We start from the raw sequence: 57,671 nt of genomic DNA on the forward strand, positions 1-57,671 counted from the left end.
AAAATGCGCTAGCAGAAAGGGTTAATGGAATATTGAAACAAGAATTCCTTTTTTCTAAAACAAAGAATATTCAAGATCTAAACTTATTAGTAAAAGAAAGTATTTATCTTTATAATACTAAAAGACCACATTTAAGTCTTAATATGGAAACGCCAGATAAAGTGCATAAAAAATCCGAAGAAATAAAATATCTCTCCGGATTAAATATTGTTTAATTTATGTCAACCTATTTTAGGACGACTCATTTAAATACTATTAAACTGTTTCAAGAGCGTGATCTACTACAACTCTCCATCCGAATGGATCTTCAGAAAGGTTGTTTTGAAGATCTACTAAATCTTTCTTAAGGATAGCAGCATAGCTTTCTTCGTCAGATAATCTTGGAAGTGCTAATTTCTCACCTTCATATCCTAAAGCCTGGAACTGAGTGGTTACTACTGCAGTACCTACTCCCCATACTTCTTTAAGAGAACCATCTTTCAATGCTGCTATTACAGTTTTTACTGGAATTGGTTCAACTTTTACTTCGATTCCTCTTTTCTTAGCTAATTGGATAAAGCTATCTCTTGTAACTCCGTCAAGGATTTTCTCAGATGTTGGTGGTGTATAAATTGTATCGTTAATTCTTACAAACACATTCATAGTACCACTCTCTTCGAAATATTCGTGAGTTGCATCATCAGTCCAGATGATTTGCTCATATCCTTCTTCAATAGCTAATTGCGTTGGATAGAAAGAAGCCGCATAGTTACCTGCTGCTTTAGCAGAACCTACTCCTCCGTTTGCTGCTCTTGAATAATGATCAGAGATTTTTACAGATACCGGCTCTGAGTAGTAGCTTTTCGCTGGTGTTGCTACGATAGCAAACATATATTTTTCAGAAACTCTTGCTTTCAAAGCTTCTTCTGTAGCAAAAATCAATGGTCTGATATATAAAGACATACCTTCTCCTTGAGGGATCCAGTCTCTGTCGATATCCACTAATGCTTTTAATCCGTCTAAAAACATTTCCTCAGTCACCTCAGGCATTGCAAGACGCTTCGCTGACTTATTGATACGTTCAAAATTCTTTTCAGGCCTGAAAAGGAAAACCTGCCCGTCTTTGTCTTTATAGGCTTTCATACCTTCAAAACAAGCTTGCCCATAGTTTACTCCCATCATAGCAGGTGTAAATGGTATTGGACCATAAGGAACTAATTTTACATCACCCCATTTTCCGTTTTCGTACTCACATATAATCATATGATCTATGAAGGTACCACCAAATGAAAAATTGTTTGGGTCAAATGTAGAAATTCTGGAGTTTTCAGTTTTTTGAATTATCATTTTTTAAAATTTTTACGATGTTCTACAAATTTAACATAATTTTCTAAATATAAAAATTTTAGAGTAAATTTGACAAAAAATTAGCTTGAAAAGAGAAATTAAGACCACAAAAGACGGAAGTAAAACACTATTTATCAGTGATTTAGATGAAAATTACCATTCTCACAACGGTGCTCTTCAGGAAGCAGAACACGTGTTTATCAAAAATGGATTAAATCTAGTAAATGATTACGAAATTAATATTTTAGAACTAGGTTTTGGAACAGGTTTGAATGTTTTAGTGACAATTAATGAATATTTAAAAACTGACAAAAATCATGTCATTAATTATTTTTCGCTGGAAAAATACCCCATAAATGAATCCGAAGTTAACGATTTAGCGTACTTTGAGCTTTTTGATAACCCAGAGTTTAAAAATATTTATCAGAAAATTCATCTATCAGATTGGGAAAAGTCAGTAGAAATCATTAGTGGATTCAACCTTAAAAAGATAGAATGTGACTTTTTCGACCTAAAGAACATAGATCTGCCTGCCATCAATCTTGTTTATTTCGACTGTTTCGGTGCAAGAGCACAACCAGACCTCTGGGAAAAGCCCCTATTTGAATTGGTAACTGACAAAATGGCCATTAACGGATTATTAACGACGTACTCTTCTAAAGGCAGTGTAAGAAGAATCCTAAAGGAGCTTAATTTTCAAGTAGAAAAAAAACAAGGGCCTCCAGGGAAAAGAGAGATGATCAATGCCATAAAACTATAAAATCACTAAGGGTTAAAAATAAGTTGTATTCTCTTTATTTTTACCCTTTCAACAATATTCTCCTCGCAAAAATTCCTTACCTTAGCTATACAAAATATTATACATTATATATATGATAGACAAGATCAACATTAGAGTGTATGGCTGTGCAGTAAAAGATAAAAAAGTTTTGACTCTATTTGAGGAATATGCAGGTGAACCTTTAGTGAAATTTCCAGGTGGCGGATTAGAGTATGGTGAAGGAACGTTGGAATGTCTGCACCGCGAATTCGATGAAGAGCTGAATGTGAAAGTAGATATTGTAGAACACTTCTATACCCAGGAAAATTTTCTGGTTTCTCGCTTCAGAGAAAATGAACAACTTCTTACCATATATTATATAGTAAATATTGTGGATGAAAAAGAGTTTCTTATTTTGGATCCATGTATCGAAAAAACAGAATGGATGGACATTGACAGACCAGACAATCCTTTTCCTCTTCCTATCGATAAAATCGTATTTGATAAATTAAAAGAAAAATTCCTGTAAGTGATCTTACAGGAATTTTATTTTATTATTTTTTGACTTTAAAATCACTTGCCCCCGGATAAGGTTTCAAATACCCTGAATTCCAATTAGACTGCAATAATGATTCTACAAATTCATCGGTTCTATTTTTATGAGGGTCATATCGTTCTTTCAAATCAATATCAGCCATTTTCCCTTTCAAATTCCACCAAAAGGCACTAAACCCTCCTCTTAATTCTTTAATGATCTCGTACACATTTTTACCTGTAGCTCTGTTCATCAGTTTGGCAAAAACCTGCCCTTCGGTAGTGGTAAGATCTCTTAACTGCTTTTCATATTGATCAGCAAGCATATTTTGTCTTTCTCTTACAAATTTCCTCTTTGCCTTATTATCCAAATCATTCATGTCTACTTGAATGTCTCTGTATTGCTGTAAAGCAGTTACAAATAACGGATATACTCTATATAACTTCTTATTTAAGAAATAATAGTAATTCTTATCCAATTGATTATTAAACCTTGGTTTATTCACCAAAACCAATTCATCCATCACCACTACAGGCTCTCCGTTAACTTCATAGATCTTAACTTTCTGCTGTTCGTCGTAATAATATTTATTACCAAATTCATCTACTTTCAAAGATTCAGCGGGGTATTGATTCAATGGTTTTGCCACCACGGTATCCTTCTGTCCAAAAACACTGACTCCAAAAAAGAACATAAAAAGACAGATAATCTTACTAAAATTCATTATTTTTACACTTATAAGAACAAAAATTAAACGCAAAAATCATTCCTTTTTATGAAATTTGAAAAGAAATCTTTGAAATTTTTAGAAAAATATCTAAACACTTCATCACCAACAGGTTACGAACACAAAGGACAAGAAGTTTGGATGGACTACATCAGACCTTATGTAGACAAAATTGAAGTAGATCATTACGGAACATGTTATGGCATCATCAATCCTGAAGCAGAATTTAAAGTAGTGATTGAAGCCCATGCTGATGAAATCTCCTGGTATGTTAACTATATTACAGATGACGGACTTATTTATGTTATCAGAAACGGAGGCTCGGATCAGACTATTGCTCCATCAAAGGTAGTACACATTCATGGAGAAAACGGAATTGTAAAAGGAGTATTCGGATGGCCAGCAATCCATACAAGAACAAATCAAAATGAACCTACCCCTAAAATAGAAAACATCTTCATAGACTGCGGAGCCACTTCTAAAAAAGAAGTAGAAGAAATGGGAATTTTTGTAGGATGCATGATTACTTATCCTGATGAGTTCTTCGAGATGAATGACAGATATTTTGTTTGCAGAGCTCTTGACAACAGAATCGGAGGCTTTATGATTGCTGAAGTGGCAAGACTTTTAAAAGAAAACAAAAAATCAATTCCATTTGGTCTTTATATCACCAATTCCGTTCAGGAGGAGGTAGGTCTGTACGGCGCAGATATGATTGCTGACACGATCAAACCTAATATTGCAATTGTAACTGATGTTACTCACGATACCACTACTCCAATGATCGAGAAAAAGAAAGAAGGAGATCAAAAATGTGGTGCAGGCCCGGTTGTATTCTTTGCACCAAGCGTTCATCACACCATTAGAGAATTGATTATTGATACCGCAAAAACTAAAAAGATCCCTTATCAGAGAGCAGCTGCAAGCAGAGCTACGGGAACAGATACGGATGCTTTTGCTCATTCTAATGGCGGGGTGCCAAGTGCTTTAATTTCCCTACCTTTGCGTTACATGCATACAACAGTTGAAATGGTCTCTAAAGAAGACGTAGGAAATGTTATCAAGCTGATCTACGAAACAGTTCTGAAGATTAAACCGGAAATGAAACTGAAATATCATTAATAGGAGAAAGAACAAAGAGTAAAGAGAAAAGACTTAAAGTCATACATGATTAAACATCAAGTGTCTTTATTCTTTTCTCTTTATTCTAACATCTAATATTAAGTAAAAAGTAAAAATGAAAACGAAGCTTATTGCTCCATCCCTTTTATCCGCAGACTTTGGGAACCTGCAAAGAGACATTGAAATGTTGAACAGATCTCAGGCAGACTGGTTCCATATTGATGTAATGGACGGTAGATTTGTCCCTAACATTTCATTTGGTTTTCCGGTAATGAAAACTGTTCAGCAACATGCTAAAAAATTCGTAGATGTTCACTTGATGATCGTTGAACCGGAAAAATATGTTGATGAATTCATCAACCATGGTGCTGACCTTGTTTCTGTGCATTATGAAGCATGTACTCACCTTCACAGAACGATTCACCACATTCAGAGCAAAGGAGCAAAAGCTGGTGTTGTTTTAAATCCTTCTACTCCTGTTTTAATGCTTGAAGATATCATTGCAGATGTAGATCTTGTATTATTAATGAGTGTAAATCCAGGATTTGGAGGACAGAAATTCATCGAAAACACATATAAAAAGATCGCAGAAACAAAAGATTTAATCTTAAGCAATAACTCAACAGCCCTTATTGAAGTAGATGGTGGAGTAAATCTTGACAATGCTTCTAAGTTATTCGAAGCTGGAGCCGATGTATTGGTTGCAGGAAATGCTGTATTCTCTGCTGAAAGCCCGGAAAGAACTATTGAACTTTTAAAGATCTAAAAAATATAAGTTTAAGAAGACAAAAGGCAGTTCCGATGGAACTGCCTTTTTCAATAGAATTTGAGTCGTCTTGGTTATTAATTTTTTTTCAAAATTATTTAATGTCTAAATTTCTCCTTACTAACAACACAAAGATCTGAATAAAATCAACTTCAGTCAATCCGTAAAAATACGGAATTTCAACCTGGGTATTTCCACCTATTACAGAATCAATACTACTCTTTATGCCAAATACAGCCGCAAACAACCAATGTTATACTGATCACTGAAAAAACAGTTCTTATATTATTCAGAAAGTTCCATCTGTTTTCAAAATTGTCACGCATTTGTTTAATAGCCTCTGTAGCAGATCCGGAAATATCAAATTGGTCAAGTTGGTCATTCATAGGAACGTTTCCAACTACAGTAACTCCGAAAACACCTATAAGATAAGCCAATGTTGCCAGTAAAAGAAAAATAAAAACAGACTGCTCCCCTCTTAGAAAGAAAGTAGAGATCGGAAGAAGAATGGCAGTTCCCATAAAACTCATAAAGAATACAGGATTTAAAATTTCTTTATTAATACTCTGCATTGCTTTCAGATATTCGGCATCAGATAATTTTCCCAATCCAAGAACTACAGAGCATGAATAAGCATAGAAAAGTCCAGCTATAAGAGCTGTAAGCACCGCCGTAATGATTAATAGTACAGTTGTCATTTTCATATAATTTGGTTTGTGATTATCAGTTTTAATATGGATTCCATTTTTTGATAATATTCTGAGCTGTGAGAATCATTTCCGGATCCCAATCCTTTGTTTTAAAATAATGAAATTCATGATTTTTGATCGATTCAACATTGACATGATCAAACAATAATTTTGTAAGCAATGTCTGTTCATCATACAAACCCTTATCCTCTAAAGGTTTTTTTGAAATTTTTATTTCTTTTTTGATCCATGAATTTCTATCAAAAATCTTCCAGTCCATGGAATCTATTATCATTTTAACCTTTCTAAAATCATCCAAAAAGTCACTTCTTTTTTCTTCTGTATCGATCGTATGTCCAAGTCTTTCAATAATAACGTATTCCAGATTTTTACATTGAGATAAAACGAAAGGCAATATAGACAGGATCTCTTCAGGAATTATATCATCGTGAGTATCTCTACGTATAGGTTTCTTTCCGTATATACTCTCCTGCCAGCTTCCTCCTGAGAGATGAATTTCTTTAATTTTATTTAATGGGTATAGTTTGATTATATCCTCCATTCCCACTTTAAAATTACAAGCCTGGCAATAGATATTATGAAGATCAAGAATCAGGAATCCATCAGAATCTTCTGTAAGTTTATCAAGAAATAACCCTTGCTCCATCACATCATCCAGAGAAAATGAGAAAGCAAGGTTTTCTATACCCACAGGAACCTGTACAGCGTCTTGTAACCTATGAAGTCTGTCTTTTCCAATCTCTAGTGTTTTTGAATGCAAAGAAACCGGTAATGGCACTCCCTCATGAAAGTTTTCGGTATTCATGAAACCGAAATGTTCCGTGATATGATTATATTTTCTTTTACGAAGCTCATCTCTTAATTTTCCCAACCAGATCTCCTGTCTTTCATTCCAAAGGGCATCAAATAACGAATAGTAAACCCCATGCCCAATCAGACGATTATTTCCGGCATAAAAGTTTAATAGATCACTCAGCCAACCTGGCTCTTCTGCATTATAGAATGTATCAAATGACCATTCGAACACTTCAACAGAATTGCTTTGCAGCAATGGCAAAACAGCAGAAACAAATTCTGCTTCTGCCATCATAGATAATCCTAACAGTGGCTTTCCCATATCCTATCCCTTACCACAAGCCGGACAAGAAAAACCTTTAATCCTAACTGTATCTCTTTTAGCAACCGCCTTTGGAGTAATAGGCTTGGGTTTTTCTGGGCTTTCAGGAATAGGAGCCACTTTTTTTACTTTTTTCACTGGCTTTTTTGTTTTTGTAGCAGGTTTTGTACTTTGTGCAGAAACCCCCACTGCCAATAAGCTCGCCATTAATAATGCTGGAATTTTCATAATTGTTTTTTTTAAGAAAATTTTGCAATAAACGTTCCATTTATTTACAGCTTAAAAGTACAACAATTTATCATTCAATATTTTGTTTTTGTAAGATGGTGCAAAAGCTTATTGCTATAAAAAACAAAATCCGGAGAAATTATTCTCCGGATCTTTTATTTTGTAAGATAATTTTCTTAGAAAATCTCTCTTCCTGAAAAATGGAACTGAGCTTCGATTAATGCATTCTCGTCAGAATCTGAACCGTGAACAGCATTTTCTCCGATGCTTCTAGCAAACATTTTTCTGATTGTACCTTCTGCAGCTTCTGCAGGATTAGTAGAACCGATTAATGTTCTGAAATCTTCAACTGCATTATCTTTTTCCAAAACTGCAGCTACGATAGGACCAGAACTCATGAACTCTACTAATTCACCATAAAATGGTCTTTCAGCGTGTACTTCATAGAATTTTTTTGCATCAGCAACTGTAAGCTGAGTTAATTTTAAAGCTTTGATTTTAAAACCTCCTTCAGCAATCTTACCCAATATTGCACCGATATGTCCGTCAGCAACTGCATCAGGCTTAATCATAGTGAATGTAATGTTAGACATAAATGTATATTTTTTTAATGGTGCAAAATTACAAAAAATATCTTTGATTTTTATTTTAATTTTTTTTAACATAAAAATAACTTTTATTAAGAAATCATGAACCAAACTTTGGCACAGTAATTGTTAATTCTATTACGATTCTCATGTTTAATTTGAGTTTTCATGGTTATTAGTTTTTACCCAGCTTCGGCTGGGTTTTTTATTTGTAAAAAATCAATCATTTTTTTGATAATTTGATAAAATTGAAAACCATATAAAAACATATTAATATAGTATTGCTTCTATTTCAATCAATGAAATAATTGATATTTTTTAAATATTTTTTGATCTCGAATAATTTCAACCTCAAAAAGTGGAGTTATTCACCAAAAACACCATGACAAAAAGTAGAGTTATTTTGAAAATCAATTATTTTCTAGCCAAAAAAAATGGCAATAAGATCTGGAAACTACTTTTTATAAAAAAATCACTTTCATCACAATGTAAAATAAAAAACAGCTAAAATAGGTTTTGCCTTTCCCACTTCTGAAGTCAGATTCTGATTGTTGAATAATAAACTCTCTTTTATTTTAATTAAGCTGGATAGCCTAAGGCTCTATTTGTAATGTATAAATACTATTAGGTATATATAATAAAAATGCCTTCATATAAACTATATGAAAGCATCTTATTTATTGATAGAAATATTCTGTAATTATTTTTGAGCAGCTTCTTCTGCTTCATCCATCAGTTTTATATACGTTGCATAACGGGAATGCTGAATCTCACCCGTTTCAAGAGCATCTATTACAGCGCATTTAGGTTCATTAATATGAAGACAATTATGAAACTTACATTCTTCTCTCTTTTTAAATATTTCAGGGAAATAATGCTGTACTTCTTCCTTTTCAATATCAATCATCGCAAATTCACGGACACCGGGAGTATCAATCACATTTCCGCCAAAATGCCAGAAATGCATTTGTGCAAAAGTAGTAGTATGCTTCCCTTTTAAATGGGTATCCGAAATTTCAGAAGTCTTCAGATTCAATCCAGGTTGTAAGGCATTCACCAATGTAGATTTTCCACATCCTGAATGTCCGAAGAACACAGAAGTTTTATCTTTTAGAATCTCCTGAAGCTGATCCAGATTTAATCCTGAGTATGATGAAATCTCCAAGGTATCATATCCTATTTCCTGATAAAGGAACTCAATATCTTTTACAATTTCGATTTCCTCTTCATGCAAGACATCAATCTTATTGAAAAGAATTAAAGGAGTAATATTGTATGCTTCACAACATGCCAGAAATCTATCCAGAAATCCTAATGATGTTTCCGGATGCTTTAAAGTAAAAATAAAACACGCAAGATCAATATTGGAAGCAATGATATGAGCTTCTTTTGAAAGGTTTACAGACTTTCTAATCAGATAATTCATGCGGGGTTCTATTTTGGTAATCCACGCAATATCATCCTGTTCTAATTGAAACTCTACAAAATCTCCTACAGCAAGTGGATTGGTAAGTCTTGTTTTGATTAGTTTGAATTTCCCTCTGATTCTGGCCTCGAAAATTTTATTAGTTTCCAATTCCAAAACCTGATACCAACTGCCTGTAGATTTAATGATTTTTCCTTTCATAGATAATATAATGCAAATATAAGGAATTAGGGCTTAGGGTTTAGAATATAGGTGAAAACAAATGTTCCAATTTCCTAAATTCATATTCCCTAAGCCCTATTCCTATTATCTTTTGTCTGCGATTTACTTCTTATCAATCATGATATTATTCTGTACCTCAATAGATTCTTCGTGAATTGCTTTGAATACTTTTTCAATAAAGTCCTGAGACATTCCTGTTTCTTTTGCTTTTTGAGTAGCGTATTCTGTAATTACTTTCCAACGCTCAGGCTGGAAGATCGCGATATCGTTTTCCTTTTTAAGTTTACCGATTTTTTCGGAGATTTTCATTCTTTGTGAAAGAAGCTCAATTAATTGGAAATCAAGATCAGAGATCAGAGTTCTGTGTCTTCCCATTTCTCCTTCGAAACCTGCAAGATTTGTACTTCTTACTTTTAAATTCCCGATTAGCTCGGCCAATACTTCAGGGGTGATCTGTTGTGCAGCATCACTCCAAGCTTCATCAGGATTAGAGTGTGTTTCGATGATTGCTCCTTGGTAACCTACGTTCAATGCTTCTTGAGTAATATCTGCAAGACCAGTTCTGTTACCACAAATGTGAGAAGGGTCAATCAGCATTGGAATATTAGGGAACTGGCTTTTGAAATCAAGAGCGATCTGCCAGTTAGGATTATTTCTGTATTTTGTTTTTTGGTATGTTGAAAATCCTCTGTGGATTACTCCCAGGTTTTTAATATCCTGACCTAAAAGTCTTTCTAATGCTCCTGCCCATAAAGCAAGATCCGGATTTACAGGGTTTTTAACGAATACAGGCTTATCTGTTCCCCTTAAAGCCATCGCAATTTCCTGTACCGTGAAAGGATTTACTGTAGAACGGGCTCCAATCCAAAGAACGTCCACATCAGCCTCTAGTGCAGCAAATACGTGATGTGCATTAGCTACTTCAGTTGCTGTTTTGAAACCATACTCTTCTTTTACTTTTTTTAGCCAATTCAAACCGATCACTCCTACTCCTTCGAAACCATTCGGTTTAGTACGAGGCTTCCAGATTCCTGCACGGAATACTGATACCTGAGCATTAGACTCTTTAATTCTTCTAGCTGTTTCAAGCATCTGAGCTTCACTTTCCGCGCTGCATGGCCCTGCAATCATTAATGGTTGTGTAAGCCCGCTAATCCACTCGTTTTTTAAATCTTTTAAATTCATATTCTAAATTTTATTGTTTTTATATTTTTTTGTTAAGTTCACAGCAATAGCCCTTTGATTATAAAATTTAATTTATAATTCTTTTCAAAAAATGCCGTTCAAAGTTGTTTAAAGGAATCAGGAAAATAAAAGGGCTCTACTTCTCCTGTATTTTTTGGAAAGAAATTTTATTAACAGTACCAATAAAATCGGTAATACGTTCTAAAATTTCTAAAATAAGAAGCAGAAAAGCTAAAATAACCGCTAAAATAATTAGCGGGTGCAAAGAAAGACAGATATGTATTAGATAATTTTTCCATTTTGTTCTGGAAATGTCTTTGTTTTAGCGTTTCTTACTATAATTTGTTTTTGTCGAAAAGTTATTTCTCGCAGAAAACTTTGACAAATATATAAAAATTATGTCAAATCAAACTTCATTAAATCATCAAGATCTTTCAAAAGTGGATTTTTTTCTATGAATTTTTCAAATATTTTTCTTTTAGTAACTACCTCAATCTTCAGATTTTCAACGTCTCGCACGTATTCTATCTCGATTGAATAGTTCTGAACTTTTCTTCTTAAATGATTAAAAAATTCTCCACTAATTTTATCAAACTCCACTTTTGCAGAGTCGGAAGGGAATAAAACAGTGATTTTGTTCTCTTCTTTTTTCTCCAGTTTAAAAGTTTTAACTGCATTAAAAACGAAGTTATTTTTTACCTGCAATTGTTTAAGCATAATTTTCCATTCCACCTGCAGATCAGTATCTGTAAAATGGTTTTTGGGAAGATGATCTGTTTTTATAACAACATCTTCTGCTGTATCTACTTTCTCTTCTTTATTTAAAAAGGAGTTGATACTGAAGCCGGAAGAAACTCCGGTTCTGGATAAAGGCTTGGTCGTCGTTTTACTTATAGGGTTCTCCTGAACGTTTTCAGTGGGCACTGATGGTTCTGCCTTGATAGGTTCTTTTTTCTCCTGAACTTTTTCAGGCATTTTCACCTCCTGCTTCTCACTGAGAAACGGAGCCAGTATCAGGAATTTTTTTTTTTAGTAACGTCTGAATTAGCAGTCAGCGAAGCCAATTGCATTAATGCAATTTCAACAGTAAGTCTTGGATTCTTGGAATTTTTATAATTAATATCCGCATGATTACAAATCTCAATTCCGTCAATCAGCTGTTGGGCGGCCCATTTTTGTCCTTGCACTACAAACTTAGACTTGGTCTTCTCTCCTACTTCAATCAGATCAATGGTTGAAGTATTTTGTGCCATCATTAAATCACGGAAATGATTTCCGAGGCCGGCAACGAAAATATGAGGATCGAAGCCTTTTTTAACAATATCATTGAAAGCAGAAAGCACTTCAGGGATTTTGTTTTCCTTGGCAAGATCTACAATATTCAGATATTGATCGTAGTCCAGAATATTTAATACTTCTGCTGCTTTTGCCAAAGTAATATTTCTTTGAGAGAACGTAGAAAGTCTGTCGAAGATAGAAAGAGCATCTCTTAATGCACCATCAGCCTTTTGAGCAATCAGGTATAATGCATCGTCTTCATACTGGATATTTTCTTTCTGAGCAATATTTCTAAGATGTCCCTGAATGTCTTCAATGGTGATTCTTTTAAAATCATAAATCTGACAACGGGATAGAATGGTTGGAATAATCTTATGTTTTTCTGTTGTAGCCAAGATAAAAATGGCATGAGCAGGCGGTTCTTCCAATGTTTTAAGGAAAGCATTGAAAGCGGCAGAAGACAGCATATGAACCTCGTCAATAATGTACACTTTGTATTTACCTACCTGAGGGGCAAAACGTACCTGATCGATAAGTTCTCTGATATCATCTACAGAGTTATTAGAAGCAGCATCTAATTCATAGATATTATAAGCAAATCCATCATCTGAAACGGATCCGTCTTTTTCATTGATTTTTCTTGCTAAAATTCTGGCACAAGTGGTTTTTCCTACTCCACGAGGGCCGCAGAAAAGTAATGCCTGAGCTAATTGACTCTCTTCAATTGCATGTTCTAAAGTATCTGTAATATGAGATTGTCCTACAACGGTGTCAAATTCCTGAGGACGATATTTTCTTGCAGATACTATAAAATTTTCCATTGGTCAAAAATAAGAAATATAGTTTTAATTTGAAAATTAAAAGTTTTCAAATTATCCACAAGCTTAATCTTGTCTTAATTGGAAAACTTTTAATTCATCTTTATTACTTTTTTTTCTGATAAGCAAAATTGATGATATCTACAATTGCTTTTTCTATTTCAGATCTTCCTTCCTCCGTCTTCATATCAAGGCCACAGAATTCACTTGCATTATAAGCAGGGTAAAGGTTTAAGTAATACGCACCAGAAACAATTAAAGCAATAATAGCTCTGAATCTCTTCGCGTCTTCACCAAAATAAGGATCAGTAATACTTTCGAAAAGCAATTTACCAACATCTTCTCTTTCTTGTACAAGCTTTCGAAGGATTGGTTTACTTTCAGAAAGTTCCCAAAGAATTATTTTTTGAAGTTCTTTATTTTTCTTCAAATTTTCAAACTGAGCAAGAATACCTTTGGTTAAAGCATCCTGGCCTTTACTTGACTGTTGCTCCTCTTCGATATTTGGGCTAAACTTGCTCCAGTAATCCTGAGACTTGATATATTCATCAATAAGCTTATCTGTACTTCCAAAGTACTCATATATAAGCTTTTTATCAAAGCCAGCTACTGCTGCAATTTTACTTACTTTTAATCCGGAGTAACCTTTTACTCTTAAAATTTTACCTACTGCTGCTAGCAGCTTTTGCTTGGTTTTTTCTTTGTCCCTAATTGGGCCCTGCACTACTTTTCTAGGCATAATTTATTATTTTTTTGCAATATGCATTTTTTTATTAATATCATCAAAGACATTAAGTGTTTTGTCGAGATGTTCTTTCTCGTGTCTCGCCGTTACAGTCATCCTTATCCGCGCATCTTTTCTGGCTACGGCCGGATACATGATTGGGTTGGTATACACCCCTTGTTCAATCAACATTCTGCCTATATCCCACATTTTGCTTTGGTCTCCAATTTTCACTGGAATAATAGCTGAACATGTGATTCCGGTATCTAAGCCTAAGTCATCCAGACCTTTCTTTAAATAGTGGATGTTTTTCCATAGTCTTTCTCTCCAAATCGGTTCTTCATCGATCAAATCGATAGCAGTAACGATTCCTGCGGAGGAAGGTGGAGCTGTAGCGGAGAAAATCTGTTGTCTGGATTGAAACTTGAGAAAAGAGGCAATTTTTTTATTGGTAATAACATACCCACCCAAATTTCCGAAAGTTTTGCTGAAAGTACCTGTAATAAAATCTACTTTATCGAGCAAATTCGGATCTTCAAGAGTTCCTCTTCCTGTTTTTCCCATAATGCCGACGCCATGTACGTCATCTACCATAAGATAGGCATTATATTTCTTAACAAGATCATATATTTCGCTAATACGTGAGGTGTCACCATCCTGAGAATAGACTCCATCCACAATAACGAGTTTCGTACGGTACGTATTTTCAGATATCTTCAAAATGTGTTCCAAAGCTTCCAAATTATTATGTGGAAACGTTTTTTTATTTGTAAAAACACATCCTTCGTGTACACTGGCATGTACTGCACTATCCAGAATAGCTATATCTTCCTTCTGTAGCAATATTTGCAAAGTGGCACTGTTGGCTGTATATCCGGTTGTAAAGATAACAGCTTCATCTTCATTTCTCCCAAAAAAATTAGCAATTTTTTTTTCTAAAGCATAATGGTAGTCGAAATACCCTCCAATAAGTGGCGTGGCTCCCGTACCTGTTCCGTATTTTTCTATTCCTTCGATAGCAGCCTGTTTTACTTTCGGGTGCTGCGTAAATCCTAAATAATCACTAGACACAAAGCTTACATACTGCTTATTTTGATCTGCAATATTGATGTTTAATGTAGCATTTGTTCCTGAGGTATTTCTCAGTCTGTAATTCATGTGTCCTCTAGCCTTCATATTATCTAGAAATTCATAAAAGTAATCGGCTCTTTGAGCAATATCATATTCTGGGATATTCTCAAAATCCTTAAATGTTGCTGTCGCAAAATCAATGTTCATCCTAAGTTAGTTATTTAGTGGGGGTTCAAGTAGCAAATATATAACTATTAAAGAGGCTTCAAGAGCTTTATGAAATTAAAAAAACATTAAAGACATAACATTTTTTGAGGTCAAATCAACTCTATATCAGCTGCTTTTTTAAATATTCTTTATTTTGATTTAATTCGTTTTCTAAATATAAATTTAATAAAAAAAAGAAACTAATAAATCAATATAAATAAACAAACCGTAAAAATTTCATACGATTTATTACAACTACCTCATTTATAAATCATTATTTTTTTCATTAATTCATTTCCACAACAAATCAGTAATTTAGGATAGATATTTCTAACAAATCCATTGTTAAATTCAACACTAAAAAAAACATTTTAACAACAATTAATAAGGTTTTTAAAAACTAATAATTCACCTTTTGAATGATTTTCTGAAATCGCCTGGTGTATCACCTGTCATTTTTTTAAAGAATTTTGAAAAATTGGAAGGATCATAAGTAAAAATACGGGCAATTTCCGCAACAGATTTATCTGAATTGATAAGCATTTGTTTGGCTTGCTTGATAATTTCTTCGTCATAGAAGTGACAGGGATGCTGCCCTGTTTCTTTTTTAACGGTATCTGTAAGATGTTTATGAGACACAGCCAAATGTCCTGCAATTTCGTTAACCTCCATAAAATCAGATACATTTCCTGAAATCACTTCCTGAATATGGTTTTCTAAAAAACTAAAATACTGATGGGTAATCTCTTCACTTCTTTTCATCTTGCTTTTTACTTATAATTAATTAAAATTATAAAATTAAAAATACGAATTAAAATCCACATGGTGAACTTTTCGGGTAGCAAATAAAGATAATAACTCTACTTTTTTAGTCTTAAAATAAACTCAACTTATTTCTATAATTTTATTACACTTTTATGATGTAATAAAAAAACAAAAGATCTCCTATCGAGACCTTTTGTTTTGGGATAAAATCGTTTGTGTTTGTAGAATCATTATTGTAGTAAATACTATCTTTTTCATCGTTGTGGGAACTGTTTGCAAAAGTATGAAACCTGCAAAATCCTATCAAAAATAAGATGTAGAAAAAACACCATTTTTTTGTAAAATTTTTACTACAAAACATCATGAACAAATGCCATTCAACATGCATTATACCGAATAAAAAATAACAATATCAAAAAAAAATATATCTCATTGTTTTTCAACATCATTAATCTATAAAAAGCATAAAAATACTTTCAGATGACTTATTCTTTACCCCATTAAAGTTTCACAAAATGAGTGTTGCAGGAATAAATACAGATTTGAATTTTACGCATTACAACCAAATTCGTAAAATAAATTATCACAGCTTGTAGAAATATTACTACAAAAAAGCCGACTAATATCAGTGTCTTTATCAGTAAATACAGACAAAACTCATAATAAAACCCATCAAAACATGCTGATTTATCTGTATAATTTCATTATTTTTACACCATCAAACGAAACTATTTAACGCTTAAAAACACAGACGCAAAAAATTAATGACTAAAATTTATTTCCAATCGTTCCTATCTATTAAAAAAACTTCGACTTGTATAAAAACTATTATTAACCGTTTTTTGCTCTAGGGCAAGAGACACAGATCAGTTTTGCATGAGAGTTTGGGCATTGTTTTTCACTTGCTTATATTTCAACATATACGGACAACGCTATACATCGACTTGGTATAATATTGACAATGGGCTTCCGCAAAGCAGTGCGAAGGCTATTGTCAAGGATAAGTATGGCTTTATCTGGATCTCTACTGAAAACGGTCTGGTACGCTATGATGGAAGTTCTTTCATTACCTTTAATAATTTTAAAATAAACAATCTTCACTTCGGAGAATTCATTGGGGATCAACGTATGGACAGCATTACGGTTCTTAACGATTTTCAGGAGAACAAAATTCTTATTAAAAATAGGTTCCCCCAGCTTACAAAACTTCACAGCAGTGACAAAATAACATACACTACAGGAAAAGAATTTGTGCACAGGGTTGCCAATAATATCTTAGCCTGTAATTTTTACAATGACATCCAATATTATGTAAAACTCAAAAATGCTACATACAGTTTTAATGAAAAGAACGTGATCATCTACAAGGATGAAAAAGGGAATAAAACAAAAATATTTATTCCATTTTCCAACAGAGATCTGAACAATATGTTCGTATTCAATGAGGTTCTTTTCATTAATGATATGAAGAACAGGAAGACTTATGCTATTTCTAATGGAAAGTTGTCTGTTCATCAAGAACCCAGCCTTTTTAATGACCCCGAGACAAGGATTTATTGGCAGCAAATAACCAATCAAACCTTTGTCATCAACAATAATGACATTTACATTGTAGTAGGCAATGAAAACAAACCTGAATTGAAATTCCTTGTGAAATACAATGAAATAGGAAGTCATTCTTATTGTTCCATGTTTTATGGCTGGAAATTCAACAAACTTTATCTCGGAACTTTAAACAATGGACTCAATGTTTTAAAGCTCTCGGACTTTTATGTTGCCAGAAAAAAAGCGGATTTTTCCAATAATGTTTACTATGCCTCACTTCCCTTCAGTAAGAATACAATCATTGCAGAAGACGGTACAGAGTTCGGAAGAGACGGAATTGTAAAAAAGTATCCATTTGGTAATAGTGACAATTACCTTATGATGTATGACAAAACCGGAAATATCCTGATCCGGAAAAGAAACAGCATTATTAAGTTTTATAAGAATTCCAGTTATAGAAAGAAAGATTCAACCTTCATAAAGCCAGGTTTTGAAGCTTTTTTACAAAGTGGAAATCTTTATGGGATGTCTTTTTCAGGGAATTCTAAAAGCCAGCTTCAGATTTTTAAGAATGATGCATTTTCAAAGCCGGATTACACCTATGATTTTGATAGCTTTGTAAATAATTTCTTCCAATACAGTGAAAATGAAATTTTGGTGGGCAACAGTGATGGGTTGTATTCTGTAGTTCTTGGAAGTAAAAAGATGACTCCCATCTACAAAAACATTCATGTTAAAAGTATTATCCGGACAAAGGATAATTTAATCTGGGTGATGACCAATAAAGATGGCTTTTTTCTCCTCAAAAATCGGAAACTGATCAAAATGCCTAATGACAGGAATAACAATCTGATGTCTGCCCATTTTATTCTTGAAGATCGAAAAGGATTTTATTGGATATCTTCCAACAACGGCCTTTTTAAGGTTCCCAAAAAACAACTGTTGCAATATGTACAGGATAGAAAAAGTCCTGTTTATTATTACCGCTTCACCAAAAGAGACGGATTCCTCACCAATGAGTTCAACGGAAGTTCACAGCCCAATGCCTATGCATTGGAGAATGGAGATTTTGTGTTTCCTTCAATGGATGGCTTTGTGTTTTTCAATCCGGATAATGTAAGAACTTTCTATCCGGATAAGAACAAAATGTATATAGAAAGGGTAAGGATTGGAAATTCTGAACCTCAATATTTCCATCATCTTCTTGATCTTCAAAATAATTATAAAACTGCGGAAATCTTTATTGATGTTCCTTATTTTTCCAATCTGGAAAATCTTTATTTAGAGGCTAAAATATCAGGAAAGGAAAACTCTGAATGGGAACCGATTACAACAGGGAAAGAATTAAAATACACCATCAGCAACCTGGCTCCGGGAGATTACACCCTCAGCATTAGAATGTTGGTTTCTCCTGATGGAAAGTTTGAACAAAAATCCATCAAATTCAAGATCCAGCCTCTTTTTTATCAGACCTTACTGTTTCGAGTTTCTGTATCTATCATCATTTTGATTATCATTATTGTGATTGTGCAACTAATGACCAATTTTTTGAGAATAAAGAACAGAGTTCTGAAGCAGATTGTTCACAATAAAAATTCAGAGCTGAAAGAAACTTCACTTAACCTGGAAGTGGTAAAAAGTGATCTACGAAAAGAAACCGAATACCAGAAAAAATTGGTAGAAACCATTAGTCATGATATCACTACTCCTATTAGATTTATTGCTATGCTCTCGCAAAAGCTTCATGAATCTGATGATCTGGAGCTTCAAAAAAAATATTTTGACAGTATTTATAAGTCATCTGAGCAGCTTTATCAGTTCACTCTCAATTTAAAGGAGTATACTGAACTGTATAAAGCTGAGAACATCTTCGAAGAAGAGGAATATCCGATCAACAGGATTCTTGAGATCAAGAAAAAGCTCTTCTGCGAAATTGCCAAAGAAAGAGGGACTACAATCATTAATACAGCAGCAATGAATGTGTCCTCAAAAGTCAATGAAAGTATTTTAACTGCTATTATTCACAATATTCTTGATAATGCCGTAAAAAATACGTTTGATGGGGAAATACACCTTAATGCAATAGAAATTAATCAGAAAATCACAATAATAATCTCTGATACTGGAACGGGAATGCCGGACGAACAGATCAATATGTACATGAATTTATTCAGAAATCCTAAATTGGAAACTCCCAGCTTTAAAGGAAAAGGATTGGGATTACATATGGTTATTCATTTGGTAAAGAAAATCAATGCTGAAATCAGTTTCAGACATAACCAGCCTCAGGGAACCATTGTGGAATTAATGCTCAAAAAAAACTAATTTACTATGAATGAAAGAATCTTAATTGCCGATGATCACTATGTAGTCAGAGCAGGAACCGCTTTAGTCCTTGAATCGGGATTTCCGGAGCTGAAGATAGATTTTGCAGAAAATTATGCACAGGTTAAAAAAATGCTGGAATCTCAGGATTACAGTCTTATTATTTTAGATATCGATATGCCAGGAACTCAGTATAAAAAGATGATTTCCGAGCTTAAAGCTATACAAAACTCCATCAAAATCCTTGTATTTTCAGGGTATGATAAAGATGTAGCAATACAATATATCCGGGAGGGAGCAGAAGGTTATCTGAACAAGCAAAGCAGTGAAGAAGAGATTAAAAATGCCGTTCGAACAGTGATTGAAAAAGGGTACTTCTATCCGGCAGAATTAATCGGGCTTATTATTCAGAATAAAAAAAGTAATCCTGCTGAAAAGTTATCATCTCGGGAGTACGAAATTTTCAAGTTATTAGCAGATGGTAACGGAAATCTTGAAATTGCCAATAAACTCAACATCCAGATGTCGACGGTAAGTACTTACAAAAAAAGGATTTTCCAAAAACTTGATGTGGCTAATATTGCTGAATTGATCAAGGTGTATGAAATGATGCACTGATAGTGAAGTGCCGGAAGCAGGAAAAGAGCCCGAGTTGACTGATTATAAACCCATTACCACCTGTTCAATATAAACATCCATCTCCCCTCTTCCAGCCCCCGTCTTATCATCACTCCTTCCTATTATTATCATTGAGATAATGATTTTTACAATTAAAAAATAATCAGGAAATTTACGGAACCTTATTTTCTATGAAGCCACTGCATTGTAAATGCAAAAAATTTTGAATCCATTGGAGAAAGCAGATCAGGGAAGCATACGTTTCCGATATATAAAACTTTGTATTTTCTTTTCCGGACTTTCGGTATTCGCACAGCTTTACCTTTTTCAGCCCATGCTACCCATGGCTGCTGACCACTTCAAGGTATCTGTGGGAGATACTTCTTTGCTTGTTTCGTCATCTACTATCGGAATGGCCTTGGGATTATTATTTTTTGCCTTTAAAGCAGATAGTTATTCCCGAAAAGGGTTGATGACCTTTTCATTGGTTTCCTCTGCTTTATTGACCATTATTTCAACCTGGATTCCAAGTCTTACCCTTTTGATCACTATCGGAATATTCAAAGGGTTTGTTGTATCTGGTGTCTCAGCGGTTGCTCTTGCCTACCTTACAGAAGAAGTAAGTGCTGCAGTTATAGGATCCGCTATCAGTATGTACCTCAGTGGAAATACTATTGGAGGAATGAGCGGAAGAATATTGGCGACTATTTTAGCTGGTGAATTTGGCTGGCGTAATGCAGTGTTGGTAATCGGAATAGAAAGTCTGATCTTGGGGATTATATTCTGGAAATTATTTCCGAAATCAAAATTTTTTAATCCACAAAAAACAGATTATCATCTGAAAGTAAAACAAATGAAGTTTTTCCTCACCAACCCTTACATGCTCCGTTTATACTTTATAGCAGCGCTTGTGATGGGAGTTTTTGTGAGTGTTTACAATTATCTGACCTTCAGACTGGAGGCTCAGCCATTTTCTTTAAGTCACTTTATCATTGCTTTTATATTTCTGATGTATATTTTCGGGGTTTTCGGAACAATGACTGTTGGCAGACTTACCAAAAAATTTCCTTCCAATACAATTCTAAAAGTATCCATCCTCTGTATGTTAATGGGAGCTTTATTATTATTGTCAGAAAACCTTTATCTTCTCATTTTTGGTCTTGGATTATTTACCTTTTCGTTTTTTGCAGCTCATACAATGACAAGCCAGATGACCGCTCTTTATGCCAGACGTGGTAAATCTTCAGCCACCTCTATTTACTGGCTGTTCTATTACTTTGGATCAAGTATTCTTGGAAGTGGCACAGGATACCTTCTCCACTCCTATTCCTGGAATGCTTTCATTGCTTTTCTTATTATTGCTGTAGTGATTGCTCTTCTTCTAGCAACTGCCAATACCTCTCCCAAAGATAAAAAACATTAATACCACACGGGTACCACATTTTCATTTGAAATGAAAAACAATATGAAGCGGCTATACCCTTTTATTTTAACACTTTCTTAATTTTTTGCCTTAAAAATTTAACCTAATATTCACGGAAACAAAAGCTCACAATACAATGCTAGGCATAATATTTGCTCTTTATATATCACCATATCATCCACTAAAAAATTCAAAATATTATGAACGTAGCAGATCTTAAAATCAAAAACTTGGTTGAGTATAAAAATCAGATTTATACGATTACTGAGATTTTTCAGAATATGGAGCAGGCATATTTTGTTAAAATTGAAAATGATATTCACGGTATTTCAGTTCCGGCAGATGCTATCAAGCCTATTAAAATAACAGAAGAATGGCTTGAAAAGTTTGGATTTTCAAAAACATATAGTTCAGAGCAGAGTATCAGATATGAAAGACCGGAAGCTTTTATAAAATACGACATCGACCTGAGCTCCAGAAAAATACTGGAAGGGTTGAAAATTTATGGTAATGCTATCAAGTGTAAGTATATCCACGAGTTCCAAAACATTTTCTCGTGTTTATTTGGGAAAGAACCTGCATTACATTTTGGTTACCTAAAGACAGAATCATAGTTAAATAGTTCTTAGTTATCGAAAACCACAGTTTAATATTACAAACTGTGGTTTTCTTTTAGAGAAAACAGGCAATAAACATAAGCATTGCTTCAACACTATATTTTATTATATTTTAATAGAATTTATTATCTTTTCAGACATATGGAAGACAGGCTATATCAGGATACGGAACTGGTTCAATTTTATGACTATGATAATCCAGGAACAGAGGATTATAAACGTTACAGCAGATGGATTAAAAAAGCTGAATCTATATTAGATATTGGTTGTGGAACAGGAACTCTAGCTGTTACAATGGTTCAGAAGGGTAAGAAGGTAACAGCTACTGATTTTGCTAAAGAAATGCTTGAGGCAGCCCGAAAAAAATCTGATAAAGTAACCTGGATACAAGCTGATGCCAGATTATTGAATATTCCTGAAAAATTTGACCTTATTATTCTCACTGGACATGCATTTCAGGTATTCCTTACTGATGAAGACAGAGAAAACGTTTTTCAAACCATTAAAAATCATCTGAATGATGAGGGTATATTTGTATTTGATTCCAGGAACCCCTTAGTAAAAGACTGGAAAACATGGACAGAAAAAGAGTCTACCCGCTTCTTTACACATCCACAGCATGGAACTATAAAAGCGTGGAACGCCTGGGAAGGAAATAGTACTACGCTCACATATCATACGTTTTATGAATCTAAAGCTAAAGGAAAACTATGGCAGGCAAACTCTGTTATTTCTTTTCCCACAAAAGAAAATATCTCTTACCTGCTTGAAAAAGTAGGTTTAAAGATCAAAACAGTTTATGGAGACTGGGAATTTAATACCTATCATCCAGATAGTGAGGAAATGATCTTTGTGGGAAGTATATCATCATAACTGAGCCGAAAATTCCGAAAAATTCACCATGCATAAGTCATTCATTTCGTGCATATTTGTATTAACCTATTTCTTGAATTTAATATAAAAAACACTTGATATGATTTTAAAAATTATTAATTCCTTACTTATTCTTACCGCTGTGTTCATGGGTTTTAAGCAGGGAATAGCCATGCTTTCAGGAAAAGCTGAAATGGCCACCATGTTTGGAAAATGGGGATTTGATAAGACCGGACTGATGATTAATGGAGCCGTCACCATCCTTGCCTCCATCCTGATATTATTTCCTAAAACATTTGTATGGGGAAATTTTTTGATGGCCGCAGGTATCTTGTTAATCATCTGTTTTCATCTTTTGGACAAAGATCTTAAAGGAGTACTTATAGAACTTCCTTTTCTTTTTCTTAACCTATTGATTATTTATCTTCAACATCCCTTTAAAAATCAGCTTTGACATGAAACCTTCCTATTTTGCAACATTATTAGCCATCAGTATTTCGTGTACTGCCTGTGGTCAGTATACGGTGAATGAAAAACAAACCTCAAGATTACAACCTTCAAAAAAACAAAAGATTATGGATACATCAAAAATATCAGACCCACAAGTAAAACAGGCTGTTGAAGCACTTCAGACAGGAGATAAAAGCTGGTACAGTTTTTTTACTGAGAATCCTGCCATGACTGATGATGGCAATACAGTTGATTTTAAATCCTTTTTTGCCAATGCTCTTGGTAAAGAAATGTTTCTCAGTATAGATCGGGTGGAAAACGAAGGGAAAAATATCCATGGTAATTTTAAGGCAGGACAATGGGGTACATTTCCGGTATTCTTCAAGTTTCATAAGAATAGTGAAGGAAAGTTTGACCGCCTGGATATCGGACAGGATAAATAAAGATTATCCTTATTAAAATGCACAAGGCTGCCCCACTCTGAGACAGCCTTTTAGCACTATCTAAAAATCGTGCTGATACTAATGAAGATTGTTTTTTAGCTTTTAAAAACTACTTTATTGGCTAGTTTTAAGGTATAAGCATTCTTATTTTTAGTTAAAGAATACTGCCCTTTTTTATACACTACAGCTTTTTTGGATGCTATTTTATCCAGCACTAAGCTTCCCTCGGATGAAGGCAGGAATATTTCTGCTTTTCTCTCATCTTCACTAAGGATTACTGCAGCATTAGATGTATAGGATTTTTTTGAATCTACTTCCTTCAATTGTATTTTTTCTTCAAAAAGTCTTACACAATCATTTTTTATCACTGAGAATGTGTATCCTGCAGATCCTTTACAACCATGTTTATCTTTGTCTGAACCTGCGCCTTTGGGACTAAGTTGTGCTGAAGCTCCTGTAGCAAACATTACAATTGCCATTGCTGTAATAAATTGTTTTACGTTTTTCATATATGCTTAATTTAATCGAATGAATTTACTTATTTTTTCTCACATTTATTTCTGTTGATTATTAAATTTACCTTATAATTTCTCAACATACTTTTATTTCCAATAACTTCATAATAATGAGGGGCTGATCATTGTGTTTTAAGAATCTTTATTATTTTGTAAGGCATCTATTTTTTCGCCCCTCATTTTGTTTTGCAAATTTTAAAAACTTATTAAAAAAAAACACAATAACCCCCTACTACATATATACCACATTTGCTGTTTTTTCCCTAAACAAAGCCATTTATCGATAAATATCTATAAAAAAAGACTAAAATCCGACCAACACAAAATATATGCTATCCATAGGATCTATTTTTTATCAATTGGGTTTTAATAAGAGTCTTGATGCTTTAATTAAAATCAAAGGATCTAAGCTTTGGATTAAAATGAATATCTGAAAAAGGGTTGATTAACTGACCGCCAGCCTTATATCAAAAAAGAAATAATATGAGCCCATAAAAAAAGAGATTACATCAAACAGTATGAGTAATCTCCTAACACTAAGATTTTTGAAATCATATTTAATCACTATGTGAGAAAATATAGTAAATAATGATGATTTGTAGATGCTAAGTAATAAAAAACAGAAAGAAAACAAGAATGTTTGCTAATATTCAGCTACCACACAAATACTACATTATTTTTAGCCATTTGTTTTACAGCTACTTAAAATAAGACTTATTACAGTTTTTGGATAGCCTTTTACTTTCTTTGGTTTGATATTTATAAGGAATCAAAGAAGATAAACAATTCCTGTTCGGTAGGAACATTCAGTTTTTTTCTTAAACGGTGTTTTTTCTGCTGTACAGATTTGTGTTGAATAAATGTATATTCGGCAATTTCCTTAGAGGTAAAGTTAAGTTTTATCATAGCACAAAATGCCATCTCTGAGGCTCCAAGTCTTGGATTTATCTCTAAAAGTCTTGGGCAAAACTCAGGATAGATTTCCTGAAATCTTGTCAAAAATGTAGAATCATTCTTTTTGGCTAATCCCACCAACTCATCAAAGGAATCATTAATCCGGCTTTTAAGGGAAAGTGCTTCACTTTTGAATTCATTTTTCTTTTGCCTTAATGCTCTGTTATGCCTATAAAGTAAAATAAAAACAATCAGGGATAAAATAACAATAATGCCTACATAAATGTAAATTCTCTTATGGAATCCATTAGATTCTTCGTCTTTATCACTCAGCATGTGATCTATCGAAATATTGATCGCTTCATTCTGAATATTTTCCAGCGCTGTTTTTTCTTCCGTATATTTTTGCATCGCCTCTTCTTCCTTCTGAGGTTCATTCAGCATCCTATACGTTTTTGCTATAGATTCATAGATTCCCGGGATATTGTAGAGTCTGTTGGTCTTGCTATAGTTATCTAGCCCTTTATTGTAATACTCTAAAGCAGTCTTATAATCTTTTTCTGCAAAATAATAATCTCCATACGTCAAATACACAAAACCACTCTGAACATTCACTTTACCTGTATTGTTAATTTTTTCAGAAGCTTTCTGCAGATAAATCAGGGTAGAGTCTTTTCTTTTGGTATAAATCAAATGATGTTTAGCCAAAAGGGTATTGAGCAGAACCCCCTGCCCATCAATTCTTTTTCCTTTCTGTAAATAAATATAAGCTGAATCTGCTTTATTGGCTTTATATAAGAAATCTGCTCTGTTGGCATAAAGCCTATACAAATAAAACTGTCTTTTCTCCTGATCTGAAATATTTTTAAGATAATATAGTCCTTTCGAGTTCAGATCCAAGGCACTTTTATAAAGACCAATTACTCCATTGAGCTGACCATGTTCCTGATAGAGCCTTGCTTTTAAAACAGGACTATTGACTTTCTTAAGTTCTTTCTCAGCCAGGGAAAGATAAGAGAGTCCTCTTTTATAATTTCCGATGGTTGCCGAAATGTTAGAGATATTAATATAGCAAAGGATAATCCCTTCCTTGTAATTTTTTTCTTCTGCCAGATTCAGATAGTCTTTATTAAGGCGAACAAGATTTTCATAATCCCCCTGAATACGGAGTGATTCTGTTTTTTTTAGCAGAACACTATCGAACTTTTGGCGTGAAAAACCTCCCTGGCCATAAGCTGATCCAGCATAGAAAAGTAGAAATAAAAAAAGAAGATTATATGAATAAAATATTCGGTTTAATTGAGAAGGGAACATGTTTTTAGTTATTTAAAGATAATAATTGTTAGATTTTAAATCATTTGTATGTGTAACATAAATGTTTGATTACTAATAAATTTAGTTCATTTAAGTTTTTTGTATTGCATTACAAATAGTATTCCAAAAACAAAGGTTTCTTTTTAATGAGAAAAATAATATCTGAAGACTCAAAAGATAATATTAATTTATTTTTCTTTTCATTTTTTTACAAAAAAAGAAGTTATCCCAATCCTGAGATAACTTCAAATATTGTGCTGGCGGGTAAAAAAATAAAACTCAATAATAAAAACAGGAAAAATATAATCTTACCTATATCGCTTATTAGTTCCATATTTACCTTTTAATTATGGTAAGTTAAAATATTATCCATTCTGTTCATCAATCTGGGTAAACCATTCTTCATATACCTCTTGTGCTGTTTGGGTTGTATGTCCTGTAAAAGTTTTATGATAGCTAAAATCACTATTGAATTTATCTGTCTTTGGATGATAGGATAACTTCAGCATTACAGGCACTTCCCTCCCTCCATTTTTGAAAAGTTCTTCGATATTTTTCAAAAGCTGATTTCCTGTATTTAGCATTTCAAATGCTTTTTCATTGCTAATGTCATACTGCATATCAGATACTTCATTCACTTTATGAGATTTCACCAAATATCCATTGATTTCATAAAAGACTTTATAGAAATAACCTGATTCTATCAATCCAATGATATAGACAGTATCTACTTCTTCTGAATTATTATTAACAAATTCAAAACCTGTTTCCACCAGTTCTGCGAGATATTTTTGAAATTCATTATCAAAATGTGCCATATACCGATAATTTACAATTACATCAGTTAAGATAGTAAAATTTGAGCATCCAATCTTTACGATATTTGAAAATATACCATTACCATCTATCAGCCTTGATTAATGCCATACTATTTACGTAAATTTGACCATTACCTGCCTGTTCCTATGTCAACGGGCAATGCCACAACTTCATTTTATGGATACAGATATTATTATTTCGCAACTCACACAACATTTTAAGGAAATTGTTCCTTTAAAAGAAAATGAGATTGATCTTGTGATTCAAAAACTGGAATTTATTCAGCTAAAAAAGAAAGATTATTTGCTTCGGGAAGGGCAAATTTCAAGACATATGCGATTTATTGCTCAGGGAAGTTTATATGCTTATCATATAGATGAAAAAGGGAAGGAAAATATTACTCAATTCGGTATTGAAAACTGGTGGATCAATGATCTTTACAGCTATCTAAGTGAGCAGCCTTCAAGAATGTTTATTCAGGCTAATGATGAAGCCACCATTGTACAGATCAGTAAAACGAACTTAGAATTATTATATAAAGAAGTTCCTGCAATCTCCGAATTCTGGCGCTTGAAAATACAATCAGCCTATGTTACTTTACAGGAAAGAACGTTTGAACACTCAAGAGTGGATGCCTATACCAAATACAGAAATTTTGTAACTGCTTATCGCAATATCGAACAGCGTTTTCCCCAATACATGATTGCCTCCTATCTTGGAATCACAGTGGAATATCTGAGCTATTTAAGAAAAAAACACCTGTCTGACGTTTCTTAAGATATCTTAAGTTTATTCCGTTCCCGCCTGAATAATTTTGCTCTCAGAAATTTTAATGAGAGAAATATGAAGGCAAAACTCATCGCTATAACAGCTCTTGCATCGGCTTCGTTGAATCTGAATGCACAAAAGCTTACCTATACTCCGGATCTTGTTTTAGGACACCGTTCCTATACTTATATGCACAATGTCAATTATTATTTTAATGATAGACTAAAGCTCAACAATCTTACTTTATTTGATACAGAATATACCAAAGACAAGGAAAATATATTCTTTATTAGAAATACACTTGCCTATAATTTTACCAAAAGATTCAGTGTAAATGCGGCATTGGGTATAAAAAATCCAGGAGCATTCTTCAGTGCTTATGTACAATACCGCATCGCACACCCTACTTACTCCCTTTCCTACTCTATTGGGACAACTTACCAAAAAGGATTTTCTCTGGAACAGTCTGTATCATTTGAATACACTCCTTATCTGAAGGAAAACCTACAGGGTTATTTCAGTGTACTGGCCATTGGTAATCTGGACGATAGCGGCTATCCCAGAGGGTTACAGTTTATTCGATTAGGGATAAAACAGGACAAAATAATGTATGGAGTGGCTTCTAATTTCGATCAATTCAACAACGTAAAAAAGACCCTTGAAAATGTCGGGGCATTTGTAAAATATAACTTTTAAATAATAATAAAATGAAAAAAAACATTGATTTAGGATTATTGATCAGCAGAATAGCTATTGGGTTTCCCATGTCTGTGTATGGAGTAAACAAATTGATTCACGGAATCGGATTTATTGAGGATATGATGACCATGCATGGCTTACCATCCTTCTTTGCTTATGGCGTTTTTGCCGGAGAGATCATTGCGCCTATCATGCTGATTCTGGGATTCAGAGCACGTTTGGCAGGTTTAATCTTTGCGGCCAATTGCTTTACAGCGACAATTCTTGCTCAGACAGCTAACATTTTCAAGCTTAACGATTTTGGAGGTTGGGCATTGGAACTATTGGTAATCTATATGTTGGTCGGGATAAGTTTCTTTTTTACCGGAGGTGGAAAATATGCCATTTCTACAGCCAATAAATGGGACTAAATAAGATTACTGTTTAATCCTCGAAGGTAATTCGAGGATTATTTTGAGTTTTCTAATCTTTACATTTTTCAAAAAGCAATGTATAAGTAGATTTTCTTTCTCACAACTGAAAGTTCATCATTCTAATAATACAGTTCATCCATCCTACTCTACAATCCATCTTTTAACCCATTAAACAACAATAGATTACGCAAATATTAAAGTTTCTTTGTGCTTTCAAAAAAAGAAAATAATGAGAAAAAAATGGATAATCATTGCTGCATTGATACAGACAGCTTATGCTTTTGCACAAATAGAATTAAGATCGGAATATCTGCCTCAACAAAAGTATATTGATGACAACAAAGACAAAACAGAGGGTAAAAGTTCAGCGCTCACCACTACTTTAACGGCCACTATTCCTGTAAGTGTAAAACCTTCCGGTTACCAACAACCTTCTATTTGGGCCGCAACTTTGAATGCTTCCTATACTTCATTTAGTAATGATGGAATAGCAGCCGAAGCTTTACCTAAAGAAATGGGATCTGCAGACCTTGGGGTAATGTATATGACTCCTATACATGAGAAACTGATGTTTATTGGAGGGGCTTCAGCCGGAGTTTATTCTACCAACTTGGATGTAAAAAAACTGGGAATGGAAAATATTGTTGTGAATGTCTACTCCTCATTTATCTGGCAGCTTCGTCCCAAAATAAAGCTTGGGGTTGCACTTATTGGAAATAATGCCTTTGATAAACCCATGCTTATTCCGATGCCTTACTTCCAATACCATAGTGAAAAAGCCCGCGGAATGGAATACCATGCGGAATTGAGCTATAATCCTAAATTTTCTGTAGGATACCGATTTAATGAAGCATTTGCCCTACGTATCGTTAACCGGCCAAAGTTTTTCTTCTCCCTTGCTAAAATTGATGGTCAGAAAAAATACTTTGATCATCATTTCGTCAGTTTAGGGATGGAACCGGAATATACCTTCAACAATTGGACAGTAAATGGGATGTTTGGTGCCAACTTTGGACGTACAGACCGCTATCGTGACAGAGAACCTTCCAATTTTCTTAAATGGGGAAATGCAACTTTTGACCCTTCATTCTATATTTCTGCAGGGATAAAATATAACTTTGCAAAAAAACAAAAATAAGAAATATTTTAACCATTCTATTTTTAAACTCAATTCAATATGGATCTTTCTGAAATTTTCCCCAATCAGGAAAGGAAGACCAGAAGGTATGTGATTGTACTCTACTACCTTTTGGTAACCACTATCTATACAATCTACCAAATCATTTTCTTCAATACGATCATGAAAAGCAGTATTTTATCCAAAAGTAGTTTATGGGATAATTTTTTACTGCAGTTTGTGATCATCTATCCTATTGTTTTGGTGATGACTTTTCTGGATTATCTTTTGATTAAGTTTATTAATGAGATTACTCCATTGTATGATAGTTTATACAGGCATGCTTCTTCCTTATTTGTAAGTAATATTTTGTTATGTATTCTCCTCTATATCATCTTCAATTTTACTGTTACAGAATTGATGGATGTGGGGATCAAGCAGTCTCTTTCCTACAAAACAGGTCTTATCCTTAATATTACAGCCAATTTGCCTATTCTGTTAGTAATTGACCTCTTATTCTACTTTCAGGCCGAACGCAGAGCCATTAAGGTCTCTGAAAAAGCCAAACGGGATATGCTGATGTATCAGTATAATGCATTAAGAGCACAGGTAAATCCTCATTTCTTATTCAATTCTTTGAATGTTTTGTCTTCTCTTATCTATGAAAACCAGGAACAGGCCAATAAGTATACTAAAGCATTATCACAGGTATATCGCCAGGTTTTATCTGTAAGTAAAAAGCCATTGAATACCTTAAAAGAAGAAATGCATTTTTTCCGGCAATATCTGTTTTTGATGGAAATACGGTTTGAAAATGGTTTTAAAATTGAGATCGATCCCATTGAGCAATGGGAACACCGTAAATTGGTAGCCTTCAGCTTTCAATTGCTTTTGGAAAATGCCTTTAAGCACAATGTAAGTTCCGTTGCAAACCCTTTATTAATTTATATTTCTGTGGATGAAAATGGAATTTCTTTCAGAAATAGAATATTTTTGCGCAATGATATCACTAAAGGAGAAGGAATTGGCCTCTCTTTTCTGAATACCCAATACGACCGCTATCACAAAAAGTTAGAGATTATGGAAGATCAGGATCTATTTATTATCAAAATACCTTTCGTAGAATGAAAAGATATTTAATTATTGAAGACGAGCGTCTGGCTTTTTCTGAACTGAAACGAATGGTTGAGCATCTTCGTCCAGAATATGAATTACTAGGACGAACAGAAAGTGTATTGGAATCTGTAGAATTTCTCCAAGAGCACAAGCCTGATTTTATTTTGATGGATATCAGTCTGTCAGACGGCAGTTGTTTTGAGATTTTCAATCACATCAAAGTAGAAGTGCCTATTATTTTTACAACTGCTTATGATGAATATGCCATACAAGCTTTTAAAGTGAACAGTATAGATTATCTGCTGAAGCCTATTTCAGAAGAAGATCTGGAACGTGCACTCATCAAGCTTGAAGATCTCCATTTTGACAAAGAGCAAAAAGAAATCGGAATCCGGATGGTGGAATCTACCCTGATGAAAAAGGTTAAAAATAGATTTCTTGTCCATTCACGTGAAGGATATCTCTATGTAGAGTCTAAAAACATCGCCTATTTCTATAGTGAAGAAAAAGTAGTGATGCTGCATACCTTAGACAACAAGAGATATATCATCAATTATACACTGGATCAGTTGGAAGGACAACTTACAGAGGATCTCTTTTTCAGGGTTTCCCGAAACTGTATTGCCAATATCAAAGCCATTAAAGGAATTAAAAAGGTTGTCAATAGCCGATTAGCCCTTGATTTTGAGCCGGAATGCCCTCATGAAATTGTGGTGAGCCGGGTGAGGGTACAAAACTTCTTGGAATGGTTGAATGACGATTAATCTTCAATACTACGAATGCAATTATTGTATAATTTTAAAAATCTAAGTGGCTATATGTTTTTTACCATATAGCCACTTATAGTATAGTAGAAAATTCTTTATATCCCACTTTTATACTTATCTTTATCCTGATTTAATAAGTTATAATGAAGGAAGTAATCGTTTATCAAATTGATTCTTTTACAAAGGAAAAATTCAAAGGTAATCCAGCAGGTGTAGTATTAAATGCAGAAAACCTGACAGCTGACGAAATGCAGCTTATTGCTAGAGAACTCAATAATTCAGAAACAGCATTTGTAATTAAACCTAACCCCAACGACGATTTTGATTATCATGTACGATACTTCACTCCTACTACTGAAGTTCCTGTTTGCGGGCATGCCACTATTGGTGCAATGTATGCCAAAGCATTAGAAGACCATTTAGTTTCCTGCACTGTTAGAATCAATACCCAAGTGGGGATTCTTCCCATTGATATTCTAAAAGAAGATAATGATTATCTGATCACAATGACTCAGGGAAATTTTAGCATGGTTCCTTCTTTTGATCCCTCAACAACCCAGAAAATTGTTGAAGCTTTGTCCTTAAAATCGGAAGATCTGAACAAGGAATGCCCAATACAAATTGCTTCTACAGGCCATTCTAAAGTAATGATTGGTATTAATAGCAGAACTTTATTAAATAATCTTACTCCGGATTTTACTGCTTTAACCCATCTCAGCAAAGAAATCAACTGTAATGGATACTTTGTCTTTACTTTTGATTCTGATGATAAAGATGTTTTAACGTATGGGAGAATGTTTGCCCCTGCTATCGGTATTCAGGAAGACCCTGTTACAGGCAATGCCAATGGGCCTTTAGGAGGTTATCTTATTCAGAATAAAATAATAAAAGCTTCGGACGGAACTTTTGAGTTCATTGGAAGACAAGGAGAAACCATCAATCGAATCGGACAAATGAAAGTTCAAGTGACTATAAAAAATCATATTCCTGAACTCATCCAAATTACAGGAAATGCGGTAAGTGTATTCCGTACTGTGATGAATATTTGATCTTTTCTAAATGAATTGAATGATGGATGCATTATTTTAGATAATAGAAATGCGTCAACAAGACTTTTCTTTTCAACAGTTGATTCAATAATTTCGTTCGATATAAAGCAGGGAATTCAGTACCTGTTTTTATATTAAATCATTATTCAGCGTTGGTTTCAGCCAATTTTTTACGGTAGTTTTTAGGAGTAGATCCGGTTTTCATTCTGAACAGATAGGAAAAGTGTGAAAAATTCTGAAATCCGAGTTCAAAAGCTATTTCTTTAATCGATTTATCTGAACTATGAAGTAAATTTTTAGCTTCAAGGATAATTCTTTCTTTAATAAACTCAAGCGGTGAAATTTTATACTGTTTTCTACAAACTACCCCCAAATAATTGGGAGTAATGCATAATTCATCAGCATAAAAGGCCACATTCTTTTGCGTTTTATAATACTTATCTACAAGCATGTGAAATCGAAAAGCAAGATTATCCGGTGTACTTAATGCTTTATTTCCATAGGCATGTTCTACCCACAAGTTGATGATGAGAGCCAAAAGACGTACTCTTGCATTGATAAGCTCAGGAAAAACTACATCTGCTGCAATTTCTTTTCTAATGGCATTAAATTCAAGACTGAATCTGTGATACGTTTCATCATCAGGCTCTATCATTTCATATTTGCTATAGGAAGAAAAAGTAAATTTAAGGGTTGGAGAAAAAGTTTTAAGAATCTCATCATTAATAATGAGCCTCCTTCCAACGGTATGGGGAGCCAATTCCCATTTGTATTCTCTTTTGGGAAGGTGTATGAATAATTGTTGAGCTTTTAAACCGTATTGGTTTAATCCGGTAGTACATTTTCCACTCTCACATTGATCCAATAATATAATGGTAAAACAGTTCTCAGGAAAAAAGTTAAGTGAATCACCACTGATCTCATCCTGAAAAACAACATCAATTCCTTTGTTAAACACCTCTTCTACCGATTTTTTATTAATCAACTCTTTATCTATTATCATACCAATCTTTTCAATACTAATTTATGAAAATACCTCATATATTGTTTTCCATGGCCACCACAATATATTTTATTTTCTATTGTTTTAGCAGCGTGCAAAGATACAGTCTTCTTATTCTTTTAGAAATATCAGAAACCGTGACAAGAATATCGTATTTTCATATCATTTACTTTGCATTACTATATAAAAGAATGACAAAACCGGGTTCTATCTCTCTATAGGTCTTACTTTTAGGCGTATCATCTTATTTTTTCACCTTTTATTTTTGATATTTATATTTTTAGCTTATCGTTAAAACAATAAGTATATTTGTGTAAGGTTCTTTTCACTTATTTATGTTAACAGACAAATTCGGAAGACATATTAATTATCTAAGGCTCGCTGTTGTGGACAGGTGCAACCTCCGATGTACTTACTGTATGCCGGAAAACGGACTTGTATGGATTAAACAAAATGATCTGATGACTGATGATGAGATGCTCAGAATATGCTCTGTCTTTACAGATCTGGGGGTGGATAAAATCAGAATCACAGGCGGGGAACCTTTTGTAAGAAAAAACTGTATTAATCTCATTGAAAAAATATCTAAGCTTAATGGCCTTACAGATCTAAGCTTAACGACAAACGGACTTCTTACCGAGCAATATATTCCACAATTGAAAGCATTTGGTGTAAAATCTGTCAATCTGAGTCTTGATACATTGGATGAGGAACGTTTCTTCAAAATAACCCGTCGAAAAAGCTTTGATAAAGTGATGAAAACATTGGATGGCTTATTAAAGTATGACATCAAAGTAAAGATCAACACTGTGGTAATGGACAATCAGAACATTGAAGATATCATTCCCTTGGTTAAGCTTACCCAAGAACTTCCAATAGATGTACGCTTTATAGAAGAAATGCCATTCAATGGAAATAACGATTCTGATATAGCTCCGAAATGGAATTATCCACAAATTTACAAGCACATCAAAGCACATTTTCCTGAAATAGAAAAGATGGAAGATCCTAAAAGCTCTACTTCTTATAACTACAAGATTCCAGGTTTTACAGGAAACATAGGTATTATTGCGGCATATACCCGTTCTTTCTGTGGAGAATGCAACAGAGTACGAATTACGCCTTCCGGTATATTGAGAAACTGTCTGTATGAAGGCGGGGGAATCAATTTAAAAGATATACTTCGCTCGGGAGCATCCGATAATGAATTGAAAAATATAATCATCAACAGTATACATCATAAGCCCAAACACGGATGGGAAGCAGAACAGCAAAGTCTGAATGCAACCTCCATTCATCAATCTATGGCTACAATAGGAGGATAACTATGGAAATGATAACCGTACAACAGGCAGAAGAGATTATACTTTCTCAAACGAGTGATTTTGGAAATGAATCTATTGCGTATGATCATGCCTTAGGCAGAATTTTGGCGGAGGATCTTACAGCAGATCGGGATTTGCCTCCTTTTGACCGTCCTACTGTAGATGGAATTGCCATCCGTTATAGTGCCTATGAAAAAGGAATCCGCTCCTTTCCTATCAAAGCTGTACAATCTGCAGGAGAACCTTCTATACCTATAGATTCAGAAACTGAATGTATAGAAATCATGACTGGTGCAGCCTTAGATTCGTCAGTAGATACTGTGATACGATATGAAGATATCTCCATCAACAATGGAATTGCAAACCTTACCATTGATATTAAAAGAGGGCAAAATATTCATATAAAAGGCAGAGATAAAAAAGAAGGCGAAATCTTGGTAAAAGCCCATCAAATAATTACACCAGCAATTGTTGGAATAGCTTCTTCGATTGGGAAAACCTCTGTTTCTGTAAAAAAAATGCCCAAAGTTATTATCATTTCTACAGGAGATGAAATGGTAAGCCCGGCATCCATCCCTTCTCCATACCAATTAAGACGTTCCAACGGAATTACCATACAGTCTGTTTTGAAAAAATACCATATTGAAGCAGATACTCTTCATCTTAATGATAATTATGAAGAAATCAAAAAAGAACTTTCCCACTGTATTCATGAATATGATGTACTTCTCATGAGTGGTGGTGTATCGATGGGGAAATTTGATTATTTACCTCAAGTTTGTGAGGAACTAGGCATAAAAAAGCTCTTTCATAAAATAAAACAAAGACCGGGTAAACCCTTTTGGTTTGGTAAAAATGAGGCTCAAAAACTTGTTTTTGCATTTCCGGGCAATCCTGTTTCCGTATTTATGTGCTTACATCGATACTTTATTCCCTGGTTGGAAAAATCGATGGAAATAATAGGAACATCACCACAGTTTGCTGTTTTAGAGAATGATATTGAAGTTCCCTTCTCACTCCAATACTTTGTACAGGTGAAACTGAAAACAAACCCGTTGGGGCAGCTTATCGCTGAATCAGTAAATACCAATGGATCAGGAGATTTTTCTCATCTTGCAGACACTAATGCTTTTATGGAACTTCCTTTGGAACAGAATACCTTCAAAAAAGGAGAAGTTTACAAGGTATGGAGGTATTAAAATAATATATAAACACATTAGCGTATAAATACAAATTCCTGTATTCATAGCAAGAAAAAAATCACATTTGTGGTTAAAAAAAAAGAATATATGTCAGAATTTACCCATCTTAATAAAAACGGACAGCCTGCTATTGTAGATGTAGGTGGCAAGAGTGTTACTCAAAGAAAGGCAGTAGCACAAGCCATCATCTCGATCCCTGAAAATGTATTGGAGGCTTTACAAAAAGATGATTTTAAAACAAAAAAGGGGTCTGTATTTCAGATCGCGATTATTGCAGGAATTATGGGAGCTAAAAAAACGAGTGAACTTATTCCTCTTTGCCATCCCATCGGACTTGATAATTGTCATTTACAGATAGAACTTAATGATCAAAATGAAATTGTTATCGAATGCTCTGCAAGTATAGAAGCTAAAACGGGAGTGGAAATGGAAGCGCTTACCGGAGCCTCTGTTGCTGCACTCACTATCTATGATATGTGTAAAGCAATGAGTCATGATATTGTCATTAAAGAAATTAAATTAATAGAAAAATCAGGTGGAAAAAATGATTTCAGAAGAGCTTAATACAATCCCAAAAATCAATGGTCTTGTTCTCGCTGGCGGAAAAAGCGTGAGAATGGGAAAGGCGAAAGATCTCCTTCAATGGCATGGGAAGGAACAGCGTTATTTTGCTGCAGATCTTCTGGATCCGTTTTGTGATGAGGTTTTTATTTCCTGCAGGCAAGATCAATTAGAGAATTTTGATCCTCATTATAAATCCCTTACCGACACTTTTCTGAATATGGGCCCTTTTGGTGGAATCCTTTCCGCATTACGTTCTCAAAGAGATAAAGCATGGTTGGTTGTAGCCTGTGATCTTCCTCTACTGGATTCAAAATCTTTAGAGTTCTTACTACAATCAAGGAATCCTGAAAAGGCAGCGACTACTTATGAAAGTCCTTTTGATGGATTGCCAGAACCTTTAATTACCATTTGGGAACCTAAAAGTTATCCTTTGCTATTGAATTTTCTGGGAATCGGAAATACCTGTCCAAGAAAGGTTTTAATCAATAGTGATACGCTTATTTTAAAACCGGATAATCCGGATGCTTTAATGAATGTGAATACGCCTGAGGATGCTGAAAAAGCGCAACGAATCCTGAAAAACTAATTTTGTTGGAAACGCAAATTGATTATCTTCTGTACATTCGTGACTATTAAAAGAAAAGTGACAAACAAAGAAACAAATTATGAATACATCATTTGAACGTTATCAGTGTCAGATGGCTTTACCGGGGTTTGGTATGGCTTCTCAGGAGCTCTTGAAAAATGCTAAAGTTCTTATTGTAGGAATGGGAGGTCTCGGGTGTCCCACTGCTCAATATCTTGTATCTTCCGGTGTGGGCACTATTGGTATTGCAGATAATGATATTGTTTCTTTAAGCAATCTTCACCGTCAAATTTTATATACTCCAGATGATGTGGATGCTTATAAGGTGGATATTGCCGCCAAAAGATTGAAACTCCAAAATCCTTCCGTTACTATTATTCCGTATCGACTGCGAATCACCGCCGACAATGTCATGAAACTTATTTCAGAGTTTGACCTCATTATTGAAGGAACAGACAATTTTGAAACCAAATGTTTATTGAATGATGCCTGTGTTTTAGCAGGAAAGCCGTTAGTATACGGAGCTATTTATCAGCATGAAGGCCAGGTAAGCATCTGGAATGTTTTACAAAAGGATGGTACATATTCGCCCCATTATCGTGATGTGTTTCCCAATGCCGAAGAATCTCAGGTTCCCAATTGTCGGGAAGGTGGTGTAATCCCAACTTTAGCTGGAATAGTAGGCAGTATGCAGGCTAACGAAGCTATTAAATACCTCATCCGATCTGAAGAGACATTAGCCGGAAAATTATGGATAATGAATGTAATGAGTGGCAAAACACAAATCATTAAGCTAAGAAAAACATCTATTCAGATTACAGGTTTACCTCAGACCATTCCGCTCATCAGTTTTGAAGAGTATATGAAAGCTCAGAAGGATTTTGAGACTATAGATGTCCGAACAAAAGAGGAACATGAGAGTTTTAATATTGGAGGAAAGAATATTCCGCTGAATGATTTAGAAGCCCACTACTCTTTTATTTTTTCGATTTCAAATCCGGTGGTTATTTACTGTCAATCCGGTAAACGAAGTCTGGAAGCGGCAAAAAAAATTAAAAAGAAGTTTCCTGAGAAAGAAGTATTTTCTTTACAAAATGGCCTTAATGGAGTGCAACAATAGTTTATTCAACCGCAAAAGATACAATAATCCTAAAGTTTGTAACTTCATATAACTAAAAAGCCTAATCTTTATCAGTCAAATAAGCTCACATCTGAATAGAAAACCTGTCCATCACTGATTCTTGCGGGAGCTGTGTATGGATGCTCTTCTGCTTTCCCTATCTTCATGATATGTTCCACATTCCATCCTTTTGCTTTGAGGTAATCGGAGATCATAGATCTGTGGCAGCTCCACCATACGGCTTCTGAACATAAAGGTGGTCACTCTTATTCTTGCAATACTTTCAAGTTTTTCAACAGCTTTGGTAAATTCTTCTGTCTGCATATAATCCGCATACCCGCGGAAAGATTCGTTTTTCCAGCGACTATTGATGGAATTGGGTTGAACTTTTCTCCTTCCCCCTAATGCTTCAAAATGGATATATTCAATATGGTGTTTCGGTAATACTTTCTCCAGATTTTCTTTGCTAAACCACGGATACCTTTTTGAACCTGCAAATCTTCGTACATCAGCCAGAACTTCAATATTGAATGATTTTAACATCTCAATAAACTCTTCCAAAGGATGAGTAGAATGTCCAATCGTATAAATAACAGGTTTTTCTAAAAATTCCATCAGTCTATAATCGTCTGTGTTATTTTCCGAGAAGATACAAGCTCTTCTCCAGCCATTTCATGAATGGTTTCATCAATCATTACAGACATGCTGTTCAATGCCAAATCATTAGCTTCTGTCCCAAATGGTTCTTCAATTTCATCTGCAATGGCTTCAAAGGCCACAAATGTATAGGCTACAAACACAACAATAAGCGGTGTAAACCATCTTAAAGAATCTACCAGTCCAAACGGCAAAAGAAAACAATAAATGTATACGGTACGATGTAGTAAAACACGATAACTGTAAGGAAGCGGAGTGGAAACAATCCTTTCACATCCGCCTACAATATCTGATAATTTATCAAAATTCTCATCAAAACGAGCTTGCTGGATGGTATCTATGCTGCCTTCCTCTTTTGCTTTCTGAACCCATTCTGCCAATAATCTCATAATAACAGCCGGCTTATACTTTGCTGAAGAAACTATTTTTAATTGATCTTCATTCAGTCTGTCTTTTAAATCTTCATAAGCATCTGTTCCTCTTAGCTGATGTTTTAATGCAAAAATAAAAGCACCAAGCAACTTGATAAATTCAAGGACAGACAGATTGCTTCCTTTTGCATTTTTTAAAGTTAAAGCCTGTCTGGTTAATGAACGTGCTGTATTTAATAAAGCTCCCCATAATTTACGCCCTTCCCAGAATCTATCATAACTGGCATTATTCCTGAACCCTAGAAATAGAGCCAGTACAAAACCAAATAAGGTCAAAGGTGCTGGATTAAGCGGAATTTTAAAGGAAAAAATAACTCCACGCAAATAGACAACACCCAACGATAGGATAAACAGCAAAAATAAACGTGGCAGCAGACCAGGTAATACGGATCCGTGCCATACAAAAAGCATTTTAAACCAATGTTCCTTCTTCCTTATAATCATACTTTTTCTTGTAAAGGCTTTATTGTAACAATTTATTTTTTAATTTGTCCTATCACTAAGGATTCCAGCTGATAAGAGCTGCGGGCGGGCTTTTTCTCACCTTCTGCAACAATGCGAAGCGGGCCTTTTGTTTCTGCCAGAGGTTTTCCGTCAATCATATCTGCTACAATCACGTTTTTATCCGCAATGGAAGCATCCAGCTCAGCTAATGAAAATAAAACCTGATATCCGTCTTTACACTTGGCTAGCAAATATTTTGACATATTCTCACCATGAAGTTCCTTGCCTGAAGGAGCTCCGGCCTTTGCCAGAATATCCTGAACAGAAACGCCTGTATATACGTGAACACTCCCATCCTTATCTTTTAGAGACGCTTCTTTTCTTGGCATTTTTGATAAATCAGCAAGACTAAGTTCTAGAGGTTGGGAAATTTCTCCACTCACTTTCAATTTGAATCCAGATTGGCAGAATGCCCAGCCGGAAAGCAATAGCAGTGCTACAGGCAGTATTTTTTTCATATCACAATATAAGAATAATTATGGTTTTTGAATAGCTCCCTGATACAGCATTTCGTCTACTCTTTTATACACTTCAGGATCATGTTTTTTAATCTTGATTTTCACATACTTGGAAGCCGGCATATTGCTTTCTTTCACTACATTATTTACAGAAACCAACACATTAGTTTCCGGGAAATAGGTAACCGTATTCTTTTCAGGGATCTGATAGGAAACAATAATAAACAGAGGTGCAATCCTTTCTACTCCATCATCATAGTTAAAGAGATCTACTTTATCACCTGCTTTAAACCCTGCTTTATCTATGTCTTTTTGATTCATAAATATGACACGGCGTTCATTTTTAATTCCACGATAACGATCATCTAATCCGTAAATGGTTGTATTGAATTGATCATGAGTACGGGTTGTGGCCATCATATATTCATCGGAAGCCAGTGTATTGTCTGGTATTTCCGTTAATGTGAATGGAGCACGGCCGCCAAGCTCTTTTGAAAAGCTTTGTTCGTCGCGCGCTGCATTGGGAAGATAAAACCCTCCTTTTTGTCTGACGCGGACGTTATAATCTGTAAAACCTGGAATACATTGTTCAATATCATCTCTTACCGCATCATAACTGTCATGATAACGCTGCCAGTTTACTACAGAACGATCTCCAAGAGTAGCCATGGCCATACGGCATACAATCTGGGTTTCATTGATGAGGTTATCTGATATGGCATCCAACATTCCTTTTGAGCTCTGGACAACGCCCATGGAATTTTCTGTGGTAATGATCTGTACTTCACCATTTACAATATCTTTATCACTTCTTCCATAAGTAGGAAGAATCAAAGCTTCTTTACCATGCACAAGGTGTCCTCGGTTCAGTTTTGTGGAAACACATACCAGTAAATTAAGTTTTCTTAAAGCATTAGCTGTATATGTTGTATCAGGGGTTGCAGAAAGGAAGTTTCCGCCCATACAAAACATTACTTTTATTTTTTCTTCATGAATGGCTTTTATCGCGCGTACTACATCATATCCATGCTTACGAGGGACTTTAAAACCATAGAAATTTTCAAGGCGGTCGAGCTGATCATCAGTAGGTTTTTCATCAATCATCATTGTTCTGTTTCCCTGAACATTACTATGACCTCGTACAGGACAAACTCCCGCTCCCGGTTTTCCAATACTGCCTTTCAACAAAAGAATATTGAGTATTTCGCGAATCATATCCACTCCATTAGGCTGTTGAGTAAGCCCCATTCCCCAACTGATGATTATACGTTTTTTAAAGGCCATCATTTCTGCAGCCTGACGAAGAGCTTCTTTGGATACTCCTGATAATTCTGCCAACTCATCCAGTTTATACTGATCGAATTGTTTCATGAAATCTTCGTATCCTACGGTCTTATCTTTAATAAAGTCTTCATCAAATACCTTCCCTGGGTTTTGTTTCTCAAATTCAATCAACAGGAGTTCCAGTGCTTTCAATAAAGCCATATCTCCATTGATTTTTACAGGTAAATAAAGGTCTGCCAGCTGTACACCGCCTGTAAGAATTTCTTTTACACTCTGAGGATTAATGAACCCCATCAATCCTGCTTCAGGTAATGGATTAATCGCTATAATTTTAGCTCCATTTTTCTTTCCTTTTGACAAAGCACTCATCATTCTTGGTGCATTGGTTCCCGGATTTTGCCCAATAATTACAATAACTTCTGCATCATAAAAATCTTCTAAGGTTACGGTTCCTTTACCAATTCCTATAGTTGGGCGTAGTGCTGAACCAGAGGTTTCGTGGCACATATTGGAGCAATCGGGCATATTATTCGTTCCGAATTCTTTTGCAAATAATTGGTAAACGAATGAAGCTTCATTACTTGTTCTACCTGATGTATAAAAAGCTGCTTCATCCGGAGACTCCAGCGCATTGAGATGCTCCGCTATCTTTTTAAAAGCATTATCCCAACTGATGGGTTCGTAATGAGTTGCTCCAGGAGCCAGATACATAGGATCGGTAAGTCGTCCCATTTTTCCGATCTGATAATCATCTAATTTAGCCAGATCAAATAAAGAATTCTGTTTAAAAAATTCAGGGGTTACCTTTTTAGTGGTAGCCTCCTCTGCTAGAGCTTTTGCTCCATTTTCACAATACTCTCCAAGAACAGAACGTTCATCATCTGGATCGGGCCAGGCACAACTTGGACAGTCGAAGCCTCCTATCTGGTTCATTTTGAACAGAGCTCTCATGCCTCGGATAGGTGTTTTTTCTTCAAATAAATCACTAAAAGCAGCCATTACTGCCGGAACTCCCGCAGCTGCTTTTTCTACATGTGTCAATTTAAGGTCAAGTAAAGTAAATGGATTCTCGGCATTAGGTTCTCTGCCGATTTCCTCTTCTACTTTCTTTTTGTTATTTTCTTCCATACCTTTTTATTTTGTAAAGTGATTAGCATTTAAGATTGGGATTGGGGTAATTATCACTCTGATCTTCGATCGTATTATCAATACAGACAAAATCTTTTTCTACCAAGAGCTTTACTACGCCCACCTGCCCGTCAAATCCTACAATATCTGTAGAAACCAGCTCATCCACCATGGCTTCCGGCATTTTCATCACCATTTTATTTTCAATGAAAACAGCAGATAATACAGTATCTTTTGTTTTCTCTATGGCATAAATAAATGGTCGATCTACAAATTCTGTAAAGCTGGAAACGATTCCGTTTTTTCCTAGTTCTGAAACTTCGGATTGGGTTAATCGAAATCTTATGGAGTTGTCTTTTATTCTTATTTTCATTGGTTTGTTTCTGTTTTAACAATTAAAAAAATACAAGTCTTTTAGAATGAATATGCAAAACTTTTACCCATTCCGTCTATGCATTCGTGGCTATTATTATTTTTCAACGATTTTGTGAAAACTACTTTCATTATAAATATTAAATCGGTTGTCTCTAAGAAATCCTAATAGTGTCATATCAAACTCTTTTGCCAAATCTACAGCCAGACTGGATGGAGCTCCTATGGCAGCCACCACTGAAATTCCTGCCATAGCAGCTTTCTGAATAAGCTCAAAGCTTGCCCTTCCGCTGAGGACTAGAATTTTATCATCAAGAGGAAGCTGTCCTGTAAATAATGCATGCCCAATAAGTTTATCCAAAGCATTATGTCTTCCCACATCTTCCCGTAATGCAAGGAGCTGACCTTCAAAATTGAAAATTCCAGAGGCATGAATTCCCCCGGTAACACTGAAATTATTCTGGAAAGACTGTAAATTGTCAGATAACCGGTACAATACATCAAATAATAAGATTCGCTGTTCTCGTTCGATATTCTGAAAGGTGCTTACGGTTTTTATGGATTCAATAGATCCTTTTCCACATACTCCGCAACTGGATGTGGTGTAAAAATTTCGGTCTGCATGATTTAATTGAGGAATAAAATCTTCCGACAATTCCACTTCAATGATGTTTTCTCGATTCCGGGAACATGCTGCTTGTGGATGATCTGTATTTTGAATCTGATGATCCCCTGAAATGATTCCTTCGGTAAATAGAAAACCGACAGCCAATTCGTTATCATTACCGGGAGTTCTCATGGTTACGGATATATTTTTAGTGTTCCTCTGCTCTTTTGAGCCATAGGAAATCCGGATCTCCAGCGGTTCTTCTACAGAGATATCGTCTGTGTAAGGGAAGCTTTTGTCTTCTTTTACTTTAACAATATCTATTTTCTGTACAGATTTATTTTCTAATGTCTTGGTTTTCATATCTGAATAATCTGTTATAGTAAATATACGAATTTTCGGTCTTCTATTTATGGATGAGCAGAAACCCACTCTTCACCATTTTCAAATATTTCTTTTTTCCATATAGGAACTGTTTTCTTTATGGTATCAATCACATAACGGCAGGCATCGAAGACGGCATCTCGGTGTCCGTCACTTACCACAATGATTACTGCGGCATCACCGGGAAGCAAAATTCCGGTACGATGATGAACAACAATATTTCGGACAGAAAACAATGAAATTGCTTGATCTATCACTTTCTGAATTTCTTTTGTGGCCATGGATTGATAACACTCGTATTCCAAGCGGATAACAGGTTTGTTTTGGGTAACATTACGAACAGTTCCTATAAATGTTGCAATGCCCCCACTACTCAAATCCTGAGCAAGAGTAAGGCATTCGTTGATGTTTAACACATCTTCTGTTATTCTGATATCAATCATTTCTTTTCTTTTTTGACTTTGATTTCACAAAGTATTTTTATTCATTCATTTGTACTTAAAAAAACAAATGTCTGGATAATTTTGTGTCCGTTTTTTAAACTTTATCCGCCGCTTACCGGGGGAATAATCGCTATTTCGTCTGTGCTTACAATGATCTGATCATCTTCTGCATACTCTTCGTTGACAGCAATGAAATAGGATTTGAGTGTTATGAGTTGAGGAAAATCTGTTTCAAGAATATCTTTTAATTCTTTGACCGTAAGATTATCTTTTACTTCCAATTCTTTTTCCGGCGCTTCGAAAATATCTTTCGTGATTCCAAAAGTCAATATGTTAAGTTTCATCTTTTACTAAATTTTTAATACTATTTCATGAGAACATTTATTCCTGCCACCAATACAAGGATGGCGGTCATTCTTTTTATAATCAAAGGATTCCATTTCAGAGACATTCTGGAACCCATTTGTCCCCCTATTAAAACAGCCAGGCATAAACTTAAAATCCTAAAATAATCCATATCTACAGATAGTTTTGACAATTGTCCGAAAATACCTGAGATAGAATTCACCAGGATAAATACACTGGATGTAGCTGCTATTTTTCTTGGAGTATCCCATTTCATCAGGTTCAATAAAGGAGAAAGAAAAATACCTCCTCCAATTCCTACTAATCCGGATAAGAAGCCAATTCCGCCTCCTAAAAAGCTGTTGCCTAATATTGCGGATTTAGATTCCTGTGATACTTTTTCTTCATTTTTAGTTTCTGTTTTAATCCATAATAAAATGGCCGCTATGATAAGAGTGATCCCTAAAATGAGGAAGAATGTTTCCTGACTTATTTTCAATATAGCTCCCAAATAGGCCATGGGAACACTCACTAATGTTATAGGGATTACTTTTTTCCAATCGACCTGTTTATTTTTAACATAAATATAAACGCCTCCAACGACAACAATGACATTACAGATTAAAGCTGTTAAACGAATTTCCTGATAAGGAAGTGCATACATTGCCAACACCGCCAGATAGCTGGATCCACCTCCGAATCCTACCGATGAGTACACAAAAGCAATTATCAAAAAGAACAGAAAAATCTCCCAATGCCCCATATAAATTTATTGAAGGTTAATTTCATTACAATAATACTCATTTTAGGGCTTGGTTAATGGTAAAAAATGTAAAAGTCTTTACGGTAATTTGTGAAAAAAATGTCATAAATTGTTTCTCTCAAGAATAAGATGATGTGGTACCATTATCATTTATTAAATTTGATTCATTAGAAACAATAAAAATGGCTGCAAACGAAACACAAAAAAACATGAATTCTCAAAATGTCACCGATTATCCGAACAATAACACTTATTTTCTGGTTTGGAATTTCAAGCAGGATGCAAATCTTTCTAACATTAAATCTGTATTCCAGAGAATTTGTGCTTTGGTTACCAACCTGAATAATTCTGCTCTTGATCGTTTTCCAAACTCTAAAGCAAGCTGTGTCATGGGAATTGGCTATGAGGCATGGTCACAACTTGAATTACCTGCTCCATTGCCTAAAGAATTTAAAAAATTTGAAGAAATAAAAGGCAATAAACATACTGCTGTGAGTACAAGAGGAGATATTCATTTTCATATCCGTTCCGATGAAAAGAGTCTGGCGTATGATATGGCATCTACTATTTCAGATTTCATGAAAGAGGTTGCTGATTGTGTCGTGGAAGTTCAGGGATTCCGGTATTGGGACAGCAGATCCATTTTAGGTTTTGTAGATGGTACAGAAAATCCGCATGGAAAAGACCGTGATTATTTTGCTATTGTAGGAGATACAGATCCTGAATATGAAGGCGGAAGTTATCTTTTTGTACAGAAATATATCCATAATATGAATGCATGGAAATCCCTTTCTGTGGAAGATCAGGAAAAAGTGATCGGCAGATCCAAGGAACAGGATATTGAAATGGATGATGATGTAAAACCTAAAAACTCCCATATTGCACTGGCTAATGTTGGAGATGATTTTAAAGTGGTGAGAGACAATATGCCTTTCGGGAATGTTTCTACAAATGAAATGGGAACCTATTTTATATGTTATGCAAGTACATTCAGTACAGTAGAAAAAATGCTGACCAATATGTTCATTGGTGATCCTGTAGGAAACTATGACCGAATTCTGGATTTCAGTACTGCTCAGACAGGAACTTTGTTCTTTGTTCCTTCCGCAGATATGCTGGATGAGTTTTCTTCGTAAAAAGTCTTTTTGATTTATAAAATAAAAGGATCGATTCGAGATGAATCGATCCTTTTTTATCAGGGTTATTTTACTATAACTTCATGGCCTGTTTCATTATTGAATACTATATTTTTCAATTTTTCCTTATTCACATAAACAATATTTCCGTTCTGGACTTTATGCTTCTTTTGCAAGGGTCTTTTATGAACAAAAATAGCCTCTGCATCAATTAACTGATTCAGTTTACTGGATGAAAGGTTCAAACAAGTTCTGATCACCGTTGATAACCTGAGATTAAATTCAAAAGGACATTTGATTGTAAAGCTCAGTATTTCCTGATCAGAAGCGATCATCTGCTCTACTGAAACCTCATCAAACTGAATTTCATAGGCTACACTGTTCAAATCTACTTCTGCATTATTTTTCTGTCTTGTTTCTCTGGAAAATGCATATTTCCAAGCCAGATCAACATCATTCTGCGAAAGTAGATTAAAGGTTTCCTTACTAATAGACTCTGTTCTGATTCTGGAAAACAGGGTCATATTATATCGGTGATGACATTTTACACATCGGTAAATTAGCCAGATATCTATATTCTTTTTTTGGGCATTCAGCCTGAATTTATCACTGCAATGAAACCTGTCGCTGTCACAATGGTTGCATTTCTTTTTCAAAAGGGGGGTATTCTGTGCTTTTACCTCCCAGATATACTCTATACTCATTATAATGGGTGCTTACTATTCTTAGAATTTTTTCACCTATTATCCATGCATTACAAAGTCACAACATAAATAGCCTCTCCTATTCCTTATCTGATCTTACGATCTTCAAAATCCGGAATAGCAGGCAACTGCCTATATTGGCAATGCAATTAAATAATAGGGTTAAATGGAAACCTGTTCAGATAGAGTTACCTGAACGAAAGAATAATTAGCCTATGGTTTATGAAGGCTAATAGTAAGCTATAATAGGTTTAAGAGTTGTTCTCAAAACAAATTGTTTACTTGGTTGAGATAAAAGTAGTTATTTTTTTGGTTAAAACACAAATTCTTTTAGAAATAATACATTTTACATTAAGCCTTTATCTGGTAAAAAACAAATCACATAGAAATCCTACAATAAAAAAGGGTCTTCGTAATGAAGACCCCTAAGTGGGAAAAATAGAGAGAACCACCACCCATCAAACTTAGTTTGATTATTTCAAAAACTTCTGAACTAAAGGATTTGAAACTTTTCCCACTATTCTTATATTGATATTGAATTAATATCCGCTATTTTGGGTTAAATTAGGATTAGCTGTAATATCCGCAGATGGAATAGGAAAAATATTGAATTTTGGATCTACTCCTTTTCCTGCTTTAGTATTCCCCTTCCAACTCCATACATAATTATCGGATGTGAATTGGTTAAAACGAATAAGATCGGTTCTTCTGGTCAATTCCCAGGAAAGCTCTCTCGATCTTTCATCCAGAATAAAATTCAGATTCAGATCTGCTGACGTAATTGCTCCATTCCCGTTATTATAAGCTCTATTTCGGATTACATTGATATAATGAAGAGCAGATGAAGTATTTCCTGTTCTGAAATACGCTTCTGCTGCGGTAAGATAGGCTTCTGAAAGACGGAACATCGGAAAATCTGTGTCTACATAGGCTGCATCTGATCCAGCTTTTCCTGTTTTATCTACATTTCTCCATTTGGTAAAAGCATATCCGTCCTGAAATGTGCCTGGAAGAGCTGCAATTTCTTTTTTGTGCCCCACATTAAAGATAAGTGCCCGGCTGTCATTTTTAGCAAAAGCATTAGGATCTGCAGTATTGAAATTCTGATCAGTGGTCTGGAATTTATTGACAAACTCAGGGCGTAAACGAATATTACCCCAACCGCCAGAAATTCCCATATTCAGGTAATTCAGCATAGTTCCACCTGTTTGCGCCAGTACATAAAAAGTAGTACCGCCATAGGTTTTCGATTTTATGCCATCCATATTCAGAGACCAAATGATTTCCGGAGAGGTATTGTTGTCTGCAAGGAAGTTGTAAAGATATTTTGGAGATAAACTATAATGACTTTGAATCACTTTTTCAGCATATTCTGCAGCCTTAGCCCATTGAGCAGATTTTGTATACACCTCTGCATTCAGATATAGTCTTGATAGCAGAAAATCTGCAGCCGTTTTATCGACTCTTCCATATTCATTAGTTCCCGGAAGAATGGTTTCAATTTCTTTTAATTCTTTTTCCACATATCCATATAAATCATTAGGCATGATCTGCTTAGGTAAGAATTGAGGATCCAACTGGTCTGAATCTGTTACAAAAGGAACTTTTCCAAAAGTATCCAGCAATACCCAGTAAGAATAAGCTCTTAAAAAACGGGCTTCTGCTCTGAAATAAGCAACCTCTTGCTTAAACTTGGGATCAGTATGGCCTCTTCCCTGCAATTTTTCATCTGTAGTTTGTCTCAGAAATTCGTTGGCATAACCGATGATCTGAAACAATCTGGCATAATATCCATTGAGGATTGCTGTATTGGAGTCCCAGCTGTTGGTTGCCATTTGTCTCAATCCATTGGTTTGTGAGCCCATAATCGCTTCATCCGTCGTCAAAACCTGCACATAAAAAGCTAACCGAATGAATGAACTGTATCCTTCATCGAAATTTCCCATATCCGGATCACCCGTTGGCCCCTGTTGCCCGCTAAGACACAAAGCGGCATAACATTTGGCAAGGACTCCTTTATAATTATCCGGATTGGAATATACCTGATCTGTCGTTACAATATTCGGATCAATAGGTTCTGTATCCAGATCTCCAACGCATGAACTTACTGTAAAAAGGAATACTATAAGAGGTAGTATATATAAACGTCTCATCATCGAATTATTTAAAGTTAACATTTAATCCAAAAAGAAATGAACGGGGTCTGGAATACAGATTATTATCGATTCCCAGATATACTTCAGGATCCAAACCGCTGTACTTTGTAATCACAAAAGCATTCTGTACGGAAAAACTGATCCCCAGATCAAATTTGTCACTGATGTTCTTAAAAGTGCGTCCCAATATCATATTATCCATTCTGAAAAAGGAAGCATTTTCAAGGAAGAAATCAGAGTAAAGTTGTAAATTTTCAAATCCTTGTTGTGCCGTATAACTCAAAATATTGGAATAAGTGCCATTTCCCGAATAGGTTTTTGTTTTATAATCTTTAGATTTTATATTGTTGTAGACATAGTTTCCAAAATTAGCATGCCCATTGAATCCGAAGTACCAGTCTTTATAACTGATCTTTGAAGAGATTCCCAGGTAAGATTTGGGCATTGGACTTTTATCTTTTACTAAACCGCCTTTATATTTTCCTTCAATAGGTTTGCCGTTTGCATCATACTCCTGCTGATAAAGATAGAAGGTATAGGGAGAGAATCCCACAGAATGGGTTTGGATCGTTCCTGCTGTGGAGCCTGAAACATTTCCAATATTCACTCCGTAGTCCGGGTTGTCTACAAGGGTAAGCTTTGTAATTTTTGACGAATTGAAGGTAAGATTCAAGTCTAAATTCCATTGCCAGTCTCCTTTTTTAATAGGAATGGTGTTCAGGGTAAGTTCCAGACCTTTATTTTCCATAGAACCGATGTTTGTGAAAACCATATTGGCTAAATTAGAACCTGCTGCCACAGAAATCTTATTTAAAAGATCATCGGTTGTTCTTTTATATACCTCCACAGATCCCGAAATCCTGTTTTTTAGAATCCCAAAATCTAGTCCCAGGTTGTAAGTGGAAGTTGTCTCCCATTTCAGATTCTTATCTGAACCATTGGGACGAATTGTCTGATAATACTGGTCTCCGAACTGATATAAAGCATGAGAATCACTGTAAGTGTAGGTTTGCATCCATTCATAATCTCCACCAATGTCCTGCTGACCCGTTTTACCATAACTTAATCTTAATTTCAGATCGGAAAAGAAATTACTGTCTTTCAAAAACTCTTCTTCTTTAATTTTCCATGCGAACGCTGCTGATGGAAATAATCCCCAGTGATTATTGTTGGCAAAACGGGAAGAGCCATCATTTCTAAGAGTAGCTGTAAACAGATAACGATCCTTGAAACCATAGTTTAAACGGCCATAAAATGAGACAAGGTAATATTCTGACTTTGGAGTAATGTTCTTATAGAATTTATCTCCGGTAATATTGGTCTGGTAATCACTATAGCTTTTCCAGAATCTTTGCCAGGAATACCCTCCCACCACATCAAATTTATGCTTACCCAATGTTTTGGAATAATTAGCATAAGCATCTAACTGCAAATTACTTTTCTTCTGGGTATATCTCTCAAGAAGTCCCTGTCCATCATTCCCAATGGAAGTCCAGGCCAACGGTGCATTATCCGGGACGAAAATATCTCCCTGGCTTTTTAAAATATCAAAGCCTGTATTAAGGTTTAGTTTCAGGTCTTCAAACCCATGAATTTTATAATCTAACTGGATGTTTCCAATTTGTCGGATTACTTTTGACTGATCTTTTCTAAGATCAAGCATAGAAACAGGATTTGCCCCAGCCTGAGTAATTGGTCTACCTGAAGCATCTGTCCAGATAAAATATCCAAGTCCGTATTTTGTTGAATGGTCAAAAACAGGTCTTGTAGGATCAAATGATACCGCTCCACTAGCTGGATTGGAAATAAAGTCGTTGTTTTCTATACTTGGTTTATAATTAAGGTTTACATTCAAATGTTTATCAAAAAAAGATGGATTCAGGGCTAAGCTCAGGTTCATCCTTTCGTAAGCATTTTTTTTTATGATCCCTTCCTGATTGGTATACCCTAAGGATAAACGATACGGAATATCCTTCACAGCACCTGTCATACTAAAGTTCTGATCGTTACTTACAGAAGTACGGTATATCTCTTTCTGCCAATTGGTATCATAAGAACCTAAACCATTAATCACAGCAGCATTTCCTGCATATTGATTTTTTATAAAGTTTCTGTATTCATCTCCATTCAGCACCTCCAGCATTTTGGGATTATAGCTCACTTTGGTATTGGATGAATATTGATAACGTGTTTTCTTACTTCCCTTTTTAGTTGTAATAATAATCACTCCGTTGGATGCTCTCGATCCGTAAATCGCTGTGGAAGATGCATCTTTCAAAACGGTATAGCTTTCAATATCATTAGGATTGATCATTCCAAGGATGTTGCTTGATCCTGAAGTGGAAGAATTATCAATCGCAATTCCATCAATGATAATCAATGGATCATTACTGGCTGATAATGAAGATCCCCCTCTGATTCTGATGGCAGAACCGGCACCTGGTGCTCCTCCGGGAGAAATAATATTAACACCAGCAGCTTTTCCCGTTAATGCATCCTGAGCAGAAACCGGGCTTCCATTATTTTCACTATCCATTTTCACCGTGGTCAGAGATCCGGTGGCATCAGATTTTTTCACTTTACCGTAACCAATTACAACCACTTCATCAATCTTGTTTTCTTTTACAGAAACAGTATCTTTTGCCATGGAAATCGCTTTACCGGGAGCAACTGCTTTTACAGCCGTTTTTCTCAACATTACGGTATTATTTCTAATCTCATATTCTACGGGATAATGAGTTTTAAGATATTTCAAGGCTGCATCCAGTGACGAATAATTGATGCCACTCTCATCTACAAGAATATCCTTAAAATCTGTACTGGAGTATAAAAACGATACTTTAGAAGATTTGCTGAGCTTATCAAAAATCTTGGTAATAGAAACTCGTTTTTGCTTTGCCTGCGTGGCTGGAGGCTGCTGAACGGTTTGGCCGTATGCCACCGGAAGTCCCATCGCAACCAGAAGTATCACGGAAATTATTGTTTTTTTCATAAATTTGGGAATAACTTTATTAGACTTTAGCGAGTTAAATAGTTAATCGGCATCAATAATCCCCATTATTGGTGCTTTTTTATTTTAGTTGTATCTCTTTATCAGATTTTTTTTCAGTTTTAAGATTGAATGGATAGCAAATGGCTGATAGAACCTCGTTCAGGTTTCCGGAGAAAGACCCTTTAATTTTTTGGTCTCCGTATTCCTTAGGATACTCTATTTTAATATTATATACCTGCTCCAGCTCAGCTACGATATTTTTAAGGGATTCATCCTCAAATGAGAACTCTCTTTTAGCATCGGCAGCATAATAAAAGTGAACTGGTTTTTCAATATTTTTACTCCAGGACTGATTAGGTAATAAGTAGGTAATCTTCCCGTGATGGTCTACCTTTACTTTTCCTTCAAAAAGCTCTACTTTTTCTTTTCCAGTGGTCTGATCCAGGAAAAATTTTGTTCCTAATACCTGTACTGTAAAGTCTTTAGCATTGATTCTGAACGGCCTGGTTTTATCTTTAGCAATATCAAAGGTTGCCTTTCCCGTAAAGGTTATTCTTCGGTCTGTTTTACCAAAATCGGAAGATAAGACAAGCCTACTGTGAGGTTCCAGAACAATATGACTTCCATCTGGAAGATCAATAGGTTTTGTAAAATCTGAACTGATATAAGTTTCTACTTTTGCCGGCTCTACAATTGAAGAAGGCTCAGATGGTTTATAAAAAAACATTCCCATTCCAATGACAACTGCGGCTGCAGAAGCTGCCCAAAAGATTTTCTTACGGTTTTTCCCTGTTTGTATCCTTTGTTCAATACCAGCCTTAATGCGTGCATCAGTAAGCTGATCCATTTGCTGGTTTTCTCTGTAGGCTTCCTCCCAGTTCTTTTTGAAGTCTTCGTCTTCTCTATTGTTCATATTTAGTATTACGCAAAAAAATTAAATCGTCAACCTTTTTCAGAAAATATTTTTAGTAAACTCTAAAAAACTAGAACTTTTATTATAAAGTCTGTTTAAGTTTAACCACAAAAGACACAAAAGGTTTTATTTTTTTAAAAAACTTCAGTACACTTTAGAAGCTGTAATAAAATACCGCAGAATGAAGTTCACATGAGAGGAAAATCTTTGATTTTCAATAAAACTTTGGTCTGCTGTTCAACAGTAAAAACTTCATCTTTAAATATCTTATATCGTTTAATACTTTTGTACCTTTTGTGGTTTGAAAAATTTGTTTGTCTTCTATAAAAGTTATTAAACACTTTAACGAGCGCTTACAATATTTTCTAAATAAGGTTTAGCCTCCGCCCATTGATAGTAAGGAAAATGATCAGTTTCTAAAGGAATATGCACTTCATTTTCATTGTGAAGAAACTTAACCAGAATATCTTTCTTTTTATTTTTATAGAAGATAATCTGTAAATTGGCAGCCATTGGAGCCGCCTGGAATGTATTCCAGATTTTATATACTTCTCCGGGATTTATTTCTTCTTTATTCATTCCCTCAATATTAAGAAGGGCAAGTAAAGGTGTGATATTTCCATCATGTCCGAATCTTAAAGAGGCTCCGTTTTTATTGTTTTCAATATAATCATTAGCTTCATCCAGAATATTTTTCACCAAAGGAATTGAATTATTCTTCACCAATCCTTTACTCAGCGGAGATGGGCCGTCATTCACATAGGTTTGGTAATTGATTGCCTGATAAATATTAAATAATTCGTCATTGGTAAACAGGTCGTAGAAAGAAATATTCGTTTCAAGGTTCTGCATATCACTGGCAATCCAGTAGAATGCTTCGATAACTCTTTCAGGATTTATATTTTTGTAAATGTATTCATCGCTGTTGAACAGATTTTTGATGAATCTGTCAGATTTCATATTCTCTGCTCTGAACTTCCTTTTTTCTTCCTGCCAAAAGCTATCTCCGGAACGGAAATCAATAGATTCTTTGGTATGGTGATTAAGGTATTTCATATATTTATCCGAAGACTCCATACTCACCTGAAGTTTCGGATTATTGGCCGTCAATTCATTTGTAAAATTGGCCATACTCAGGATACATCTTGGAACCACCGTAGATTTTGCAGTGACTACAGCATTCTTTTCAAATACTTTAGGATTGTTATTAAACATTCTTTTTGAGATCTGTTTGTGCTGTAATGCTCCCAGCTCTGTAAGGTCTCCGTTATGACCTTCGGCTTGAATCCATATTTTTTTCAATCTTTCTAAAGCTGATTTTCCTTGTGGTGTCAAAGCATTATTGTCTGCTGCTTTTTGCAGTACATCCATCACTCCTGAAAAGTCTTTATCATTAATAAGCCATCTTGAGCCATGTCTTCCATAGTGACTGATATAGAAAGGTTCATAGCCGGATGGAGCTGGTGTTTGTTTATTAGAGGGTGTTGGATAAGCATAATATACTCCGCCGGTTGTTTTGATATCAGAAAAAATATCTTCTTTCGTCGTCTGCGCATTGGTGGAAAAAAATGCGGATACAAATACAAGCAGTAGTGTTGTCTTTTTCATAGTAAACTCTTTTTTAGTCGATTGAAATTCAGTTTCAGAACCCGAAACTGAAAATAGAGTGACACATAGGAAACGAAAACAGCTTATTCTCTATAGTCGTTTTCTTCTTTTCTGTGCGTCTCACATTTACTATTACGCAGAAATAGTGAAATCGTCAACCCTGAAAAAAGCTTTTTATGAAAATGAGCAATGAAAAAAACAGATTAATATGAGTTTTCAGAAGACTTAATACCTTATTAACATGTTTAGCCACCGCATTTTTAGAAATACTGTTTTCTTTAGCAATCTGTGAATAGCTTTGTCCCTCCACTTTATGTTTAAGAAAGAAAGCCTTGCTTTTTTCCGGCATTTGATGGAGTAATTTTTCGATATGTTCTGTATGTTGATGGTAATCCTCTTCTGCGTCTTCTTCTTTCACCATTTTAGAGTGTATTTCTTCCTGAAGGTCTGAAAAAGAGAGTTTATTTTTTCTGTAGAAGTTAGCAATTTCCTGTTTGGCCGTTTTAAAGATGATTGCTTCTTTATTTTTCTCCAAAGCATCCCTGTATTTCCATAAATGAACAAAAATATCCTGTACCACATCTTCAATATCTTCTCTTCCATGAATATATTTTTTCACGAAAAAAAAGATCTGATGCTTGTATTCATCATATATTTTTTCAAATAACGGCTCCACAAAAAATTAGAAATACGGTAACGTTCCAAATATATAAAAAATAAACTTTAGAAAAACCCCAGCACCCTGTTATGGTTTTAACCCCAATAAAAGATTGAAAATATTTAATTATTTAAACACATTTTGTTATTATTTTTCACCAACAATTATTATTGGATGAGGCATTTCTTATGATGATATGGACAAGAAAGATTAAATTTAATTTCCACCCATCTAATCACGGAAAGATTTAATATTATTTTGTAGATTAGATAAAGGTTTCTGCAAGCTTAGGAACAATCATTTAAAACTCTATACTATGTGGTGGGTATATGCAATTCTTTCCGCATTTTTTGCTTCACTGACTGCCATTTTTGCTAAGGTTGGTATTACAGGAGTGAACTCGAACCTTGCTACGGCAATCCGAAGTGTGATCATCTTATTGGTAGCCTGGGGAATTGTCCTGGCGCGAAGTGAATATAAGGGAATCCCTGCCCTTTCTCGTCACAATCTTATTTATCTTGTTGTTTCCGGACTGGCCACAGGGCTTTCATGGATCTTTTATTTTAAAGCTTTACAAGTGGGTAAAGTAACTCAGGTAGCTCCTGTTGATAAATTAAGTATCGCTTTAACGATTGTTCTTTCTGTACTATTTCTTGGGGAATCTCTTACTTTAAAAACTGCTATTGGTGCTTTATTGATTATCACAGGAACTTTGATCCTAATCTTTGAACAGTAATTGGGGGCAGATAGAGGGTTTGCAAGAAGAGCAGTGAAAATGCTTACTTTTCGTATACTAAACGACTTTGTTGAGCAAAGGCATCTAATAAATTAATTTAGATTTCATTAAAAAAATACAATTTACTATATCGTATCAATCCATTTGTACAAATCAACATCAGCGGAAATTCCGAACGATTTTCTGAGTCTGCTTTTTCTGGTTTGAATAGTACGGACTGCAAGATGATTATACTCTGCAATATCCTTTGTGG

The 57,671-nt window shown here is 34.8% G+C and carries 58 protein-coding genes and 1 pseudogene (1 of these 59 running past the window's edge); 26 read left to right on the forward strand and 33 right to left on the reverse strand.

The window, feature by feature from the left end; genetic code table 11:
* The coding region (locus tag GTR01_RS20225; RefSeq protein ID WP_160136968.1) for an integrase core domain-containing protein at positions 1 to 215 on the forward strand (215 nt) is incomplete at its 5' end.
* 40 nt (positions 216 to 255) lie between these two features.
* Here the strand turns inward: GTR01_RS20225 and GTR01_RS20230 are convergent.
* Complete coding sequence (locus tag GTR01_RS20230; RefSeq protein ID WP_160139539.1) at positions 256 to 1,326, reverse strand: branched-chain amino acid aminotransferase; 1,071 nt, start codon at positions 1,324 to 1,326, stop codon at positions 256 to 258.
* A gap of 85 nt (positions 1,327 to 1,411) precedes the next feature.
* On the opposite strand from GTR01_RS20230, the gene mnmD reads away from it, so the two are divergent.
* Positions 1,412 to 2,086 carry a tRNA (5-methylaminomethyl-2-thiouridine)(34)-methyltransferase MnmD gene (mnmD, locus tag GTR01_RS20235; protein ID WP_160139540.1) on the forward strand — a complete coding sequence of 225 codons (675 nt, stop codon included), beginning with the start codon at positions 1,412 to 1,414 and terminating at the stop codon, positions 2,084 to 2,086.
* Between the two features lie 112 nt (positions 2,087 to 2,198).
* Positions 2,199 to 2,615 (forward strand): NUDIX domain-containing protein, encoded by a 417-nt coding sequence (locus GTR01_RS20240; protein ID WP_160139541.1) that lies wholly within the window; start codon positions 2,199 to 2,201, stop codon positions 2,613 to 2,615.
* A gap of 25 nt (positions 2,616 to 2,640) precedes the next feature.
* Here GTR01_RS20240 and GTR01_RS20245 read toward each other — a convergent pair whose 3' ends face one another.
* Complete coding sequence (locus tag GTR01_RS20245) at positions 2,641 to 3,345, reverse strand: DUF4294 domain-containing protein (RefSeq protein ID WP_160139542.1); 705 nt, start codon at positions 3,343 to 3,345, stop codon at positions 2,641 to 2,643.
* Positions 3,346 to 3,396: 51 nt separating this feature from the next.
* Here GTR01_RS20245 and GTR01_RS20250 point away from each other — a divergent pair, with 51 nt between their 5' ends.
* Together GTR01_RS20250 and rpe are read left to right on the forward strand one after the other, a co-directional pair.
* Entirely contained in the window at positions 3,397 to 4,470 is a 1,074-nt protein-coding gene (locus GTR01_RS20250; RefSeq protein ID WP_160139543.1) for a M28 family peptidase, read from the forward strand.
* Positions 4,471 to 4,585: 115 nt separating this feature from the next.
* On the forward strand, positions 4,586 to 5,236 hold the full coding sequence (gene rpe, locus GTR01_RS20255; RefSeq protein ID WP_065397539.1) for a ribulose-phosphate 3-epimerase: 651 nt from the start codon (positions 4,586 to 4,588) through the stop codon (positions 5,234 to 5,236).
* Between the two features lie 215 nt (positions 5,237 to 5,451).
* Here rpe and GTR01_RS20260 read toward each other — a convergent pair whose 3' ends face one another.
* The 11 genes from GTR01_RS20260 to GTR01_RS20310 form a co-directional block, all read right to left on the reverse strand.
* Positions 5,452 to 5,940, reverse strand: a complete 489-nt coding sequence (locus GTR01_RS20260) for a DUF1772 domain-containing protein (RefSeq protein ID WP_160139544.1) — start codon at positions 5,938 to 5,940, stop codon at positions 5,452 to 5,454.
* A gap of 25 nt (positions 5,941 to 5,965) precedes the next feature.
* Positions 5,966 to 7,063 carry a DUF692 family multinuclear iron-containing protein gene (locus tag GTR01_RS20265; protein WP_160139545.1) on the reverse strand — a complete coding sequence of 366 codons (1,098 nt, stop codon included), beginning with the start codon at positions 7,061 to 7,063 and terminating at the stop codon, positions 5,966 to 5,968.
* A gap of 3 nt (positions 7,064 to 7,066) precedes the next feature.
* Positions 7,067 to 7,291 (reverse strand): hypothetical protein, encoded by a 225-nt coding sequence (locus tag GTR01_RS20270; RefSeq protein WP_160139546.1) that lies wholly within the window; start codon positions 7,289 to 7,291, stop codon positions 7,067 to 7,069.
* A 176-nt stretch (positions 7,292 to 7,467) separates the two neighbouring features.
* Complete coding sequence (locus tag GTR01_RS20275) at positions 7,468 to 7,884, reverse strand: nucleoside-diphosphate kinase (RefSeq protein ID WP_034722935.1); 417 nt, start codon at positions 7,882 to 7,884, stop codon at positions 7,468 to 7,470.
* A 694-nt stretch (positions 7,885 to 8,578) separates the two neighbouring features.
* Positions 8,579 to 9,505, reverse strand: coding sequence for a ribosome small subunit-dependent GTPase A (gene rsgA, locus GTR01_RS20280; protein WP_160139547.1), 927 nt, complete (start codon positions 9,503 to 9,505; stop codon positions 8,579 to 8,581).
* Between the two features lie 123 nt (positions 9,506 to 9,628).
* Entirely contained in the window at positions 9,629 to 10,711 is a 1,083-nt protein-coding gene (locus GTR01_RS20285) for a chorismate mutase (protein ID WP_160139548.1), read from the reverse strand.
* A gap of 396 nt (positions 10,712 to 11,107) precedes the next feature.
* Positions 11,108 to 11,686, reverse strand: a complete 579-nt coding sequence (locus GTR01_RS24685; RefSeq protein ID WP_228452295.1) for a hypothetical protein — start codon at positions 11,684 to 11,686, stop codon at positions 11,108 to 11,110.
* 38 nt (positions 11,687 to 11,724) lie between these two features.
* Positions 11,725 to 12,810: a DNA polymerase III subunit gamma/tau gene (gene dnaX / locus GTR01_RS20295; protein ID WP_160139549.1), complete on the reverse strand. Its 1,086-nt coding sequence runs from the start codon at positions 12,808 to 12,810 to the stop codon at positions 11,725 to 11,727.
* Positions 12,811 to 12,913: 103 nt separating this feature from the next.
* On the reverse strand, positions 12,914 to 13,546 hold the full coding sequence (locus tag GTR01_RS20300) for a TetR/AcrR family transcriptional regulator (RefSeq protein WP_160139550.1): 633 nt from the start codon (positions 13,544 to 13,546) through the stop codon (positions 12,914 to 12,916).
* A 6-nt stretch (positions 13,547 to 13,552) separates the two neighbouring features.
* Complete coding sequence (locus GTR01_RS20305; RefSeq protein WP_160139551.1) at positions 13,553 to 14,809, reverse strand: aminotransferase class I/II-fold pyridoxal phosphate-dependent enzyme; 1,257 nt, start codon at positions 14,807 to 14,809, stop codon at positions 13,553 to 13,555.
* Positions 14,810 to 15,217: 408 nt separating this feature from the next.
* A complete protein-coding gene (locus tag GTR01_RS20310) occupies positions 15,218 to 15,571 on the reverse strand; it encodes a helix-turn-helix domain-containing protein (protein ID WP_160139552.1) in 354 nt (117 codons plus the stop codon).
* An 879-nt stretch (positions 15,572 to 16,450) separates the two neighbouring features.
* On the opposite strand from GTR01_RS20310, the gene GTR01_RS20315 reads away from it, so the two are divergent.
* From GTR01_RS20315 to GTR01_RS20345, 7 genes are all read left to right on the forward strand, one after another.
* Entirely contained in the window at positions 16,451 to 19,444 is a 2,994-nt protein-coding gene (locus tag GTR01_RS20315; RefSeq protein WP_160139553.1) for a sensor histidine kinase, read from the forward strand.
* A 6-nt stretch (positions 19,445 to 19,450) separates the two neighbouring features.
* On the forward strand, positions 19,451 to 20,062 hold the full coding sequence (locus GTR01_RS20320; RefSeq protein WP_160139554.1) for a response regulator transcription factor: 612 nt from the start codon (positions 19,451 to 19,453) through the stop codon (positions 20,060 to 20,062).
* Between the two features lie 211 nt (positions 20,063 to 20,273).
* The gene (locus GTR01_RS20325; RefSeq protein WP_228452296.1) at positions 20,274 to 21,485 is read left to right on the forward strand and encodes an MFS transporter; all 1,212 of its coding nucleotides are present in this window, start codon (positions 20,274 to 20,276) and stop codon (positions 21,483 to 21,485) included.
* 200 nt (positions 21,486 to 21,685) lie between these two features.
* Positions 21,686 to 22,099 carry a hypothetical protein gene (locus GTR01_RS20330; RefSeq protein ID WP_160139555.1) on the forward strand — a complete coding sequence of 138 codons (414 nt, stop codon included), beginning with the start codon at positions 21,686 to 21,688 and terminating at the stop codon, positions 22,097 to 22,099.
* 144 nt (positions 22,100 to 22,243) lie between these two features.
* Entirely contained in the window at positions 22,244 to 22,975 is a 732-nt protein-coding gene (locus tag GTR01_RS20335; protein WP_160139556.1) for a class I SAM-dependent DNA methyltransferase, read from the forward strand.
* Between the two features lie 100 nt (positions 22,976 to 23,075).
* Entirely contained in the window at positions 23,076 to 23,429 is a 354-nt protein-coding gene (locus tag GTR01_RS20340; protein WP_160139557.1) for a DoxX family protein, read from the forward strand.
* Position 23,430: 1 nt separating this feature from the next.
* Positions 23,431 to 23,868 (forward strand): hypothetical protein, encoded by a 438-nt coding sequence (locus GTR01_RS20345; protein WP_228452297.1) that lies wholly within the window; start codon positions 23,431 to 23,433, stop codon positions 23,866 to 23,868.
* A 95-nt stretch (positions 23,869 to 23,963) separates the two neighbouring features.
* Here GTR01_RS20345 and GTR01_RS20350 read toward each other — a convergent pair whose 3' ends face one another.
* From GTR01_RS20350 to GTR01_RS20360, 3 genes are all read right to left on the reverse strand, one after another.
* Positions 23,964 to 24,377 (reverse strand): hypothetical protein, encoded by a 414-nt coding sequence (locus GTR01_RS20350; protein ID WP_228452298.1) that lies wholly within the window; start codon positions 24,375 to 24,377, stop codon positions 23,964 to 23,966.
* A 765-nt stretch (positions 24,378 to 25,142) separates the two neighbouring features.
* A complete protein-coding gene (locus GTR01_RS20355; protein WP_160139558.1) occupies positions 25,143 to 26,591 on the reverse strand; it encodes a tetratricopeptide repeat protein in 1,449 nt (482 codons plus the stop codon).
* 365 nt (positions 26,592 to 26,956) lie between these two features.
* Positions 26,957 to 27,409 carry a hypothetical protein gene (locus GTR01_RS20360; protein ID WP_160139559.1) on the reverse strand — a complete coding sequence of 151 codons (453 nt, stop codon included), beginning with the start codon at positions 27,407 to 27,409 and terminating at the stop codon, positions 26,957 to 26,959.
* Between the two features lie 178 nt (positions 27,410 to 27,587).
* On the opposite strand from GTR01_RS20360, the gene GTR01_RS20365 reads away from it, so the two are divergent.
* From GTR01_RS20365 to GTR01_RS20395, 7 genes are all read left to right on the forward strand, one after another.
* Positions 27,588 to 28,187: a Crp/Fnr family transcriptional regulator gene (locus GTR01_RS20365; protein ID WP_160139560.1), complete on the forward strand. Its 600-nt coding sequence runs from the start codon at positions 27,588 to 27,590 to the stop codon at positions 28,185 to 28,187.
* A gap of 66 nt (positions 28,188 to 28,253) precedes the next feature.
* Entirely contained in the window at positions 28,254 to 28,874 is a 621-nt protein-coding gene (locus GTR01_RS20370; protein ID WP_160139561.1) for a hypothetical protein, read from the forward strand.
* 11 nt (positions 28,875 to 28,885) lie between these two features.
* Positions 28,886 to 29,287, forward strand: coding sequence for a DoxX family protein (locus tag GTR01_RS20375; protein ID WP_160139562.1), 402 nt, complete (start codon positions 28,886 to 28,888; stop codon positions 29,285 to 29,287).
* 232 nt (positions 29,288 to 29,519) lie between these two features.
* Entirely contained in the window at positions 29,520 to 30,428 is a 909-nt protein-coding gene (locus tag GTR01_RS20380) for a DUF6268 family outer membrane beta-barrel protein (RefSeq protein ID WP_160139563.1), read from the forward strand.
* Between the two features lie 39 nt (positions 30,429 to 30,467).
* Complete coding sequence (locus tag GTR01_RS20385) at positions 30,468 to 31,535, forward strand: sensor histidine kinase (RefSeq protein WP_160139564.1); 1,068 nt, start codon at positions 30,468 to 30,470, stop codon at positions 31,533 to 31,535.
* Positions 31,532 to 32,287, forward strand: coding sequence for a LytR/AlgR family response regulator transcription factor (locus GTR01_RS20390; RefSeq protein ID WP_160139565.1), 756 nt, complete (start codon positions 31,532 to 31,534; stop codon positions 32,285 to 32,287). Before GTR01_RS20385 ends, GTR01_RS20390 begins: the two co-directional genes overlap by 4 nt.
* Before the next feature lie 146 nt (positions 32,288 to 32,433).
* On the forward strand, positions 32,434 to 33,339 hold the full coding sequence (locus GTR01_RS20395; protein ID WP_160139566.1) for a PhzF family isomerase: 906 nt from the start codon (positions 32,434 to 32,436) through the stop codon (positions 33,337 to 33,339).
* A 142-nt stretch (positions 33,340 to 33,481) separates the two neighbouring features.
* Here the strand turns inward: GTR01_RS20395 and GTR01_RS20400 are convergent, their stop codons facing one another.
* A complete protein-coding gene (locus tag GTR01_RS20400; RefSeq protein ID WP_160139567.1) occupies positions 33,482 to 34,342 on the reverse strand; it encodes a helix-turn-helix domain-containing protein in 861 nt (286 codons plus the stop codon).
* A 335-nt stretch (positions 34,343 to 34,677) separates the two neighbouring features.
* Between GTR01_RS20400 and moaA the strand changes: the two genes are divergently transcribed.
* The 5 genes from moaA (at position 34,678) to GTR01_RS20425 (ending at position 39,139) form a co-directional block, all read left to right on the forward strand.
* Positions 34,678 to 35,667, forward strand: coding sequence for a GTP 3',8-cyclase MoaA (gene moaA / locus GTR01_RS20405; RefSeq protein ID WP_160139568.1), 990 nt, complete (start codon positions 34,678 to 34,680; stop codon positions 35,665 to 35,667).
* Positions 35,668 to 35,669: 2 nt separating this feature from the next.
* Entirely contained in the window at positions 35,670 to 36,866 is a 1,197-nt protein-coding gene (locus GTR01_RS20410; protein ID WP_160139569.1) for a molybdopterin molybdotransferase MoeA, read from the forward strand.
* Positions 36,867 to 36,956: 90 nt separating this feature from the next.
* Positions 36,957 to 37,433 carry a cyclic pyranopterin monophosphate synthase MoaC gene (moaC, locus tag GTR01_RS20415; protein WP_160139570.1) on the forward strand — a complete coding sequence of 159 codons (477 nt, stop codon included), beginning with the start codon at positions 36,957 to 36,959 and terminating at the stop codon, positions 37,431 to 37,433.
* Positions 37,414 to 38,019 (forward strand): NTP transferase domain-containing protein, encoded by a 606-nt coding sequence (locus tag GTR01_RS20420; RefSeq protein ID WP_160139646.1) that lies wholly within the window; start codon positions 37,414 to 37,416, stop codon positions 38,017 to 38,019. The genes moaC and GTR01_RS20420 overlap by 20 nt, the downstream gene beginning before the upstream one ends.
* 79 nt (positions 38,020 to 38,098) lie before the next feature.
* Positions 38,099 to 39,139: a HesA/MoeB/ThiF family protein gene (locus GTR01_RS20425; RefSeq protein ID WP_160139571.1), complete on the forward strand. Its 1,041-nt coding sequence runs from the start codon at positions 38,099 to 38,101 to the stop codon at positions 39,137 to 39,139.
* Between the two features lie 71 nt (positions 39,140 to 39,210).
* Here GTR01_RS20425 and GTR01_RS20430 read toward each other — a convergent pair.
* The 9 genes and pseudogenes from GTR01_RS20430 to GTR01_RS20470 all read right to left on the reverse strand — a co-directional run bounded on the left by GTR01_RS20430 (position 39,211) and on the right by GTR01_RS20470 (position 46,515).
* Positions 39,211 to 39,754, reverse strand: a pseudogene (locus tag GTR01_RS20430) (DUF488 family protein).
* Positions 39,754 to 40,671: a bestrophin family protein gene (locus tag GTR01_RS20435; RefSeq protein ID WP_160139572.1), complete on the reverse strand. Its 918-nt coding sequence runs from the start codon at positions 40,669 to 40,671 to the stop codon at positions 39,754 to 39,756. The pseudogene GTR01_RS20430 and the gene GTR01_RS20435 overlap by 1 nt, the downstream one beginning before the upstream one ends.
* A gap of 32 nt (positions 40,672 to 40,703) precedes the next feature.
* The gene (locus GTR01_RS20440; protein WP_160139573.1) at positions 40,704 to 41,189 is read right to left on the reverse strand and encodes a molybdopterin-dependent oxidoreductase; all 486 of its coding nucleotides are present in this window, start codon (positions 41,187 to 41,189) and stop codon (positions 40,704 to 40,706) included.
* Between the two features lie 18 nt (positions 41,190 to 41,207).
* Positions 41,208 to 43,601 (reverse strand): FdhF/YdeP family oxidoreductase, encoded by a 2,394-nt coding sequence (locus GTR01_RS20445; RefSeq protein ID WP_160139574.1) that lies wholly within the window; start codon positions 43,599 to 43,601, stop codon positions 41,208 to 41,210.
* Between the two features lie 22 nt (positions 43,602 to 43,623).
* Positions 43,624 to 43,974 (reverse strand): DUF7009 family protein, encoded by a 351-nt coding sequence (locus GTR01_RS20450; RefSeq protein ID WP_160139575.1) that lies wholly within the window; start codon positions 43,972 to 43,974, stop codon positions 43,624 to 43,626.
* 96 nt (positions 43,975 to 44,070) lie between these two features.
* Complete coding sequence (gene fdhD, locus GTR01_RS20455; RefSeq protein WP_160139576.1) at positions 44,071 to 44,943, reverse strand: formate dehydrogenase accessory sulfurtransferase FdhD; 873 nt, start codon at positions 44,941 to 44,943, stop codon at positions 44,071 to 44,073.
* Between the two features lie 47 nt (positions 44,944 to 44,990).
* The gene (locus GTR01_RS20460) at positions 44,991 to 45,407 is read right to left on the reverse strand and encodes a molybdenum cofactor biosynthesis protein MoaE (protein ID WP_160139577.1); all 417 of its coding nucleotides are present in this window, start codon (positions 45,405 to 45,407) and stop codon (positions 44,991 to 44,993) included.
* A 101-nt stretch (positions 45,408 to 45,508) separates the two neighbouring features.
* Entirely contained in the window at positions 45,509 to 45,751 is a 243-nt protein-coding gene (moaD, locus tag GTR01_RS20465; RefSeq protein WP_160139578.1) for a molybdopterin converting factor subunit 1, read from the reverse strand.
* A gap of 20 nt (positions 45,752 to 45,771) precedes the next feature.
* Positions 45,772 to 46,515: a sulfite exporter TauE/SafE family protein gene (locus GTR01_RS20470; protein WP_160139579.1), complete on the reverse strand. Its 744-nt coding sequence runs from the start codon at positions 46,513 to 46,515 to the stop codon at positions 45,772 to 45,774.
* 209 nt (positions 46,516 to 46,724) lie between these two features.
* Here GTR01_RS20470 and GTR01_RS20475 point away from each other — a divergent pair, with 209 nt between their 5' ends.
* Positions 46,725 to 47,651 (forward strand): Dyp-type peroxidase, encoded by a 927-nt coding sequence (locus GTR01_RS20475; protein ID WP_160139647.1) that lies wholly within the window; start codon positions 46,725 to 46,727, stop codon positions 47,649 to 47,651.
* 65 nt (positions 47,652 to 47,716) lie between these two features.
* Here the strand turns inward: GTR01_RS20475 and GTR01_RS20480 are convergent, their stop codons facing one another.
* The 6 genes from GTR01_RS20480 to GTR01_RS20505 all read right to left on the reverse strand — a co-directional run bounded on the left by GTR01_RS20480 (position 47,717) and on the right by GTR01_RS20505 (position 56,700).
* On the reverse strand, positions 47,717 to 48,355 hold the full coding sequence (locus GTR01_RS20480; RefSeq protein ID WP_160139580.1) for a DUF1062 domain-containing protein: 639 nt from the start codon (positions 48,353 to 48,355) through the stop codon (positions 47,717 to 47,719).
* A 539-nt stretch (positions 48,356 to 48,894) separates the two neighbouring features.
* Entirely contained in the window at positions 48,895 to 50,511 is a 1,617-nt protein-coding gene (locus GTR01_RS20485) for a RagB/SusD family nutrient uptake outer membrane protein (RefSeq protein ID WP_160139581.1), read from the reverse strand.
* A gap of 4 nt (positions 50,512 to 50,515) precedes the next feature.
* Positions 50,516 to 53,503, reverse strand: coding sequence for a SusC/RagA family TonB-linked outer membrane protein (locus GTR01_RS20490; RefSeq protein WP_160139582.1), 2,988 nt, complete (start codon positions 53,501 to 53,503; stop codon positions 50,516 to 50,518).
* 79 nt (positions 53,504 to 53,582) lie between these two features.
* A complete protein-coding gene (locus GTR01_RS20495) occupies positions 53,583 to 54,416 on the reverse strand; it encodes a FecR family protein (RefSeq protein ID WP_160139583.1) in 834 nt (277 codons plus the stop codon).
* Between the two features lie 342 nt (positions 54,417 to 54,758).
* Complete coding sequence (locus tag GTR01_RS20500; protein ID WP_160139584.1) at positions 54,759 to 56,024, reverse strand: histidine-type phosphatase; 1,266 nt, start codon at positions 56,022 to 56,024, stop codon at positions 54,759 to 54,761.
* A gap of 154 nt (positions 56,025 to 56,178) precedes the next feature.
* Positions 56,179 to 56,700, reverse strand: a complete 522-nt coding sequence (locus GTR01_RS20505) for an RNA polymerase sigma factor (RefSeq protein WP_160139585.1) — start codon at positions 56,698 to 56,700, stop codon at positions 56,179 to 56,181.
* A 298-nt stretch (positions 56,701 to 56,998) separates the two neighbouring features.
* Between GTR01_RS20505 and GTR01_RS20510 the strand changes: the two genes are divergently transcribed.
* Positions 56,999 to 57,418 carry an EamA family transporter gene (locus tag GTR01_RS20510; RefSeq protein ID WP_160139586.1) on the forward strand — a complete coding sequence of 140 codons (420 nt, stop codon included), beginning with the start codon at positions 56,999 to 57,001 and terminating at the stop codon, positions 57,416 to 57,418.
* Between the two features lie 125 nt (positions 57,419 to 57,543).
* Here GTR01_RS20510 and GTR01_RS20515 read toward each other — a convergent pair whose 3' ends face one another.
* Positions 57,544 to 57,671, reverse strand: the 3' end of a protein-coding gene (locus tag GTR01_RS20515) for a helix-turn-helix transcriptional regulator (protein ID WP_228452299.1). 817 nt of this gene lie beyond the right edge of the window; 128 of the gene's 945 nt are visible here — the last part of the coding sequence; the start codon falls outside the window, past its right edge — the gene reads right to left on this strand; its stop codon occupies positions 57,544 to 57,546.

This window comes from Chryseobacterium sp. c4a (assembly GCF_009900745.1).
Taxonomy (GTDB): domain Bacteria; phylum Bacteroidota; class Bacteroidia; order Flavobacteriales; family Weeksellaceae; genus Chryseobacterium.

Excerpts from the sequence above, each read along its gene's own strand:
- GTR01_RS20300 (WP_160139550.1), bottom strand. The coding sequence starts at position 13,546 with ATGCCTAGAAAAGTAGTGCAGGGCCCAATTAGGGACAAAGAAAAAACC.
- moaC (WP_160139570.1), top strand. The coding sequence starts at position 36,957 with ATGTCAGAATTTACCCATCTTAATAAAAACGGACAGCCTGCTATTGTA.
- GTR01_RS20440 (WP_160139573.1), bottom strand. The coding sequence starts at position 41,189 with ATGAAAAAAATACTGCCTGTAGCACTGCTATTGCTTTCCGGCTGGGCA.
- GTR01_RS20495 (WP_160139583.1), bottom strand. The coding sequence starts at position 54,416 with ATGAACAATAGAGAAGACGAAGACTTCAAAAAGAACTGGGAGGAAGCC.
- GTR01_RS20340 (WP_160139557.1), top strand. The coding sequence starts at position 23,076 with ATGATTTTAAAAATTATTAATTCCTTACTTATTCTTACCGCTGTGTTC.
- GTR01_RS20490 (WP_160139582.1), bottom strand. The coding sequence starts at position 53,503 with ATGAAAAAAACAATAATTTCCGTGATACTTCTGGTTGCGATGGGACTT.
- GTR01_RS20425 (WP_160139571.1), top strand. The coding sequence starts at position 38,099 with ATGAATACATCATTTGAACGTTATCAGTGTCAGATGGCTTTACCGGGG.
- GTR01_RS20330 (WP_160139555.1), top strand. The coding sequence starts at position 21,686 with ATGAACGTAGCAGATCTTAAAATCAAAAACTTGGTTGAGTATAAAAAT.
- GTR01_RS20400 (WP_160139567.1), bottom strand. The coding sequence starts at position 34,342 with ATGATAATAGATAAAGAGTTGATTAATAAAAAATCGGTAGAAGAGGTG.
- GTR01_RS20360 (WP_160139559.1), bottom strand. The coding sequence starts at position 27,409 with ATGGCACATTTTGATAATGAATTTCAAAAATATCTCGCAGAACTGGTG.
- GTR01_RS20335 (WP_160139556.1), top strand. The coding sequence starts at position 22,244 with ATGGAAGACAGGCTATATCAGGATACGGAACTGGTTCAATTTTATGAC.
- GTR01_RS20370 (WP_160139561.1), top strand. The coding sequence starts at position 28,254 with ATGAAGGCAAAACTCATCGCTATAACAGCTCTTGCATCGGCTTCGTTG.
- GTR01_RS20390 (WP_160139565.1), top strand. The coding sequence starts at position 31,532 with ATGAAAAGATATTTAATTATTGAAGACGAGCGTCTGGCTTTTTCTGAA.
- GTR01_RS20500 (WP_160139584.1), bottom strand. The coding sequence starts at position 56,024 with ATGAAAAAGACAACACTACTGCTTGTATTTGTATCCGCATTTTTTTCC.
- GTR01_RS20385 (WP_160139564.1), top strand. The coding sequence starts at position 30,468 with ATGGATCTTTCTGAAATTTTCCCCAATCAGGAAAGGAAGACCAGAAGG.
- rpe (WP_065397539.1), top strand. The coding sequence starts at position 4,586 with ATGAAAACGAAGCTTATTGCTCCATCCCTTTTATCCGCAGACTTTGGG.
- GTR01_RS20275 (WP_034722935.1), bottom strand. The coding sequence starts at position 7,884 with ATGTCTAACATTACATTCACTATGATTAAGCCTGATGCAGTTGCTGAC.
- GTR01_RS20230 (WP_160139539.1), bottom strand. The coding sequence starts at position 1,326 with ATGATAATTCAAAAAACTGAAAACTCCAGAATTTCTACATTTGACCCA.
- GTR01_RS20310 (WP_160139552.1), bottom strand. The coding sequence starts at position 15,571 with ATGAAAAGAAGTGAAGAGATTACCCATCAGTATTTTAGTTTTTTAGAA.
- GTR01_RS20250 (WP_160139543.1), top strand. The coding sequence starts at position 3,397 with ATGAAATTTGAAAAGAAATCTTTGAAATTTTTAGAAAAATATCTAAAC.
- GTR01_RS20445 (WP_160139574.1), bottom strand. The coding sequence starts at position 43,601 with ATGGAAGAAAATAACAAAAAGAAAGTAGAAGAGGAAATCGGCAGAGAA.
- GTR01_RS20260 (WP_160139544.1), bottom strand. The coding sequence starts at position 5,940 with ATGAAAATGACAACTGTACTATTAATCATTACGGCGGTGCTTACAGCT.
- moaD (WP_160139578.1), bottom strand. The coding sequence starts at position 45,751 with ATGAAACTTAACATATTGACTTTTGGAATCACGAAAGATATTTTCGAA.
- GTR01_RS20325 (WP_228452296.1), top strand. The coding sequence starts at position 20,274 with ATGCAAAAAATTTTGAATCCATTGGAGAAAGCAGATCAGGGAAGCATA.
- GTR01_RS20395 (WP_160139566.1), top strand. The coding sequence starts at position 32,434 with ATGAAGGAAGTAATCGTTTATCAAATTGATTCTTTTACAAAGGAAAAA.
- GTR01_RS20480 (WP_160139580.1), bottom strand. The coding sequence starts at position 48,355 with ATGAGTATAGAGTATATCTGGGAGGTAAAAGCACAGAATACCCCCCTT.
- GTR01_RS20460 (WP_160139577.1), bottom strand. The coding sequence starts at position 45,407 with ATGATTGATATCAGAATAACAGAAGATGTGTTAAACATCAACGAATGC.
- GTR01_RS20435 (WP_160139572.1), bottom strand. The coding sequence starts at position 40,671 with ATGATTATAAGGAAGAAGGAACATTGGTTTAAAATGCTTTTTGTATGG.
- GTR01_RS20470 (WP_160139579.1), bottom strand. The coding sequence starts at position 46,515 with ATGGGGCATTGGGAGATTTTTCTGTTCTTTTTGATAATTGCTTTTGTG.
- GTR01_RS20375 (WP_160139562.1), top strand. The coding sequence starts at position 28,886 with ATGAAAAAAAACATTGATTTAGGATTATTGATCAGCAGAATAGCTATT.
- GTR01_RS20365 (WP_160139560.1), top strand. The coding sequence starts at position 27,588 with ATGGATACAGATATTATTATTTCGCAACTCACACAACATTTTAAGGAA.
- GTR01_RS20410 (WP_160139569.1), top strand. The coding sequence starts at position 35,670 with ATGGAAATGATAACCGTACAACAGGCAGAAGAGATTATACTTTCTCAA.
- GTR01_RS20420 (WP_160139646.1), top strand. The coding sequence starts at position 37,414 with ATGATTTCAGAAGAGCTTAATACAATCCCAAAAATCAATGGTCTTGTT.
- GTR01_RS20270 (WP_160139546.1), bottom strand. The coding sequence starts at position 7,291 with ATGAAAATTCCAGCATTATTAATGGCGAGCTTATTGGCAGTGGGGGTT.
- GTR01_RS20485 (WP_160139581.1), bottom strand. The coding sequence starts at position 50,511 with ATGATGAGACGTTTATATATACTACCTCTTATAGTATTCCTTTTTACA.
- dnaX (WP_160139549.1), bottom strand. The coding sequence starts at position 12,810 with ATGGAAAATTTTATAGTATCTGCAAGAAAATATCGTCCTCAGGAATTT.
- rsgA (WP_160139547.1), bottom strand. The coding sequence starts at position 9,505 with ATGAAAGGAAAAATCATTAAATCTACAGGCAGTTGGTATCAGGTTTTG.
- GTR01_RS24685 (WP_228452295.1), bottom strand. The coding sequence starts at position 11,686 with ATGCCTGAAAAAGTTCAGGAGAAAAAAGAACCTATCAAGGCAGAACCA.
- GTR01_RS20320 (WP_160139554.1), top strand. The coding sequence starts at position 19,451 with ATGAATGAAAGAATCTTAATTGCCGATGATCACTATGTAGTCAGAGCA.
- GTR01_RS20380 (WP_160139563.1), top strand. The coding sequence starts at position 29,520 with ATGAGAAAAAAATGGATAATCATTGCTGCATTGATACAGACAGCTTAT.
- GTR01_RS20285 (WP_160139548.1), bottom strand. The coding sequence starts at position 10,711 with ATGAATTTAAAAGATTTAAAAAACGAGTGGATTAGCGGGCTTACACAA.
- GTR01_RS20355 (WP_160139558.1), bottom strand. The coding sequence starts at position 26,591 with ATGTTCCCTTCTCAATTAAACCGAATATTTTATTCATATAATCTTCTT.
- GTR01_RS20350 (WP_228452298.1), bottom strand. The coding sequence starts at position 24,377 with ATGAAAAACGTAAAACAATTTATTACAGCAATGGCAATTGTAATGTTT.
- GTR01_RS20245 (WP_160139542.1), bottom strand. The coding sequence starts at position 3,345 with ATGAATTTTAGTAAGATTATCTGTCTTTTTATGTTCTTTTTTGGAGTC.
- GTR01_RS20450 (WP_160139575.1), bottom strand. The coding sequence starts at position 43,974 with ATGAAAATAAGAATAAAAGACAACTCCATAAGATTTCGATTAACCCAA.
- GTR01_RS20345 (WP_228452297.1), top strand. The coding sequence starts at position 23,431 with ATGAAACCTTCCTATTTTGCAACATTATTAGCCATCAGTATTTCGTGT.
- moaA (WP_160139568.1), top strand. The coding sequence starts at position 34,678 with ATGTTAACAGACAAATTCGGAAGACATATTAATTATCTAAGGCTCGCT.
- GTR01_RS20475 (WP_160139647.1), top strand. The coding sequence starts at position 46,725 with ATGAATTCTCAAAATGTCACCGATTATCCGAACAATAACACTTATTTT.
- GTR01_RS20240 (WP_160139541.1), top strand. The coding sequence starts at position 2,199 with ATGATAGACAAGATCAACATTAGAGTGTATGGCTGTGCAGTAAAAGAT.
- GTR01_RS20305 (WP_160139551.1), bottom strand. The coding sequence starts at position 14,809 with ATGAACATTGATTTTGCGACAGCAACATTTAAGGATTTTGAGAATATC.
- GTR01_RS20315 (WP_160139553.1), top strand. The coding sequence starts at position 16,451 with ATGAGAGTTTGGGCATTGTTTTTCACTTGCTTATATTTCAACATATAC.
- GTR01_RS20265 (WP_160139545.1), bottom strand. The coding sequence starts at position 7,063 with ATGGGAAAGCCACTGTTAGGATTATCTATGATGGCAGAAGCAGAATTT.
- GTR01_RS20510 (WP_160139586.1), top strand. The coding sequence starts at position 56,999 with ATGTGGTGGGTATATGCAATTCTTTCCGCATTTTTTGCTTCACTGACT.
- fdhD (WP_160139576.1), bottom strand. The coding sequence starts at position 44,943 with ATGAAAACCAAGACATTAGAAAATAAATCTGTACAGAAAATAGATATT.